The following is a 57,671-nucleotide window of genomic DNA, read 5'->3' as shown; positions in this document are numbered from 1 at the left end:
GATTTTCGATGTCTTCGCTGATTGTTCCATCTATCGTCCTCCTTTAGGAGATCGTATGTCTATGAAAGCAATTCCCATGACCCTGATTCTCACGTTCTTTCAGTTTACGCAGTTTTGCCGTTTTCTAATCATCTTCATCACAGCCTGTATTTTCTCTTGAGGTTACGCTATAATAAATGTTGCTCTTTCTTTAATATATCACTCATGCGGTGATGGATAGGAGAATAGACTACATATAACGATATCCAGTGCCTTTCGCAGGTGACATTTATGCAGTGAATGGTAAAATAGGATAAAAACATAAATTTTTAAGGTGATGAGAAATGGAGCATTTGCTGAATCCAAGAGTAAAGGATATTGAAATTTCAGGCATTCGAACATTTTCAAATCTCGTATCGTCATATGAAGATGTCGTTTCATTGACGATAGGCCAGCCCGATTTTTATACGCCGCATCATGTCAAAACAGCTGCCAAAGCAGCCATTGACGAGAATTACACCTCATACACTCACAATGCTGGTTTCCTAGAGCTAAGACAAGCGATCCAGCATTATATCAAGAAGAAAGTGAATCTTGATTATGATGCAGAGTCAGAAATCATTGTGACGACAGGTGCAAGTCAAGCAATCGATGCTGCGTTTCGAACCATTTTAACAGAAGGCGATGAGGTCATTTTACCTGGACCTGTATACCCCGGATATGAACCGATCATTCGAATGTGCGGTGCCATGCCCGTACATATTGACACAACGAATGCCGGCTTTAAATTGAATGCCAAGCTGATTGAGGATGCGCTAACGGAAAAGACAAAGTGTGTGGTTCTTCCTTACCCTTCAAACCCGACTGGTGTCACGCTTTCAGAAGAAGAATTGAAAGAAATTGCCCAGCTCCTTGAAGGAAAAGACATCTTTATTTTATCCGATGAAATCTACAGCGAGCTGACATTTGACCGGCCGCATCATTCAATTGCCTCTTTCTTAAAAGAACAGACCATTGTCATCAATGGACTGTCTAAATCTCATAGCATGACTGGATGGAGAATTGGATTTTTATTTGCTTCAGCTCCAATTGCTAAACATGTATTAAAAGTACATCAATATAACGTGTCTTGTGCCTCGGCTGTCTCACAAAAGGCGGCACTTGAAGCTGTGACAAATGGTGTGGATGATGCACTGATCATGAGAGAGCAATATAAGAAAAGACTCGATTATGTATATGATCGGCTCATTTCTATGGGGCTTCCGGTGATTAAACCTTCTGGCGCTTTCTATATTTTTCCATCCATTGAATCGTTTGGGATGAGTTCCTTTGATTTTTGCATGGAGCTGTTAGAAAGTACAAGACTTGCGGTCGTACCAGGCTCTGCTTTCTCTCCACTCGGCGAAGGGTATGTGCGCCTGTCTTACGCTTATTCACTTGAAACGCTGAAAGAAGGACTTGACCGGCTAGAACAATTTGTACTCGAAAAACGTTCTATTCATTCGCTAGATTGAAACAACGGCTCTCTTGCCGTTGTTTTTATTTTGCAGGAAACATGATGTGAAATACGGTGCCCTTTTCAGGCTGACTATCCACACGGATCGTCCCGTTATGATTTTCTAAAATATTAAATGTGACCATGAGGCCAAGTCCTGTTCCTTTTTCCTTTGTGGTTAAAAAGGGCTCTCCAATCCGCTTCATCACCGATTCAGGAATGCCGATCCCTTCATCACGAATCGTGACAAGTATTCCATCACCTTCTGCTTTGGCTGTGATGTCTACCTTTCCTCCGTCCGGCATGGATTCTACGGCATTTTTGATTAAATTGATAAACACTTGCTTGAGCTGATTTTGATCTCCGTTCATCAGGAGACCCTCCTCTATCTCACTTGTGTTCATTAAAATGCCATTTAAGTTCGCTTGTGTTTCTAACAAGGCTGTGACTTCGCTGATGATTTTTTTCAAATCCAGCGTCTGCATTGAGGAGGTTTGCTGCGGTTTCGCCAGCATTAGCAGCTCACTCAAGATAATTTCTATTCGGCTCAGCTCAGAGAAAACAATCTCGAAGTATTGATCGCGATCTTTTGTTTTCGGTTTAATGAGCTGTAAAAAGCCTTTGATGGCGGTCAATGGGTTTCTGATTTCATGTGCAATGCCAGCCGCCAATTGGCCTGCAATCGATAATTTTTCAGAGCGGAGCATGAGCTCTTCTGTCTGCTTACGTTCGGAGATATCTCTTAATATAATTTGAACCGCTGTTTCTCCAAAGAATGTAGTTGGGATACAGACCATTTCTGTATAAATCAGCTTATGTTTAAACGTATGACAGCTCATCGTGACAATCTCAGAATCTGATGCTCTTTCAATAATACGTGATAAGCTCTTTTTAACCTTTTGCTGATCACAGGAATGGATTTGATGAAAGATATCCTTTCCTATTAATTTATCGTAATGCTCGGCTTCAAATAATTTAATGCCTGATTCATTCATAAATACCCACTTGTGATCATGGATGACCGCAATCGTATCAATGGAGTTTTGAATGAGCAGCTGATACCTCTCCCGGCTTTTTTGAAGAACGGTTTGGAATTTTTTACGGGATGAGATGTCCACGAGCAGCAAAAGCTCTGCCCGCTGATTTTGATAAATCGTCGGTGATGACTTTACCTCAATATGAATACTGCTCCCATCTTGACGCTTCCATATCTGTTCAATCATTCCGACTGGAAGGCCTTGCTGCAGCCTTGTTATTCGGCTTCTGACAATATCATGGTACTCTTCAGCAATAAAATCAAACGCGGACTTGCCGATCATGTCATCTCTTGCACTTACCCCCATTAATTGCAGCATCGCATCATTCGCATACACAATTTTCCCTAAAGTCGTAATACATAACGGATTTGGCAGCATGGCAATCAATTGTTCAGCTTCACCGACATTTTGGAAAGCCGGCAGACTGCCTAACGACTGTTCTGCTACTTTTGATGTTGTTTGAAATGCTGCTTTTTGGGGCTCAGTATCCAGCACCCTCATTTTCAGGATCATTTCTCTACTTACTTCGTTGTCTAACCCATCACAAGCAACAAAATCAATGCTTGCTTCGATCCATACAGCTGTCAGATCACTTCTTAGCAGTCTAAAGTGGCAAACCTCTAGCATGTGCTGATTGTAAAAATAACTTTCGACGAGAAATTGATCTTCGGTATGAACAAAGTCTTTCAAAAAACACCCTAGTAAATCCTTTTGTTCATAGAGCAAAAGCTGCTTACAGTTGGAAGAAATGTAGAGAAAGCGGCCATTAGAAGAAAGAACGGCATGTAAATCGATGTTCGAATACAATTGATTCGAATCTTTCATTTGTTGTTCCATCGTCGTCCGACCCTCCTTTTCATTTTTTAGGGTTGTCCTTAGATTGATGTATAAAAAAGATTCGCTAGAAAACCCGTATTTTCCTTCTGTCATCGAGGGAAACGTCCATATTTTCAGCAAAAAGGGAGCACTTTCTGCTGCTGTGCTCCCTGCGGTTTATTGTTTTTCATATTTCTTTTGTAATTCAACGTACTTATCCACAATTTTACTCGGGATGTTTTTAATAACAGGATCCTTATCTGAGACATAAGGTGTCACGACACTAAACGCCACCTTTGGATTAGAAGAAGGATAATATCCTCCAAAGGTTAAGTTGTACGTTGAATTTCCCCACCAGCTGCGGTTGGCACCATAGTAGAACGTTTGCGCTGTACCTGTTTTTCCTGCGACATCATGCTGACCAAACCGGCCAGCGGCAGTTCCGCCTGTTGATGTGACCATTTTCAGTCCCGTTTTTACGCGGTCAATATCTGCTTTCGAGTTGTTAATCGTATTCAGCACTTTCGGCTCATATTTTTTTACGACTGGGCCTACTTCATCCTTCTTCGTTGGAAGATGAACACTTTTCACTACTCTTGGCTGAATACGGCTTCCTCCATTGGCGATCGTTGACATGTATTGTGCCACTTGAAGCGGTGTATACGTGTCATACTGACCAATTGCTTCATCAAGCAAGAGTCCGCCGACCGTCTTAGGATGCGTCTGCATCCCGCTTGATTCCTGCGGCAGATCGATCCCCGTTTTCACGCCAAGACCGAATTGCGCATAGTAGTTTCTCATTTTTTGTAAGTGCTCAGGCCTTGCAGGTAACGGACCATCCTTTTGATAGGTGATGCCCGCCATTCTCATCGCTACTTGGAACATGTAGACGTTGGAACTTTTTTGGAGTGCTTGAATGTCGTTAACCCATCCAAGATCTTTGTAAGACCGCTTCGGTTTTCCATTACTTCCTGCAAAGTAGAGCGGTGTATCCATATAGGCTTGGTTGTGTGACATTCCGTCTTGATAACCAGAGAGGACAGTGGCTCCTTTGACAACAGAGCCCATTTCGTACTGGGTCGTAAATGTTCCGATTGCATAATCTGTGACGTCTCTGCCGTCCATTTTCTTGCCTGACATCGCGAGAACATCCCCTGTGTGAGGGTCCATCATGACGACAAAGGCACGATCCATCATATAGTTTCTCGCGCTGGCGGATCTAAGCTCTGATTCAACGATTTTGTCGACTTCCTTTTGCAGCTCCATATCAAATGTCAGCGCAAGATCAAGTCCTCTTCGTCCTTCTGTCCGCTTGATTTCATCGAGCAGCTTCCCGCCAACCTGTGTATATTGAACGGTCGCTTTCTCTGGGTTTAGAAAATCCTCGTATTGATATTCTAAATAGCTCTTCCCTACCCGGTCATTTCGCGAGTAGCCTCTTGCCATATAGTAATCTTCACGCTCTTTAATGATTCCTTGCTCTGGTGTAGTCACACCGCCAAGTACATTATAAAGGGTCTTTTCATACGGATATTTTCTTGTCCAGTCGTTGATGACGTTCACACCAGGCAGTTCATCAAGATGCTCTGAGACAAGTGAAATTTCTTCATATGTTAGACTTACGGATGAAGTCTGTTTTGATTCTTTCGTTTCATCGAGTAGAGCAACTTTTTCGTCCCCTTTTTTCTCTTCGTTTGGGTTCATTGCCTTCACGATTTGGGGCTCAAAGGCATATCCGCCTGTAAATCTACGGTAGATCGCTGCAACAGCTTTTTCCTCTGCATCCTTTTCGATCGCTTTGACTTCTTTCTTTGGGACACGCTCTACTTGAAGCGGATAGACATCCTTTGCATCGATATCTTTTTTCTCCGCTTTTGAAATGAGTTTATCCGCTTCTTTCGGATGGCTCGCCAGCCAAAAATCTCGAATGTCACGCTCTCTCAAAAAATCAGTATCCATTTTTATATAAGTCGCAAGTTTTCTTGCTACCTTAATCTTATCCTCCGCTTTCACACCGCTTTCTGATGTATAAACGATGGCAGGTACACTTTCGTTATCAACGACGACTCTTCCTCTCGCGTCATACATTTTTCCTCTTGGAGACGGGTATGATGCTGTTTTGACCTCTGTTCGGTTGGCTTGCTTTTTATAATCTTCACCATTGACGATTTGCAGCACACCCAGCTTGATCACAAGTCCAGCAAATAAACTAAATACAGCGAAGAAAAAGAGATTAATTCTCCAGGCGTTCCGGCGCTTGATTTTTTTTTGCTCGGCAGCACCTTGATGCTGTTTCTCTCCCACTTATGTAGCTCCTCTCATCCTTTTCAATCTTTTACAATTACCACTCATTATTGTAACACTTTTGTAATAGTTGTTACAGCGAAACGGGTGAAAAAAAGCTGTCAATCCCTAATCTGCAAAAAAATATACTAACACTTTAAAATATTGGTATGTTTATGTCGTTTTCTTTAAATGGAAGAATTCCCTATCCATTGATATGAAGCGGCTCTTACGATGACTTTAACAAAAATGACAAACTGGCATTGTCAATGGAGGATGCTGGTACGTTTATAACAAAAAGTCCATGGTATGATTTTTTGTGAGAAAACAAAACAAAGATTTTAGGAGGAGTTACAATATGAAGAAGAAATCATTCTTTTTTTCAGCGCTGACAGCTGCTGCACTCATCACATTCACTGGAGGACATTCAGCTGATGCGAAGGAGCTTAACCTGAAACAAGTAATAAATGTACAGCATCAAGCCATTGATCTTCATACATTAGCAGCAAAATTACATATCTCTTCAGATGTAAACAAGCTAAGCAAGTCGAATCAAAAAGAGATCGAAGCTCTATTAAACAAACTGATCAAAAGCGGTCAACCTGTTACAGGAACAAAAGTAGTGAAAGAAGTAAACAAAGCAAAACAAGAACAAAAACAAGAATCAGTGAAAAAACCAGCTGCTTCTAAACCAAGCACTCCAGCAAAAGAAAACACAAGCAGCAACACAAAAGCTGACCAAAAAGACACAACGGCATCAAAAGCAGACAGCAGCTTAAATGCATTTGAAAAAGAAGTGGTTGAGCTTACAAATAAAGAGCGTGCAAAACAAGGCTTAAAGGCACTTTCTGTTGATTCTAAATTAAGCAAATCTGCTCGCGCAAAATCTCAAGATATGAAAGATAAAAACTATTTCTCTCATACAAGCCCAACTTATGGATCTCCATTTGATCAAATGAAGCAATTCGGTATCACTTACAAATCAGCAGGTGAAAACATTGCCCAAGGTCAAAGATCCCCTCAAGAAGTTGTGACAGCATGGATGAATAGTGAAGGCCACAGAGCAAACATTTTAAACAAAAGCTATACACATATCGGTGTTGGTTATGTGAAATCTGGCAACTACTGGACGCAGCAATTCATCGGAAAATAATATCAAAAAAACCTGTCCCTATTTGGGTCAGGTTTTTAGTTTGTTTTGAGGGTTTGTTTAAAGCGGCAAACTATTTGACCCATAATTTATAGATGCTCTGGGTCCCGCTGTTTTCTTCGCCCTGTTCGCTCAGCTTTTCATAAAGTGACTTCGCAAGTGAGAGCCCTGGCATTTCTTCTCCCATCAGCTCTGCTTCTTCAAGTGCAATGCCCATATCCTTGATAAAATGCTTCACATAAAACCCTGGCTCGAAATCGCCTTTCAGCATTCTTGGTGCAAGGTTTGACAAAGACCAGCTGCCAGCTGCACCTGTTGTGATGCTTTTGAGCACCTGCTCTGGATCAAGCCCTGATTTTTCGGCATAAGCCATTGCCTCTGCGACACCGACCATCCCCGCTGCAATGGCAATTTGGTTACACATTTTTGTATGCTGACCGCTTCCTGCCGGTCCTTGATATTGAATGTTTTCACCCATTTGCTCAAATAGCGGCAGACAGGCTTCATAGGCTGATCTTTCTCCGCCGATCATAATGGCCAGCGTTCCATTTTGGGCTCCTATGTCTCCGCCTGATACAGGTGCATCTAATGCAAATATACCTCTTTCCTTCGCTTTCAACTCAATTTCTTTTGCAAGCTGAGGCTTCGATGTCGTCATATCAATGAGATATGTACCTGGCGCGGCATGTGCCACAAGCCCATCTTCACCTAAATAGATCTCTTCTACATCAGAGGGATATCCCACCATTGTGATGACGGCATCTGCGCTTTCTGCAATCTCTTTTACTGCCGACTTCCATGATGCCCCTTTTCGAATCAATGCGTCTGCTTTTGCTTTCGTTCTTGTATAAACGATCACTTCATAGCCTGCATCCATTAAATGTCCTGCCATACTGTGACCCATTACACCGATTCCTATAAAACCAACTGTTTTGATTTGTGCCATCACTTGTTCCTCCTTAAAGAGACTTTGTCAATCCACCATCAATGATCAGTGTTTGACCTGTCATATATGTATTGGCTTCAGATAAAAGAAACGCTGCATATGCTGCAAATTCCTCTGGCTGTCCGTAACGGCCAAGCGGGATCGCTCGTTCAGCCTGTGCTTTGATTTCTTCAACCGTTCGATTCTCTCTTTGTGCGCGGTGCTTCTCCAGCTGTTTCACACGGTCTGTTTCAATTTTTCCCGGTGCTAACGTATTGATCAAAATACCATCCTTTGCAAACTCCAGAGCGGCTGTTTTTGTCCAGCCGGCTATGGCCGGTCTAAATGTATTCGACAGCATCAAGCCCGGGATCGGTTCTTTCACTGACATTGACGCAATATTTAAAACACGTGCGCCGCGTTTTTTCAAATAAGGCAATGCCTCTTTTAATAATCGAATATAGCTGAGTAAATGAAGCTGAAATGATTCGATCCAATCTTCATCTGTTAAGGTGTCGAGCGTTCCTGTTTTAGGCCCGCCTGTATTGTTCACAAGAATGTCTAGACACTTCTCATCACCAGCCGCCGCTTGAACAAGCGCCTTGATTTGCCCGGCGTCAGATACATCACATACTTGATAAGTCAGCTGTCCTTTGACAAGCGGAGACAGCTCCTTGACTGTTTCTTTCAGCTTCTGTTCATGTCTTCCCGAGAGCATCACATCTGCTCCCTCTTTTGCTAGAGCAAAGGCAATCGATTTTCCGATACCTTGACTGCTTGCAGCTACCAATGCTTTTTTTCCAGTTAGATTGACATCCATGTCAACACCTCCTCTAGTTTATTTTATCATACAAAAAGAACCTTGCTCACATCGCAAGGTTCCTTTCCGCTCATTACACCTTAAATCGGTCAACCGCCTGACGCAGTGCCTGGCTTGATTCGTTCAGCATTTCAGTTGAGGTTTTCGTTCTTTCTAACACTTGAACTTGTTCATCTGTAGACGCATGCACTTCCTCAGCTGAGGCAGCAGATTCTTCTGAAATGGCAGCAATACTTTGAATGGAGTCACTCATCTTCTGCTGTTCTTCTGTCATTTCATTAATCTGTGTATGAATGCTGTCGATTGAACCGACAAGTGCCTGCATTTCCATTGTGATGCTGCTGAGTGCCTCACCTGTTGCATTGATGGCGGCACCTTGTTCCTCATTCATTTTACTTGCTGTTGTCATCGCTTCAGCCGCCTTCTTCGATTCATCTTGAATGAGTTTGACGGTTTCACTAATGTGTTTTGTTGACTGCGCAGATTGTTCAGCAAGCTTTCTCACTTCTTCTGCTACTACAGCAAATCCTCGTCCGCTTTCTCCTGCTCTCGCTGCTTCAATGCTTGCATTCAGTGCAAGTAAATTCGTTTGATCCGAGATTTCAGAGATGGCGGTCACGACATTTTCAATATTTTTCGTTTTATGCTCAAGGTCTAGCAGCATTTGCTCAACCTTTTTCGATTCTTCACTCGCTTGTGTTGATTTTTGGACGAGCAAACCAAGTGCGTCAAGCCCTTTATAGCTTGCATCTTCAGATGATTTTGAGTTGGTTTGCATTTGTGAAGCGAGCTCACCCATATGGCGCACTTTCTCATACAAATACTCTGATTTTTCATTAATCGTTTCTGCATCTGACGCCTGCTTAGTCGCTCCTGTTGCCACCTCTTGAATGGCCGTTGCAATCTGTTCGCTAGACAGCAAAGTCTCATTTGAAATGTGGGTCACTTCATCCGCTGATTTCACAACTTGATCTGAAGCCCCTTTCACTTTTTCAATTAACTCCCTGACATCCTCGGTCATTTGATTAATGCTTTTCGTGAGGGAACCAATTTCATCTTGGGATTTCACTGCAAGCGTACTTGTTAAATCGCCTTCTGACACCTTACGCACATGCTCTATTAGACGCTTGATTGGCGTTGTAATGCTTCTTGCCAATAAGAAGCTGAGGATTATCGCAAGAATAATGGCAATGACGGATATAATGATACTTGTCTGATTCATTTGTTCTGTGATCCACAGCAGTTTACTTTTCTCAAAGCTGACACCAACCGTCCAATCAGCTTCTTTGATTTTAGATATGACCGTCAGTTCTTTACTGTCATCAACACCTGAGTTGTCAAGCGCTTTTTTCACAGAAGCGACCTTTGATATGTTTTTTCCTTGCTCTGTTGGATGCGCCAAAAGGGTGCCTGTGCCATCAACTAAGAAAGCGGTCCCCTTATAAGGAATCTCTTGTTCATTTATATACGTTTGAATGGAGGACAGCTTCAAATCAAGTCCAGCGACCCCAATGACCTTTCCATCTTTGACAATCGCCTTCGTGGCTGAGACAATCATTTTTTTCGTTGCTTCATCAATATATGGATCTGTCCAAACGACCTGATCAGGCTTTTCGGCTGCTTGTTTAAACCAGCCTTGTTTAGATGGATCATATCCTTCGCCAAGATCGAACTCCGGAAAGCCGAACATTTTCCCGTCACTTGTTCCTATATAGGCAAACGAAATGAGTTTATCCTGTTCCTGCATGTTTTTTAGTTCATCGTTTTCAAAAGCCAATGTTTGCTTGGTTTGTTTTCGCGCAAATTCTTCAGTCATTGTACTTGTTGCGAGTTTATTAATTGTATTGCCGTAATTATCAAGCTTTTCAGTAATAATGTCTCTCATACTTTCTGCCGTTGCTGCTGCGGTGGTTTTTGCATCTCGTTCAATAAGTGGTCTTAACACTAAGTTGGACCCCACTTGAACAGCCACGACGGTTAAAATTAAAATAACTGAGATGAAAACAGCTATTCTCACTTGAAGTTTCTTAAACATCTCATCACCCCTACATCTACTTTCACACCTTAATTTATATATCGGCAAAATGATACCGCATTCAATAGTTGTAAGAAAATTTAAATAGAAAAAAACAAGCCGTATAGGCTTGTTTTAAGTAAAATATTCAATTTTTGCAGAAGGAAAGTACTGATCTATATATGACTCTAAAGTCTCTCTTAGTTCTTGTTCCTCATCTTTTTGATAGATATATTTTCCTATACCATATCTTCCCCACTTGTATCTTCTTTTTTCTTCGTCCAACTCTAATTTTGATTTTGGGTAATTTTTTTGAATCACACGCTTTGCTGGTTTTGTAAAGCGATGCTGAATCATCTCAAAGGTGATATCGTCTCTCACATCTTCAGAAAGGGCTGCATCGAGCTTTTCGAATAGAACTTTATACCCTTCCTGCCAGCCTTCATGGATGTAGATTGGGGCAATAATAAAGCCTAGAGGATAGCCTGCCTTTGCGACCTTAACAGCCGCTTCAATCCGCTTATCTAGCGGTGATGTGCCAGGCTCGAAATATTTAATGACATAATCGGCATTGATGCTAAAACGGAATCGTGTCCGGCCATTATGCTTTGCATCTAACAGATGATCGACATGATGGAATTTCGTGACAAAGCGAAGTTTTCCTAGGTCCGTCTGCCCGAAGTATTCAATCGCTCGTTTGAGTGTATGTGTCAAATGGTCAATTCCTACGATGTCTGAAGTACATGATGCTTCAAATCTCGTGATATCCGGCGCCCGCTCGTTCATGTATTGATCTGCCTGATCTAATATTTCTTCTACATTGACGTACGTTCGAATGTACGGCTTACTTCCCATTGTTGTTTGCAAATAGCAATAATGACAATGCCCCATACATCCTGTTGCAAATGGGATCGCATACTCTGCAGATGGTTTAGACGAGTCAAACTTCAATGTCTTCCTCACACCAATGACAAGCGTTGACTTCGCATTACGATACTTTTGCAAGTCATTTTTTCCCGGAATATTTCTGACCTGGTTGTGTGAAGTCGTTTCTCTTATTTCGATTCCCATACCCTCAAACTTTTCCTTCAGCTCTCGTCCTAACGGGTAATCTAACGCCCGGGGTTCAATGTAAACAAGCTGGGGAACGAAAGGTTTGATCATATTAAGCACATCCTTACCTTTAAGGTTTTCATACCGTTACTTTAACCGCACAGGATGGCTTTTATCCTTTCTAAAATCTCCCTTATTCAAACAAGTCTTGATAAAGAGCTTCTGCTTCTTCATATGTTGGAAACACAGCATCATCAGGTGCTAGTGGATGATACGTTTCAAGTAAAAAGAGGGCAAGCTCTTCTTCGTTGTATGGATGTGAAACAATTTCTGCTTCTTTAATTTGTGCTACGTTTGCAGCATGTGGGTTTCGATAAATCACATATACTTGATCACCTGGTTTGTAGTCTGAGAAAGGCAATCTGGTCACCTCCATTTTTTAATTATAGGGTGCCCTTCTCACTGCCCAATATGACTCAATATGATAAAATTCGACAAAAAAACCAGACAGTTTCACCTGTCTGGTTTTCATTCACTTAGTTCTGTTGAAACGTCTTCTTGACGAAATCAACCACTTCTTCTGTTGTGCTAAGTGATAAAATATGCTCTTTAAATGATGCAGCTTCTTCTTTAGAAAGCTTGCTTAGCTGCGTTCTAGCTGGAAGAATGGATGTTGCACTCATTGAGAATTCATCTAATCCTAATCCAAGTAGAAGCGGGATTGCGATTTCATCTCCTGCCATCTCACCGCACATGCCAACCCATTTACCCTCTTTATGCGCTGCTTCGATTACAAGCGTAATAAGACGTAAAATCGCTGGGTTGTAAGGCTGGTAAAGATAAGACACTCGTTCGTTCATTCGATCAGCAGCCATTGTGTATTGAATCAAATCATTCGTTCCAATACTGAAGAAATCTACTTCTTTTGCAAATTGGTCTGCGATGACAGCCGTTGATGGAATTTCTACCATCATTCCGATTTCAATCGAATCAGAAACGTCTGTACCAGCGGCAACCAATGCTTCTTTTTCTTCAAGTAAAATGGCTTTTGCTTCTCTAAATTCTGATAACGTCGCGATCATAGGGAACATGATTTTCAAGTTTCCATATGTACTTGCACGAAGTAAGGCGCGTAGTTGTGTTCTGAAAATCTCCTGCTCTTCCAGGCAAAGGCGAATGGCTCTATAGCCAAGGAACGGGTTCATTTCTTTTGGAAGCTGCAAGTAAGGAAGTTCTTTATCGCCACCAATATCTAGTGTGCGGACAACCACTGCTTTCCCTTCCATCTTCTCTAAAACTGTTTTATACGCATCGAACTGCTCTTCTTCTGTAGGAAGCTGGTCTCTGCCCATGTATAAAAATTCAGTACGGTACAATCCAACTGCTTCGCCGCCATTTTCAAGTACACCTTTTACATCTTCAGGTGTTCCGATATTTGCAGCTAGCTCTACGTGAACGCCGTCTTTTGTAACCGTTGGCTGGTCAACAAGTTTCGCCCATTCCGCTTTTTGAGCTAAGTAGTCTTCATGCTTTTTTTGATACGCTTTCACTTCATCTTCAGAAGGCTGAATGATGACGTCTCCAGTAATACCATCCACAATGATCAGATCATCGTTTTTCACCGTTTTTGTTGCTTCTTTTGTCCCAACAACTGCTGGAATCTCCATAGATCTTGCCATGATCGCGGAGTGAGAAGTACGACCGCCGATATCTGTTGCAAAGCCTTTGACAAATTGTCTGTTCAGCTGAGCAGTATCAGAAGGTGTTAAATCTTCAGCAATGATGATGACTTCTTCAGAAATCATGCTTGGGTTTGGAATGTCAACGCCTAGCAAATGTCCAGTCACACGTTTCGTTACGTCGCGAATATCCGCTGCACGTTCCTTCATGTATTCATTGTCCATTGCTTCGAACATTGTGACAAACATCGTCGCTGTTTCTTTTAAAGCAAATTCAGCATTTACTTTATCAGATTTGATTTTATCCTTTACTGGGCTTAGCAGTTCAGGATCACTTAACACAAGAAGGTGGGCAGAAAAGATATCTGCTTTGTCTTGGCCAAGCTCTTTTAGCGCATGTTCTTTAATTGCTTCAAGTTCTTGTTTAGAAACATGAATTGCTTCTTCAAAACGCTTCACTTCTGTCTCTGGATCATTGATGTCTTTTTGGTGAACTGTTAAATCTGGTTCTTCCAGACGATACGCTTTTGCAATCGCAACGCCTGCTGAAGCACCGATTCCTTTCAGTTGTTGCATTACTCGCCTAGGCCTTCACTTTTCATTGTGTCTTTAAGCGCAGCAAGTGCATCATTTTCATCAGAACCAGAAGCAGAGATTGTGATTGTAGCACCTTTCGCAATTCCTAGAGACATTACACCCATAATAGATTTCAGGTTCACTGTTTTACCATTATATTCTAAGTTGATATCAGCATCATATTTACTAGCAGTTTGTACAAGAACTGTTGCAGGACGTGCGTGAATTCCAGAATCTGCAGTTACTTTGAATGTTTGTTGAGCCATTTTTATCAATCTCCTTTTTATACAATTAATACATCCACAATATTATATCATACTGCCGAGCTTGTCATCTAACAAGAACGGCAGTTATGAAAATTATTTTGAAATTTTCATGATGTTTTCTTGTCCAGCTTTGATTTCACCGGATGCTTGAAGGTCAATAAATTGTCCTTCACTTAAGTTGGTAAATACAATTGGAGTCATCAAAGATGGTACTTCAGACTTAATTTTATCAATATCAACCTCTAAAAGTTTTTGACCGATTTCTACTTGATCTCCCTCTTGTACAAATGCTTCAAATCCTTCTCCTTTGAGGCCGACCGTATCAATTCCGAAGTGGATCAAAATTTCAAGTCCACCATCAGATTGCAGACCAATAGCGTGTTTCGTTGGGAACACATTTAAGATCTTCCCTCTTACCGGTGAAACCACCGTTCCATCTGTTGGCAAGATAGCGAAACCGTCACCCATCATTTTCCCTGAGAATACTTGATCTGGTACATCTGTAATTGGATGAAGCTCCCCTGTAATTGGTGAAGCAAAAATTTCTTCCCCTTGCTCATTTTGAAGCGGCTTTGCAATAACTTCTTCGACCTGCTGGCTGACTTCTTCTTTTGCAGAAGGGTCTTTCGCTGGGCGAGGCGTGCGGCCTGCAATGATGTCCTGCATTTGTGTTTTTAAGTTATCAGAGCGCGGGCCGAAAATGGCCTGGATGTTGTTCCCTACTTCGAGAACACCAGAAGCGCCAAGCTTTTTCAAACGGTCTTTGTCCACTTTCTTCTGATCATTCACAGTGACACGTAACCGCGTGATACAAGCATCAAGGTGCTTAATGTTTTCTTGATCACCCATTGCTTCAAGAATTTCATAAGGCAAGTCATTACCTTTTTCAGACTTCGCCTCACTTGCTCCGTCTGCTGCTTCATCCTCGCGGCCTGGCGTTTTCAGATTAAATTTGCGAATGGCGAATCTAAATCCGAAGTAGTAAATGACAGCAAGTACGAGACCTACTGGAATGACGAGCCACCAAGCAGTTCTATTTGGCAGGATACCAAATAGGAAGAAGTCGATTAACCCTCCTGAGAAGGTCATCCCGATTTTCACGTTTAGAATATCCATTATCATAAAGGATAATCCAGCAAATACACAGTGAATCGCAAATAATACTGGTGCAACAAACAAGAATGAGAATTCAAGTGGTTCAGTGATCCCTGTTAGGAAAGAAGTAAGGGCCGCTGATCCCATAATTCCTGCTACTAGCTTTTTATTCTTTGGTTTTGCTTCATGGTAAATCGCAAGTGCTGCTGCTGGAAGACCGAACATCATGAACGGATATTTCCCTGTCATGAATGTACCAGCTGTCAGCTGAACACCATCTTTGATTTGCGCCATGAAAATACGCTGGTCACCACGGACAAGCTCTCCTGATAAGCTCTTGTAGCTAAAGAACTCATACCAGAATGGTGAGTAGAAAATATGGTGCAGACCAAACGGAATTAATGATCGTTCAATGACACCGAATACAAAGGCAGCCAGCGGCTCATTCGCTGCGAGCAGTCCTGTTGAAAATGAGTTCAGTGCACCTTGGATTGGCGGCCAAATGACTAGCATCAATAGCCCTAAAATAAGTGCTGAAATAGAAGTAACGATTGGAACAAAACGCTTACCAGCAAAGAAGCCAAGATATTGCGGAAGCTCAATTTTGTAAAATTTATTATACATATAAGCTGCTAATACCCCGACGATAATCCCGCCAAAAACGCCGGTAGACAAAGTCGGTATGCCGAGCATATTAATATATGCTGGATGGCTTTCCTTGAAGAACTGGGCCAGTTTGAGTGAATCGGATGGAATGGATCCGTTGGCCATTAATACAGCACTCATCGTGACGTTCATGACAAGGTAACCGATGATAGCGGCAATCCCTGCCACTCCGTCTCCATTGGCAAGACCGATGGCAACCCCTACAGCAAATAATAGCGGAAGATTCGAGAAAACGATGTTCCCCGCATTCTCCATGACACTTGCAACAAGCTGAATTGTATCATTGCTTAAAAATTGAGCTACATCAATCAGCTGCGGATTTTGCATCGCATTCCCAAGTGCCAGTAAAATACCAGCAGCAGGAAGGATCGCAACTGGAAGCATGAGTGCTCGTCCAATTTTTTGCAACACACCAAAAAGTGATTTAAACACTGGTTGAACCTCCTTTTGTTTTCGCTTACAACATACATTTGGGATGCTCCCTGACGTACATTTCATAATTAACCGTTTACATTTCACTTTCAAACGCAAAAAAAGGCATGGTGATATAAGGTTGCGCAAATAACAGGATCTTATCCTGTATTTACCTTAAGTCACTCATGCCTGATCGAATCAGTTACACGTTTCAAGGAAACTATGAAATTTTATTTGTCAATCTGTACAGATGAAGTGTCAGGTAGACAGCCTCAGCATCCTGTACAGGCTTTTTCAATGCATGCTGCAAAATTTTGATCATTTTCCAAGCAGTATTGTAGCATAAAGGATATTCATTTTTCAATAGATGAAGCAATTTTTCTGGCTCCTCTAATGATTCTCCCCGTTTAATACGCTCAATTGAAAACGTAATATGGCGTAATAAGCGTAAATAATGAATACTTTCTCTGTCTACTTTCATATGAAATGAATCTTCGATGACTTGGACCATTTGTGTAATGAGCTGCGAATGACGGTTCACTTCAGATAAAGGCCGATTCGTCAAAGCTGAATGAATATGAAGCGCTATAAAGCCTATTTCTCCTTCTGGCAGCTTCGTTTCGACATCTGGCCGCTCGTTAATCAGTTCAACGACTTCCTTTGCAACCTCGTATTCTTTAGGGTAAAGCGATTGCGTCTCAAGCATAAAAGGGTTCGTGATATCATAGCCTTGCTGCACCCGCTTAAAACTAAACGCAATATGGTCGGTCAGTGCAACATGTATATGCTCATTCAATCGTTGTCCCATTTTTTCTCGTATATGATAAATGACGTCATTGGCAAGCTCAATCATGTTCTCATCAATATGATGAAGCAGTTGTTTATATTCTGTTTGTTCCTTCGTGTTTTTTAACACAAACATTTTTTCAAACACGTCTTGATCGAGAAGATCCCCCGATTTTTTACCGAAGCCGATCCCTTTCCCAATCAGAACCACTTCGCCCAAAGAAGGGTGTCTTGCGATGATGACATTATTATTTAACGCTTTATCAACGGTGAAGGATTCCATGAACATCCCCACCTCCTTCTTATTCAATCCCTCTTATCGTACAAAACAGATGAAACGTGCGTCAACGATTGTTTTTCAAAACGGTTGTTGTTCGCTCAATCAGGCGAAATGGCAGCATTCTTTTTTCTGATTTCTCTCCCTTTAATGCCCGATCGAACAAGTCAAACGCTTCCTGCCCCATTTGTTTGAGGGGAATATGAATGCTGGAAATCCCCAAAGCCTCACTCAATTGGTTATTTTGAAAGCTGAGTATGGCTGGTGATTCTCCTACTTTTATGTCATGACGCTGCGCCTCTAATAAAAAGCCTGCAGAGACTTCGTCATTTGTGATGAATAAAGCTGTAGGACGATTTTTCATTTCCTGCCATTCTGCAAATAATTGCTTCCCATCAAGCAGGGATAACTTCCCTTCGATGATCCATTCCTCATCAATGGTCTGCCCGAGCGATTGCATCATGTCTTGATAAGCCTGAAGGCGCGACTTGCTATTCGCTCCTTCTGTTCTGGCGAGAACGATCGCAATTCGTTGATGGCCGCATGCCGCCAAATGACGCAGGCCTTCCTTAAATGCTTGATCATGCGCAATCGACACGGTTGAGCATTGATCGTGCAGCGCAGGATGACAAAATATAATCGGTCCTGATTCCTGCCACTTTAAAATGTGCCTTTCACTTAATGCATTTGAACAAAATATTAAACCGTCCACACGGCGTTCTTTTAAACTCATTAACGCTTCTTTTTCTTTTAATGGGTCATATCCTGTTTGAAATAAAGCAAAGTGCATACCGCGCGCCTGTGCTTTTTCTGCAATACCTGTGACGAGTGTGCTGAAATAAGAGTGTTCAATGTTTGGAAGGACAATGCCAAGCATATTCGAATAGCCCTTCGCTAAATGGACCGCCTGGATGTTTCTCGTATACTTGAGATCTTCCATCGCTTGTAGAACACGTTCTCTTTTTTCTTCTTTAACATAAGGATGCTCATTCAACACACGTGATACGGTTGTCACAGATACGCCCGCTCTTTTCGCAATCTCCCTTATGTTTGCCATTTTTTCTCCTACTTTCTCTTGATATGGTAAGCGTTTCATACTTTAAGATGTATGTGAGCTGAACAAATCACTGGATGGAAAGGGGAATTCAAGATGGGTTTCATCATATGGATTATATTATGTATGACTGTTTTGTTTTCTGCTCGTTTTGCATTACATCCTTTAGGAAAAGAACATAAAATCAAACCGTTTCAATCAATTGATGATTTTTTTGTTGATAAGGATCGAGAAGAGTGATAAAAAATCACGATGACACTTCCAAGACCTGGACGTTCATCGTGATTTTTTTATTACTTGATGATCGTCAGCTCTTTCGGATAATTGGTTAAGGTGACTGGACCATCTGCCGTAATGAGAACATCATCTTCAATTCTTACGCCGCCGACTCCTGGCACATAAATTCCTGGTTCAATCGTATACACCATACCTTCTTGCAGAAGGTCATCATTTGCCTGACTCATAGAAGGAAACTCATGAACAGAAACGCCTAATCCATGGCCGAGGCGATGAGGGAAATATTCACCATATCCCGCTTCTGTTATTAGCCCGCGAGCTTTTAAGTCAAGATCACCGATCCTCACGCCGGGCTTACTCATTTCAAGTGCTGCCATTTCTGCATTTAAGACGGTTTGATAGATGTCCTTTTGTTTTTCAGAAGCTTCCTGATAGATGAATGTTCTTGTGATGTCTGAGCAATATCCATCGACAATGACGCCAAGGTCAAATAACACAAAATCGCCTTTCTTTAAGGCTGCCTGCCCCGGATTTCCATGAGGCTCGCCTGATTTTTCACCAAAGAGAACCATGGTGGAAAAGGACATACCTTGAATGCCTTTTTTCTTTAGTTCATATTCTATGACAGCGAGCACTTCTGTTTCTGTGATTCCTTCTTTTAAGGCGTTAACCCCAATTTTTACACCTTCATCTGCCAATTGAGCCGCTTTTTTCAGTGTAGCAATTTCAGATTCATCTTTAATCAGTCTGAGCTGATTGAGCGCATCTTCAGCCCGAACGAACGTTTTAGCTCCGATAACAGCTTGGAGCTGTTCTGCTCTTTGAAGCGGAATCGATTCTTTTTCAATCGCAAGACGCGCCGTTTGAATATCTCGTTTTTCTATCGCTGATTGAATGAAATCAAATGGATTCTCATGATCTTCATATCCAATAATATCGCCGGACCATCCTGCATTTTTTGCCTGCTCGACTTCCATTTTAGGCAAAATAAAAAATGGTTCTGCCTCTTGGAACACAAACAGCCCCATCACTCTTTCATGCGGCTCTGTGAAGTATCCAGATAGATAAAACACATTTTCCTTTGTATGTATAAATGCACCTTGAATGTCTTCTTTCTTAAGCCAAGAAGACAAGCTCTTCATTCGGTTCATCATGATCCTCCTCACACGTTTTACTACTGGTCTATTGTATCAGTTTTTGCTGTATTTCGCACAAAAGCGCACTGGCATGAATCCAGTGCGCCCTGATGATTGATTTAAGATGCACGAAGCAGACGCAGACCATTTAAAATGACCAAAATCGTACTTCCTTCATGCCCGATGACACCAAAAGGCAAATCAAGCACTTGTAAGAAATTCGCACAAATCAACAGACAGATCACCGTTAATGAGAAAATAATGTTTTGCTTAATGATTCGATTCATTTTTCTTGAAAGACGGATCATCTTTGTTAGGTTATTTAAATTGTTCTTCATTAAGATGAGATCCGCTGTTTCTAAGGCAACATCTGTGCCTCCGCCCATCGCAACCCCAACATCTGCTGTGGCGAGCGCTGGTGCATCATTGATTCCGTCTCCTACCATGATGATTGAATTACCTTGTTTTTTTAATTGATTGAGCTCATGTACCTTTTCATCTGGAAGACATTCAGCCACGACAGCTTGGATACCGGCTTCCTGCGCAATAGCTTCAGCCGTTTTTTGCTGATCTCCTGTCAGCATGACGGTTTGGATGCCTAAATCATTTAGTTCTTGAATCATTTTTTTGGCTTCAGGTCTGATTTGATCCTTAAGGCCAAGACAGCCAACCACTTTTTCATCCTTTTGAACGTAGACCACTGTGTATCCTTGCGCGGAAAGGTCATCACCTGTCTCTTCAATCTCGCGGTCGATTGACGCCTTACCCGCAAAGTCTTTCTTCCCAATCCGCCACGTTTCTCCATTTAATTGTGCTTTCACACCAAATCCAGAGGTTTCTTCAATGGTGACATGGGCTGTTCTTTCTGTTTGGTGCTCTTTTGCCATATCAGAAATTGCTTTTGCTAATGGGTGGTTTGATTGACTCTCAATTTGATAGAGTGCCTGGTAAAAAGCAGATTCATCCTGTCCTTTAGCCATGATGACTTGTTCTACGGCTGGCTTCCCGCTTGTAATCGTCCCCGTTTTATCAAAAGCAATCATGCTGCTCGTGCCTAGTTTTTCTAAAAAGACACTTCCTTTAACAAGCATTCCATTTCTCGCGCCATTTGAGATCAATGACAATGCTGCTGGCATGATGGATGCAACTAGAGCACAAGGTGAAGCAACGACCATAAACACCATTGCCCGGTAGAAGGTTTCACTCATACTCCAGCCGAGGACAAAATGAGGCAGTACCATTAATACCGCAACGGTGATCAGCACACCTTTTACATAGGCCCCTTCAAATTTTTCGATAAATGCCTGGCTTGGCGAAACACTTTCTTGAGCGGATTCAACAAGTTTAATAATTTTATGGAATAACGTTTCTTCATTATGTTTCGTGACTTCCACTGTTAAGGAACCATTTAAATTCACTGTTCCTGCAAATACGTCTTCCCCCTGCCCTTTTTCCTGTGGAATAGATTCGCCTGTGAGGGCAGATTCATCCACACTTGTTCTCCCGCTTAAAATGACACCATCTGCTGCAATGCGTTCCCCAGCTTTGACCATAATCCGGTCACCTGGTGTTAATGATGAAGCGGCGATTTGAATGGTCGTACCGTCTTCTTCAATTAAAGTTGCTTCATCCGGTGCAATGCTCATTAATGCTGTTAAATCTTTCTTGCTTTTATTTGACGTATACGTTTCAAGCGCACCACTCAGTGAGAAAATAAAAATTAAGATAGCGCCTTCTGCCCAATAGCCGATTAGAGCTGAGCCTATTGCTGCGAAAATCATTAAAAGTTCCACATTCAAGGTCTTAGACGAAATCGTTTCTTCAATTCCTTCCTTCGCCTTTGCAAAACCTCCAATAACAAATGCTAGGATGAAAAGAGGAATGCTCCACATGCTCTCATCCTTTAGAACCCATCCAATTAAAATGAGAATCCCTGAGATACCGGCTGCAATTAATTCTCCGTGCTGTGCCCATTTATGTAAGGACCATTTCGATTCCTTTTGATTTGTCGTTTGGTAAAGTGCTGTATTCTCATTCATAATTGTTTTCTCCTCTCTAATTGATAATCGTTTTCACATTATCAATCGTTACCCGTTTCTTTTTCCATCTATATTTTCTGCTATTTCAAGCTTTTTATTGGTCTGTAACTCATTATAACAGGTTCTGACCAATTTTCAATTAATAATTATTATAATTTCTTTTTGATAATAATTATCATTATTGATATAGACCGTTCCGTCTTCTTCTGAGCACAGTGTATTCAGATGAAAAGCAAACGAACACAAAAAAGAACCAACAGAATTGGTTCTTTCACAGAAAGGATTTGTTCTACGAATTTGTCCACTCTTTGATTTGTTTTTTTGTCAGTGGACCTACATGATTTTTCACCACTTCTCCTTTTTCATTAATCAAAAAGGTCGTTGGAATGGTGATGATTTGATATTTCTTCATCATTTCTCCGTGTTCATCTAGTATGATCGGGAATGTAAACCTTCTATCTTTCACAAATTGGGCAACAGCATGTTTACTTTGTTCAGCACCTAGTAAATTCACGTTTAATATGTCAACATCACTCTGATTTTCTTTGACAATCTGTTCAAATTCGGGCAGCTCCATTTTGCAGGACGGACACCATGTTGTCCAAAAATGCAAAATGGTCTTTTTCCCTTTTTCGGGAACCATCTTCATGTCACCATTTAATGTCGGCGCCTCTATCCTTGGCGCCATCACGGGCTCTTTTGCTTCTGCTGCTGCGCTCATTAGAAATAGCAGCAGGGTCATCATCAGAAGACTGGCGGATAGATGTTTACGATTCATCATGATCTTCCTTCCCAGTTTTCTTCTAGCTTGCCCTCTCGATGGCGATGACATTCAAGCTTTTTTCAATGTAAGAAACATTGAAACGCCGAGCTCCTTACAAATCGTCGCATAATGCAGGGCAGTCAACAGCAGCATGCCTGTGTTCATCCCTAAAATGACCCCCATCATATTCAAGCTTTCAATTGAACCGAGGAAATACACCATAGAAAAAGAGACGACATGCACCCATATATTATGTAGGAACACATCTTTGATGAGCCCCATACCGATTAAACACGCTTGAAACGGCATCACAAACAGATGGCATAAAAAGTATGGCCAAAGCAGCTGTAAATAGACAGCAGCTTGCGGTGAATCAAAAAAAAGCTGTGTGAGCGGGTAAGCAAAATAATACATGACCATCACTGCCGGCACCCCGTATCCAAACGTTATGAGAATCGCCTGTCTGACACGTTTTTTCACAAGATCATACTGACCTAAAGCATAGGCTTCAGAGACACTCGGAATCATCACAATCATGATGGAATGAGCAATAAACGCCGGGAAAAAACCGATCGACATTGCGACACCAGCCAGCATGCCGTAATGATCAACAGCAAGTGTTCCAGAAATGCCTGCTGCAACGAGCGCTCCTTTGATTAAAAATGGTTCAACTGCATTGGCGATCGCATGAAAGATGCGCATGCCCGTTGTCGGAATGGAAACGGCTAATAGGCGCTTTCGCACATCACTTCCTCTTAATTCAACAGACCTGACTTTCACAGCATTTTTTGCCATGACGTATTGGGAGTATAAATAAATAAAGACAACAAGATCACTCGCAACAATGACACCAATGGCGATGAGTACTGCTGTTTCAATATCAAACGAATACCAATGAAAAAACAAAAACAAGCAAATAAGCTGGATCGTTTTCTTCAGCATATTGGCTAAAGCGATTCTGCCCATTTGCTGTTTTCCCATAAAATAGCCGCGGGCAATGGAGGTAAACGCAATAATCGGGATAAGTGACAGCACTAGACCCTTCATTAATGGATGATACGACTGAAACACTGGAATGAAAGGCAGTACAATGGCTGCGACAGCTGTAGTTGTACTTGTCACCACAAGCGTCATTTTAAAGGCATGACGGAGCATGCTTTTGTGGAGACGCTCATGTGATTCTGCAATGAATTTAGAAATGGAGACTGGCAGCTCTAAACTGGCGATCACAAGGACAAGCATGATGATTGGAAGGATACTCATATATAAGCCCATTCCATGTTCTCCAAGCTCTCTCGCTAAAATCATATTGACTAAAAACTCTATACACTCTGCAATAAAAGCTGCGACAGATAGCAGAATGACCCCTTTTACAAATCGATTCATGTAGCCTCCCCTTGTCTAAAGCAAATTCTTTTCACATTCTATGAGACAAGTCCAAAAAATATTTTAATAATTGAAGACAAAAAAAGAGCAATCTCATTGATCGCTCTTTTTCTCTATACGGCAAACACGTGACGTCCAATACGTTCTACAATTTTGCGGGAACGAATCCAGTGATCTGTTGCCGTTTTTGGATTATAAAAATAGATAGCCTTTGTTGTTCTGTCATGTTCTTTGACTACCTGCTTCACCGCTTTAATAGAATCTTGATCTGCCTTATCATGAATACTTCCATTTGATACTGGCTGGAAAGCATTTCGCTGATAAATCACACCTTTCACGCTGTCAGGAAAAGAACGATGCTCTACTCTGTTTAAAACAACGCTTGCCACCGCTTTTTTCCCTTCGTAAGATTCACCTTTCGCTTCAGCGTGAACCAACCGAGAAAGCAGTTCCATTTCTTCATTAGAATACTGTTTGCCGCTTGCCTTATTCGTTGTTTCAGATTTTACTTTTTTCTTTTGCTTCGGTTTTGAAGACTTTTCTTCTGTTGACGTACTTAGCATTTTCACTTTTGGCTGACGCTTCTCTTCAGAAAATGCTGGGATGACTTGATCGTGATCTTGATCTATATATGAAAGCTGATGTTTAACAGGTGTTTGTGAAAGTTCGTGACTTAATGTGCCTTGCTGCTCTTGTATATTGTCCATCTTCATTGCTGCAACGAGCATAAGGATGACAAAAAGAGCTGTATGAATTTTAATCATTCGCCTTTTTCCTCCTTTAATCAAAGTAGGCTGTAAGATACTTGTCCACTCTAACAAGACCTCATTCTATTTTCACGCACAAAGATTTACATGCCTGTCCAAATTCCGTCATTAAATGGCATGTCCTAGTTTTGCGCACATAAAATGGAATTGTTAGCGCTTAAAAAGGTCCCTTTTTCACCTATCATCATCCTTATGCTCCTGATTATGGGTTATTACATTTTCTTTTCATATGTATCAGAGTGGTTTGAAGTGTGACAAAAGAACGAAAATAAAAAAAGCTTTCTCTCATCAATGAGAAAAAGCTTTAGCTTCTTGCTTCTGTAAGATATTCAAAAATAACATCTCCACCATGTTTGGCGATCCCACGAAAATGTTTAAAATCATCTTGATTCACCAAAACAGAACGAAACGTTAAAAAGTCATCTTTTTGGATGGTCACCTGTTTTTCCGTCCCATTCCGTAAAGATTCGAGGATGGTGAGGATTTGTTCTTCAGTCAAAAAAACCGCTCCTTTTCAGCCATGATCAATTATTAAATATACCATTCGTTAGAAGAGCATACAACGAAAACAAAACAAAAACGTCTTTATCCTTTACATTGGTATGAAAATATTGCAAAATACTTTTTAATAGGGAATGAAATCTGTTTTTAAAGGAGAGGGATCGGTTGAAGATTGCAAAAATTGGAAATGTGATCGAATTTAGAAATGGTTTAACAGGTGTAGTTGAAAAAGTGAATGAAAACTCTGTCATTGTGGATGTCACCATTATGGACAACTATAGAGATTTAGAACTGGATTCACTAACAGTCGTTAATCATAAAAACTATAAAATCATCAAAGACTCCGTACATTAATTTGCAATCCTCAATTCAGACGATCGGTACATACGTATATATAAAGCAAATTTGGCTCGTTTGACAACTTTGCTCTATTTGAACAATCACATATGAAAAAGACTGATACCACTTAAAGTGGGGTCAGTCTTTTTGCGTATGAAAGGTTTGCATTTCCGCCTTCGTCTTGTACATCTCGACTTCCTCGGGTGTGATCACTCCTTTATCAATCAAGAGGGCAATCACTCCAAGCAATGTGGAGGCACTCCATTTATACCGTTCTTTGTTTTGATGTTCAAGCATTTGAAGCTCTTCCTTTAGCTCCATTAGCAGCTGCTCTGCCCGCTCTTCTTTGTTTGCCAACTCAAACGCCTCCGTTTATCATTCATTGCCTCTATTTTATCTTACATCAAATGAAATAAGCAAAAAAAGCATGATCCCTCTTTACAAACATACGTTCTGTCATGTATAATAAATTTACGAGCTGGTAGCCCCCAGCCGTCCTAGCAAGTTCTATTCCCATTCGTATGAGAAGAGTGACATGACTCTTCTCTTTTTTTTATGGCTGATTCGCAAAAAAAGACATGCATCCGGCATGTCTTTTCCTTTTTTCTCATTTTACATATCCATCATCAAACTTAGTTTACAGCATTTGTGGTTACTCAAGGACATAAGGAAAACGACTTTTTTATGCGACTCAAGTAAAACCCCATTAACTTTTTTTGGGGACTTATTTGTAATCCCTTCGCAGGGACATTATACCTGTGCTAGCCCGCCATCTACGAACAATTCAACACCCGTCAAGTAACTGCTTTCGTCTGATGCAAGGAAAGATACAGCGTTTGCTACTTCTTCAGGTGTCCCAACTGTTCCAGCTGGAACAGTTTTTCTGGCATTTTCCATCGCTCCTTCAAGTGCATCACCAAAAAGCTCATCGTATGCAGGTGTAAGAATAACTCCTGGACTTACCACATTTACACGAATTTCAGTACCTTTTAGGTCAAGAATCCAGTTGCGAACTAGTGCTCTTAATGCTGCTTTAGATGCTCCATATACACTAAATGCTGGGTTACCAATTGATCCAGCAGTAGAGCCCGTTACAATAATAGAACCTACTTTGTCCGGGAATAGTGATAGCGCTTTTTGAACAGTAAAAATGGTTCCTTTCACGTTAATGTCGAACGTTCTATCAACCTGCTCTTCAGTAATTTCACCTAATGGAAGGAAGTTGCCGATGCCTGCATTAGCAAAAAGGATGTCCAACTTACCTTTTTCCTGCTTTATCATGTCATATAGTTTGTCTAAGTCTTCAAGCTTAGAAATATCACCTTGAACACCGGTTACGTTCTTGCCAATTTGGTTAACAGCTTTATCAAGTTCGTTTTGTCTACGTCCCGTGATATAAACATATGCACCTTCGTTTACAAATTTTTGTGCTGTAGCAAGACCAATCCCACTTGTTCCACCCGTTACAAGCGCTACTTTACCTTCAAATTTCCCCATACTTAACACTCCTTTAGAATTCATATTATTTTATGTTTAGTACCTTTAAGTACTTGAAGAACAACTTACAAGATATAGTATCCTTCAGTAAGCACATTATCGGAAGTACCCACTTTTTTGTGATATAGTAACTAAAAAGTAATAAATGTGGATTGGAGAGCTTTAGACATGAAAAAATTTAGCTGTGGGTTTGAAGTGACAAAGGAAGTGATTGGCGGAAAATGGAAAGGCCTTGTATTATACTTTTTAATGAATGGACCAAAGAGAACGAGTGAATTAAAGCGCATTATCCCAAATATCACTCAGAAAATGCTGATTCAAACACTTAGAGAGCTTGAGGCCAGTGGACTTGTGACCAGAAAGATGTATAATCAAGTACCGCCGAAGGTTGAATATTCATCCACTGAACTTGGAGAATCTCTTAAACCTATCTTGCAGGAGCTCTGTCAATGGGGGAGCCATTATGCGGAGCAAGAGTATGCAGAAGGTGAATATGAAATTGTACAACCAGAGCTGCAGCAGCTGAAGTAAATCCTAAACAACTTCAATACCATCACCTAACAGATGAAGAACAGTCAGAAATAAATGAGATAGTCAATTTTGAAAGTGAAGTTCTATTCAAAAGTGTCATGGACTATATTCAGGAAAACTTTGATGAAATTCAAAAAAGAGCTGTTTCAAATGTTAGAGAAGGTTTAGAAACTTAGCCAAAAAATGAATGAAGATATGATCATAATATTTAATGCCTCTGATCTCTAGATAGGCATTTTTTCTTTCGGATAAAAAAGAAAAGACGTACAAATTGTACGCCTTCATCTGCTTCTGAACTATCAATTTTTCTCTGCATAGAAGTCACAGTTCAGGTTGCACCTCAGGTCACACTTTATCATACAATTCCCATGAGTATTTTCAGGTGTGACTTTTTCCATTTTTATTGTGACCCCAGTTCGTTTCACACTCCGTCTCACACAGCGAAATAATTACCGATTATCAATCGTCTCCGGATACATATCATGGTTCATCATACGGTATTCTGCCATTTCCTCATATTTCGTGCCGGGTTTTCCGTAGTTCGTATACGGGTCAATGGAAATACCGCCTCTTGGCGTAAATTTGCCCCAAACTTCAATATACCTTGGGTCCATCAATTCAATCAGGTCGTTCATAATAATGTTCATACAGTCCTCATGGAAGTCACCATGGTTACGGAAGCTGAACAAATATAATTTTAGCGATTTACTTTCGACCATGATTTCATTTGGGATATAGCTGATATAAACTGTCGCAAAATCAGGCTGTCCTGTTTGCGGACATAGTGATGTAAATTCTGGGCAGTTGAATTTCACAAAGTAATCTCTATTTGTATGTTTATTTGGAAACGTTTCAAGCACTTGTGGTGCATAATCAAACAAATAATTGGTTCCTTGGTTTCCTAGTAACGTGACACCTTCTAATTCTTCTGGTTTTCTTGTCGTCATGTCATCTCTTCCTTTCTATACGCCTCGTTTATTTCCCCACAATAACGTGTGCAGCTGCGGCAGCACTCTTACGCGGTTTAAGTCTGGATCTTGCGCGACTTGATCGACAAGCGCTTCATATTTCTTTAATAAATGCGTCAATAAGTACGCATCATCACCTGTCGTCGTGTCATCATTTCCTACCTGCAAATAAAACGCAAGCTCAGGGTATTTCGCATGAACATCCTTCGCATACGCTAGATCACGATCGTCAAAAATCACGACCTTCAGGCTAGCATGCTGCAACCTATTTCCGTTTTTCAGCTCATCTATGATACGTGTTAGTTTCGTAAAATCTGTTTTCATATTCGAGCTTGGCGGCTTAGGAGAAATGGTTAAATCATCAATTTTCAAAAACCATTCCTGATACATTGTCCCTTGTGTTTCAAGCGCTGTATCAATTCCCTCTTCATGCAGTAAATCAATGAGGGATTCCATTTGTTTTAAAAGCGCCGGGTTTCCCCCTGAAATGGTGACATGAGAAAAAGCCTGCCCGCCTATTCTTTTTAATTCTTTGACAATGTCTTCTGCCTCAAGCCACTGAATGTCATGCTTCGCTGAGCCATCCCATGTAAAAGAGGAATCACACCAGCTGCACGAGTAGTCACAGCCAGCCGTTCTAACAAACATGGTTTTTTGTCCAATGACCATTCCTTCTCCTTGAATGGTTGGACCAAAGATTTCTAATACGGGAATCGCTTTAGCCATTGATCTCAACTCGTTTCGGACGGTAAATGCAATAGCTTGTTGGTGTCTCTCTGACAAAAACCTGAACACATGTCGGCTTGTTCGATAAAGTTGATAAATACGCTGCGACTTTGTCATGTATGGTCTTTGCCACCACCTCAGTGGTTGGCATCGCGTATCGATCGTTTGATGAGAATTCCTCATGATCATTGAGCAGCGTGTGATCGTACTGCCCATGAATGAGCTTCTTCAATGTACTGAAATTGACAAGGAAACCCGATTCATCTAGCTCGTCTCCCGCAATCGTGATATTGATGGTGTACGTATGACCATGAACACGGCTGCATGCGCCCGCATCTTCTCGCGGAATGAAATGGGCAGCAGATACATGCATGTCTTTATTTAATTCAAATGAAAATGGATGATTGGTTTGTGGATAGATTTGAGAAAGCATTTAGTTTGCCTCCTTCATTTCCATATAAGTGTCATAACCGTTTTTCCGCAGCTTACACGCAGGACATTCCCCGCAGCCATCAGAGATGATGCCGTTATAGCAAGTGAGCGTTTCATTTTTCACAAAATCCAGCGCATTGAGCTCGTCTGCCAGCTTCCATGTTTCTGCTTTATTCAGCCACATCAGTGGTGTATGAATCACAAATGGTTTTTCCATTGCTAAATTCACCGTGACATTGCAAGATTTCACAAACTCGTCACGGCAATCTGGATAGCCGCTAAAGTCTGTCTCACAAACACCTGTGATAATATGTCTTGCTCCAATTTGATACGCCAGAATAGAAGCGAAGGATAAGAACACTAAGTTTCTTCCTGGTACAAATGTGGAAGGAAGCTCGCCTTCTTTTTCCTCAATGTCAATGTCACCTCTTGTTAAAGCATTAGGTGCCAGTTGATTTAAAAGTGACATATCTAATAGATGATTCTTCACACCTAATTTGTCAGCGATTCTTTTGGCGACATCAATTTCTTCTTGATGACGCTGATTATAATGAAAGGTCACTGTTTCTACCTCTTCAAATTGTTGAAGTGCCCATAATAAACAGGTCGTACTGTCCTGTCCCCCGCTAAAGACAACAACTGCTTTTTCATTTTTCATTTTCTGTTCTCCTCCTTTTGCAGATGTACAACCGTACAACACTGCATCTGAAAGGCTCCTAAAAACCCCTATTTTTCTCAAAAGAAAAGACACCTTTACATGTGTATGAGGTGTCCAGCCATAAAAAATAAAAAATGCCACATCCAAGGATACGGCAAGTCCTTAGTTTTTTATAGAGGGTTTTGCTAGAACCTCTCCCGTCTTCACGGATTTTTGTTCAATTTTCACAGAGGATAGTGTACCACATATTTTTCATGCAGGCTATCCCTTCTTTACTTATCAAGCGATGCAGGGACTTTTTTTAGAAAAAGAAAGAGGATAAAAAAGATGCTGACATAGCCAAAAACCGGATAAACCGTTGAAATCAGTGTACCGTAACCAATTTTACTAATCACATAGCAGCATATGAGAATAAGAGATATCGTAAAGATGCTGTTCATTCGGATATATGCCCTCACTTGTCTCTCTAGCCCGTATAAATTGCCTATGACGGATGTAAAAACTTCACCGAAGATGACAAATAGATAAATGAGATGAATGGAGTTTGCAACTTGATACACCACCTGAGCCATTGGAATATCAAACGCCTCCAGCATATCTAATGAAGAAAGAGATAAGAAACAAGCAAGCAAAATGAGTGTCAGCATGACGCCCCCAAGCACGGCTCCCTTTTTAATGACCGTCTCAGAGGTCATTTCATTTGCGACGGGTACTAACACTGCCTGTGACAGTGCTAAATTAAAGGCACCATATGACACTGCTGATAATATCCACTCGCCCTCACCCATTTGCAGCGCAAGAACATAACTTTCACTGCTGCTAAACACAAATGAATCAAGAAACACGATCATTGAAAAGAAAATCAGCATTGGAACGACAAGGACGTTGACTCCAAATAGCCCTTTTGAACCTTTAAAAAGTACAATGACGCTCAGAATGATCGTCAAAAAGATCCCATACTCCTTCGATATACCAAGCTGTTCTTCAAAAATAGCCCCTGCGCCTGAAATCATGACTGAGGTGACACCAAGTAAAATAAAAAACATGACAATATTAATATATCGACTCGCAGCTGCGCCAAATAAAAAACGGTTCATATCTTGATAAGATTCTGCTTCGATTCGTTTCGAAATCAGCATCATTTTTGCCCCAAGGCCAGTAAAAATAACACCGCTAATCAGGATTCCGAATAGTCCAATCCAGCCAAAACGAACAAAAAATTCTACGATTTCTTTCCCTGTCGCAAACCCAGCTCCAACCACTGTTCCTACATAAACAAAGGCAAGCTGAAAAGCGGATTCATTTGAACGTTTCATGTGACCCCTCCGCACCCATCACTTTCGATTGTTCCTTTTTTATCCTATGAGACAAGTTCCTTGAAAAGAAGGACAAACCATGATTAAATGCAAAAAAGGATTTTTATTCCCTTTTGAGCAAAACAGTTGAAAGTCAAAATAGGTCAGAGTATACTATAGTCAAAGATGGTCAAACAATAGACCATTTTCTTTAACATTCATTGGTCAAATAAAGTCAAACTTTATTTTAAGGAGGTCATGGCAAATGCGTTGTCAACATTGTCAAGTAAATGAAGCAACTATTCGCCTGAATATGCAAGTAAATTCGTCCCGGAGCCAAATGGTTTTATGTGAAGACTGCTATACCTCTTTGATGGAGCAGTCAAAAATGAAAATGGGACCTCAGCTTTTTGGAGGAAGTTCATTCTTCTCTCAGGCAGCAGGTCATGCCCCAAACATGGAGCAGCCAAAGCAAAAAGGCTTACTCGATGAGCTTGGCCGTAACTTAACAGATGGAGCAAATGCTGGTTTAATTGATCCAGTCATTGGCCGTGATGAAGAAGTCGCAAGAGTCATTGAGATTTTAAATAGAAGAAATAAAAATAACCCTGTTCTTATTGGTGAACCAGGTGTTGGGAAAACAGCGATCGCAGAAGGACTCGCGCTCAAAATTGCGAGCGGCGATGTGCCAAATAAATTAAAGAACAAACAAATCTATTTATTAGATGTTTCTTCACTTGTCGCAAACACAGGTGTACGCGGTCAATTTGAGGAAAGAATGAAGCAGTTAATCAAGGAACTGCAAAGCCGTAAAAATATCATCTTATTTGTAGATGAAATCCACCTTCTTGTGGGTGCAGGATCTGCAGAAGGATCAATGGATGCTGGAAACATTTTAAAACCAGCCCTTGCAAGAGGCGAACTGCAGCTAGTAGGTGCGACGACATTAAAAGAATATCGCCAAATTGAAAAAGATGCTGCACTCGAACGGCGCTTCCAGCCCGTCATCGTAGATGAGCCAACACAAGATGAAGCGATCGACATCTTAAAAGGCATCCAAGATAAGTACGAGGCCTATCATGGTGTCACCTATTCAGATGAAGCAATCAAAGCGTGCGTTCAACTATCTTCGCGGTATATTCAAGACCGTCATTTGCCGGATAAAGCCATTGATTTAATGGATGAAGCTGGTTCAAAAGCGAACCTCTCCATTGATGCAGCAAGTGAAGATGAGCTGACAAACCGATTAGCGCAAATTGCCGCAGAAAAACAAGCTGCGCTAAAAGAAGAACAATATGAAAAAGCAGCGAAGCTTCGCGATGAAGAAGAAGCCATTGAAGCAAGACTTCAAAACAAAACAACTGAAAAAGAGCATATCGTTACAGCAGAGGACATTCAGGCCATTGTGGAACAAAAAACAGGCATTCCTGTCGGTAAACTGCAAGCAGACGAACAAACCAAAATGAAAGAAATTGACGTCCGTCTAAAAGCACGAGTGATTGGACAGGAGCATGCGGTTGATAAAGTGGCGAAAGCCGTGAAAAGAAGCAGAGCTGGTTTAAAATCGAAACATAGACCAACAGGCTCCTTCCTTTTCGTTGGACCAACAGGTGTCGGGAAAACCGAATTGTCTAAAACGTTAGCTGAAGAATTATTCGGTTCAAGAGATGCGATCATTCGTTTAGATATGAGTGAGTACATGGAAAAACACTCTGTGTCCAAACTCATCGGTTCTCCTCCTGGTTACGTTGGACATGATGAAGCTGGCCAACTGACTGAAAAAGTGCGCAGAAAACCATACAGCATCATTTTGCTGGATGAAATCGAAAAAGCACACCCAGATGTACAGCACATCTTCCTGCAAATCATGGAAGATGGCCGCTTAACAGACAGCCAAGGCAGAACGGTCAGCTTTAAAGATACAGTCATCATCATGACAAGTAACGCAGGCAGTGCAGAAAAAACAGTCAAAGTGGGCTTCCAATCTGATCAGGAAGAAGCGATTGAGGAACAATCACTCATTGATTCACTGAGCAGCTACTTCAAACCAGAATTTTTGAACCGTTTTGACAGCATCATTCAGTTTGAATCATTAGACAGAGATGATTTAGTGAAGATTGTTGATCTTCTGCTCAATGAACTGTCAGAGCAATTAAAAGAGCAAAATTTAACAGTCCATGTCACAAATGAAGCGAAAGAAAAAATCGCAGAGCTTGGATATCACCCTGCATTTGGTGCTCGTCCACTTCGAAGAACCATCCAAGAGCACGTTGAAGACCAAATGACGGAGATCCTGCTTGAAGAGGAGCAGCTTTCTGGATTTACTGTGGATGTTGAACATGACGAAATCGTCGTAAAAAAAGGATAACTACATCTTCAGGATGATATGCACCTCCATCATGTTGAGGCGTCTAAGTTCCATCTGAACGCCGACGCTCCCCCACCTCTTTTCCTTTACGATAAAAGAAAAAGAGGTGAATCACATGATGAATTGGAGCTACGATCTTGTCAAAATCATGTATGAAGAAAAATTAAAAGAGCTGCTTCATTTAGATGAACCAGCTCAAAATGATTAAATGGAGACTCCCTTTATATGAAAGGGAGTTTCTTCTTTTTACATATTCAGAAAGCGCTTTCGTCAAAAATTCTTCACAGAAACTGTCTTAATTTTATATTCTGACTAAAACCCTTCTAGAACACACCGATATTAACTATAGAAAAAGATAGTTAAAGGATTTGGTGAGATAATGGACAAAACATCGTTAATTGGTATTATTTTAGCATTTATTGCACTAGGTGTCGGTATGGTTTTGAAAGGTGTGAGTCTAACTGCTCTTCTCAACCCGGCGGCTATATTAATCATCATTGTTGGAACGGTTGCAGCTGTTGTCATCGCATTCCCTTCTAGTGAAATTAAGAAAACACCAAAATTGTTCGGCAAAATTTTCAAAGACAGCCAGCTTCCAACGATTCAAGAAATGATCCCTCTATTTTCAAACTGGGCACAAATTGCGCGTCGTGAAGGTCTTTTGGCATTAGAAGCAAGTCTTGAGGAAGTCGATGATGATTTTCTAAAGAACGGGTTAAGCATGGCAGTTGACGGCCAAAGTGCTGAATTTATTCGAGACGTCTTAACAGAAGAAGTTGACGCCATGTCTGAAAGACACCAGTCAGGTGCATTAATCTTTACACAAGCTGGTACATACGCTCCGACGCTAGGGGTACTTGGCGCCGTTGTCGGACTTATTGCCGCACTTGCCAACATGGGAGATATTGAGGCACTTGGACATGCCATCAGTGCTGCCTTCGTCGCCACGCTGCTTGGGATTTTTACCGGGTATGTATTATGGCATCCATTTGCCAATAAGCTGAAGCGTAAATCAAAGGAAGAAGTAAAGCTTCGTCTGATTATGATCGAAGGTATTCTGTCTGTTCTTGAAGGTCAGTCTCCAAAAGTCATTGAACAAAAACTTCTTATGTACTTACCAGCAAAAGAACGTGCAAATCTTGTCATTGAAGAAGGAGAAAATCAAAATGGCTAGGAAACGTAAAAACCATGATCATGAAGACCATGTAGATGAATCTTGGCTTATCCCTTATGCCGATCTTCTGACGCTTCTTCTCGCCCTCTTCATTGTGCTTTTTGCATCTAGTTCAATTGATGCGGCAAAATATGAACAGATGGCTAAGTCTTTTAATGTAGTTTTTACTGGCGGTACCGGTGTTATGGATCAATCCAGCATGCAAAGCACGGAAGAAACAGAAAACAGCAACCAGGTCAAGAAAGCAGCCGAGGAAGAGAAAGATGAAGAAGCCAAAGCAAAGGCTAGGGACCAAGCGGTTCTCACAAAGGTCAAAAAGCAGGTCGATTCATTCATTGCAAATAAAAAACTTGGTGCCAAGCTCGAAACAAAGCTTACGGATGAAGGACTTCTCATTACGATTGAAGACAGCATCTTTTTTGATTCTGGGCGGGCAGTTATTCGCCCTCAAGATGTCCCGTTAGCAAAAGAAATCTCAAAACTGCTCGTCATTAATCCTGCTCGTGACATTGTCATTAGCGGACATACAGATAATGTACCGATCAGAAATTCAGAATTTGAATCAAACTGGTATTTAAGTGCCATTCGCGCTGTGAATTTTTTAAATATCCTTCTTGAAAACAGCAATCTAAACCAAGAGAACTTTAGTACAAAAGGATACGGCGAATTCAAACCGATTGCCTCAAACGATACAGCAGAAGGCAGAAGTAAAAACCGGCGTGTAGAAGTACTCATTTTACCGATTGAGAAAAAAGCGAAATAAAAAAAGAAGCCAGCGGCTTCTTTACAGATTGTTGACAAAGGGCTAAAATGATCTCTATTTTAGCCCTTTGTCTTCTTTTCAGCGTGATAGAATACCTTTGCAGTCTAGGAACGAGCACCGGCACGCAGGACTAACGCCGAATGCGAGGGATTGCCTGCGCGCTGAAAAGGAAGCCAGCGGCTTCCTTTTTATTTATTCTTGATGATCATATAAATGCTTTGCACGCAGCCCTACATGTTTGAGCATATCAATGCAGGCATCTTTCTCTTCTTCGCTCAGGACACTGATCATCTCATGAATTTCTTTCGCATGATCTGGGAAGATGTCATCAAGCAAAGCTCGTCCCTGCTTGGTAATATGCGCAAATGTCACCCTGCGGTCTTCTGCACAAGCCTTGCGACTGAGGAGTTCTTTCTTCTCCAATTTATCGACCACATACGTGATGCTGCCGCTTGCAAGTAAAATCTTATCACCGATTTGCTGAAGCGGCTGATCACCTTTATGATACAGCAATTCTAGCACAGCAAATTCAGTTGGATTCAGCCCGTGCTTCACAATATGTTTGTTCATGTGATGATTAATTGAGCGATAGGCACGTGATAATACAATAAATAGTTTCAATGATTTTTCAACATTATGATTTTCCATTTTTTATCATCCTTTATGAAATGCAACCCACTAATGTGACATTAATAAACAATAAGTAAAATGTCAACATTTTGATCCATCTTTAGCACGAAAATGAGACCAGAACGAATCACCTAATTTTTTAAAAATCACACAAGTCATCGTAATAAAGATAGGTTCAATGCTATAATAAGTCTATTAGGTAATACGTTGGAGCGATGAATGATGAGTATACTGAAAGGGTTGTGGAAGAAGATCAGGCTTTACCTTATTTTGGTCATGCTTCCAACCCTAATCATTAGTTATTTTATCTACGAAAAAGAAACTGAAAAAATCGATTTAAAGAACAAACAAACCGCTACACTTATGTTAAATATTCACAAAAACCAAATGAATTATTTAATAAGTGAAACAGAAGCGAGATTAACTTCCCTTGCCATGGGATTTGACCAGCCGCTTGAGACGAAAAAAGTACAAAACATCCTAGAGAAAATCTATAAACAAGAACCTCGTTTTTCAGGTCTGTATCTCCTAGACAAAAAAGGAAATGTAACAGCAAGCACCACCCCGTTAAAAGAAAAAATCAACCTATCATTCAGAGATTACTTTAAACGCATTCAAGTGACCAAGCAGACCGTGATCACAGACAACTATGTGAGCCGAATTACAAAACAGCGGATTCTCTCCATTTGTGTGCCTGTTCTCGATGAAAACGAAGAGGTCACCAATGTACTGATTGCCGCCATTCAAATTGATTATTTAAGAAATATTATGAATGTATTGAACCCTGATCTTCATTTTAAGATGCTGAATCAAAATGGACATGTCGTGTTTACAAGCGGTCCACAGCCAGTACCCGAGGGCGGCAGCACCGTATCTACATATTTAGATGAAAACAGCTGGAAGCTGGAGGTTTTTCCGCAGCGTGCTTCAACTAGTGAAGTGCTGTCTGTGATGCTCATCCCTTTATCCAGTGCGTTTATTTTATTAAATATTTTATTCACACTCGTCCAATATATCGTGTTAAGGCGGCAAACTCAGCAGGAGCGTCATGAAAATGAAGCGCAAAAGCTTGAATTGATCGGAACACTCGCAGCAAGTACAGCACACGAAATTCGCAACCCATTAACAGGGATTAGCGGATTTATCCAGCTATTGCAAAAGAAGTATCATTCAGAAGAAGATCAGCTCTATTTTTCTGTCATCGAGGAAGAAATTAAACGGATTAACCAAATCGTCAGTGAATTTCTTGTATTAGGAAAACCAACGGCAGAAAAATGGCAAAATAACTCTGTAAAAGAAATTGTAAGTGAGATCATGCCGATCGTTTTCTCTGAGGCAAACCTTTATAATGTGGAAGTGGATTTGCAAATCAATACGATTCAAGATGTGGGCGTGTATTGCACGAAGGATCATATTAAACAAGTCGTTTTAAATGTAGCAAAAAACTCTTTAGAAGCGATGCCAAACGGCGGTCATTTGAAGATTGTGATCGAAGCTGAAAAAGAACATGTCATCATTAAAGTAGAGGATACAGGTGAAGGCATACCAGAAGAGATGTTAAAGCACATCTTCCTCCCCTTTATTACGTCGAAGGAAAAAGGCACAGGTCTTGGGCTTGTCGTGTGTAAACGAATCATTTCGATGTATGGCGGAACAATTGATATTCATAGCGAAGTGAATAAAGGAACGACTGTCATGATCATGCTTCCTTCTGCTCACTCAGCATAACTGAAGATGTCAGCCGGTTTTGCTTATGCAAGACCGGTTTTTCATGTCAATAAGAGGGGCGGTTCACAGATAAAAGACTCATTTGAGACACAAGATCATGAAAGGAGGGGGCAGATTGTTTCTCATGAAAAAGAAGATGCTGATACTCATTCATCAGGTTGTCCAGTTCTTGACTATATTTAATTGTCGTCTCACCAGTGTAACCTTCCACTTGAGCAGCTTCTACCATTTGTTTTCTCTTCTCATCAATGGACATCAGCAATTGTTCTTTCCTTACATAAATATTCATGATCTCAGCTCCCGCAATGATTTCGACTGTCTATGCTCAAAATGATCCGACACCAAAATTATACTTTATTTGTAAATTAAATGAAATATGCTTATTTTATTTAATTTTTTACAGCCTAAAGACCTTTTACCCAATCAAATTTGGGGGTAAACTTCAAATTTGGACAGGACTGACACATTGATTAAACAGAATTTTATCCTATGCAGAAGATCAAAATCAACTATTTTCTTTCTCATTTTATGTCTAATTTCCTAAAAAAAAGCTGATCTTCCACCTCATGCGGAATGATCAGCTCTATCATTAAACCGTTTCTTGCTCGTAAATTGGCACCCAGCCCTCAGTTGTGACAAATATGCGAACTGCGACCACTTTGCGATCCTCTTGAAGTGTAAAGTAATGACGAATGTTTGGCGGAACAGAAATTAAATCACCTGGATTCAATCTCACATCAAAAAAGACGCCATCCTTGCCTTGAATAGCAAAGATTCCGTGCCCGCTCACAATAAAGCGTACTTCATCATCTGTATGGTGATGCTCACGTTTAAAGTTTTGAAGCAGCTCATCAAGATTTGGCGTGGCATCAGATAATGAAATGACATCCTGCGCTTTGTACCCTCTTTTTTCAGAAATACTTTGGATTTCCTTTTGGAAAACAGTCAAAATCTCTTCCTTTTCCTCATCAGTTAAATCATACTTTTCTGATAAACGGTTTGGCAGCTTTTCAATATCCCAATGCTCATAAATGACCCCTTGGTTTTCTAAATATGATGCTACCTCTTGCTCGCTTTCCAGTAATGTGTTCTCTTCGTTATGAATCAAAATCGTCGCCATGTGCTTTTCCTCCTTTTTATCTTACAAGCTGCTGTTGATAAAGCGCTAATTTTAAGTGATAGCTAAATAAAAATTCATATGCTTCTAATACTCGTTTTGCTTCAAAGGCTGTTTTTCCCCAGACCGTAATGCCATGATTGCGAATGAGTACAGCACCAGATGACGCCTCTAGTGTCAGATGTTTGGCAAATTGCTCTGCAAGCTGCGGAATATGAGCTGGATTTTCAATAATCGGAATCGACACTTCTGCATCCTCTTCCCAATAACCAAGCGCTTTGATGATTTCGTTGCCTTTAAAACGAATCTCTCCCTTATCCCCGTACAGCTCTGACATCACATTATTATCAATTGTATGGACATGGAGGCAGCAGCCTGCTTTCGTCTGTTCATACACGTATGTGTGAAGCAGTGTTTCAGCTGATGGTCTAAGCGGCTCGTTCGGATGATGGGGCTGGCCTGCCGCATTTACTAGCACAAAATCTTCGTTTGTTTCTTTTCGTTTATCTTTGCCGCTTGCCGTCACCAAAAACGTGATTGGATCATCCGACACCTTGATCGATAAATTACCACTTGTTCCGAAAAACCAGTCTCTTTTGGCCAGTTCACGTTTAACGTCTGCTAGCTCCTGCCAGCGTTTGCTCTTTGCGTCTGCCATTCCTTCACTTCCTTTATTTGAACAAATTGCGCGTGTAGATCAATAAATGTGTCATACTCCTTATGTACGAGCCCGAGCTCTTGACATTCATTGAGCAAGTAGTCTCGCGCAAACGTAAGATCCGCATGCTTCGCCGCCTCCACATCAGTCACTGAATCTCCGATCATGATGATGAAGTCATCCTCATGAGTCAGCTTTCGAATGATTGAGGGCTTGCAGCATCCGCAGCCATTTTGACATTGCGTATCGCAGGCATGCGGCCATTCAATCTGAATATGGTCTTCCCCAAATGATGCATGGTTGCAATAAATATCGTCTCGATCGACAATGCCTTCGAGGATAGGGTAGACAAAAAAGTCCATACCGCCGCTAAGTACATAGAAAGGAATGTCTGCTTTTTTTACTTCATCCACAAATTGCTTAAACCCTTCTCGAATCTCTGTATCCTCTAAAATAAATGATTGAATGGCTTCCTTCTGATCACTTGTCAGTAATTGAAACATCTGCCCGACACCTTCTTGAATGGTGATTTCCTTTGACAGGACACCATCCTTCAGCTTCGTCCATTCACTTGGTGCAAACTGTTTCATGATGCGGATGATATTATCATTTTTTGTAATTGTTCCATCAAAATCACAGCATACAATTGGTTTTTTCATTATTCTGCTACCCTTCCCCAAAGATCAAGTGCCGCTTTTAAGTCTTGGCAGGAAGCCGCCTTATCTCGGATGGACTCTTCGTGAATCACTGCATCAATGATCGATCGAAATGCTTGCCCTCCGCCGATGGCTCCGCGCGGATGTCCGTGAATGCCTCCACCTGCATTTATCACATGATCAATTCCAAAATCTTTTATCAATACTGGAACCATTCCTGGATGAATGCCTGCTGACGGGACAGGGAATGTTTTTTGAACCGTATCCTCTTTCACGCAAGCTTCATAGATTCCAAGGGCATCTTTTTTCGGAAGTGCAACCGACCCATAAGGTGAGGGAAAAAGGCTCAAATCAGCGCCAGCATATCGATTTAATTTGCCTAAAAGAAGAGAATGCGAGAATCCATATTCAGGAGAGGATGTCAAAGCACCACTCACAGCGGGATGCGCCATAATCGGCAGTGGAATGTCTGGGTCCTCAGCTAGGCTTTGCATGACATCAAGGCCGTAAGCAAATACATTGAATAAGAGCGCATCCGCCCCAAGTTCAGCGGCCTTTCTCGCTCGATCCTTCAGGTCAAAGGTTCTGCCCGTTAAATTGACAGCATACAGCGTGCGGTGTCCTGTCTCTTCATAGGTTTCTTTTAAAATCGCTTTTCCTTCTTTGATTCGCTCTTCAAAAGGAGCTAATGGACTTTCAAATAAAATTTCATCGTCTTTGATGAAGTCAACCCCGCCTAATGCCTGTAAACGGAGCTGCTCTTTTAAATCCTGCAAATCACGGCCGATAACGCCTTTAAAAATACTCATCAATAATGGACGATCAAACACGCCTACCTTTTTTCGTATGCCATCAATTCCAAATACAGGTCCTGGCAGGCTTTTTTTAAATTCTTCAGAAAATTGGATATCGACTAGCTTCACTTTTCCGTCTAGTGAAAGCTTTCCAAAAATCGTCGTGAAAACAGCTGGTAAATCAGCTGAAAAGTTTGCCTCAGGATAAGCAATGGTCACCTCTGATTGATAAAGACCATTTTCGGCTGGAGCAGCCTTTTCTGATACTTTTTCAACTCGGCCTTTATGCTTTTGAAGCTGCTCCTTTTTGAGCTGCGGCAAATCCGTCCATGATCCAACTGTTAAACCAAGCGCGATCTGCTCCGCTTTTCGATTTATTTGTTCATCCTCTCGATGTGTTAATACGTATGTTGCCAGTAATTCACTCACTAGGAATCCCCTTTCGATTGCGTCATGCATATGTTCAATAAAAAAACCTCTTCAAGTGCTTCTTGAGCGCCTTAAAGAGGTTGTTTCGTGTCATTCGTCCGAATCTTATCTCTCAGCGCTTGCTGCAAGAATTAGCACCGTGCTTCATGGAAGTCGGTTGCCGGGCTTCATTGGGCTAGTCCCTCTGCCTACTCTTGATAAGAATATTCAATTTTCTTAAATATTGCCTGAATTATCGCACCATTTTTTTATGTTGTCAATGGCTTTTTTTCAAACAGCTTCAAGGCAGCGATGCGCTGAGCGGCTTCTTGTAACCGCTCCTCACTTGTTAGAAGTCCTACTCGCACGTACCCTTCCCCGTGCGCACCAAAGCCATTACCTGGCGCAACAACAACATGTGCCTTCTCTAATAATAAGTCAGAAAAGGCTTCAGATGTATATCCTTCCGGCACCTTTAACCAAGCAAAAAATGATCCCTTTGGTGCACTGACTTCCCAGCCAATTTCTTTGCAGGCAGAAATCCACACATTCCGCCTTTTCTCATATCGATCATTTTGCACCTGTACGCACGTTTGATCGCTTAATAGAGCTTCCGCTGCTGCATCTTGAGTGGCTTTAAACAGAGAGACAAACAGATGATCCTGATAAAGCTCAATTGCTTCAATAACAGATGCATTTCCAGCTGCAAATCCTACTCTCCACCCTGCCATATTGTACGTTTTAGACAATGTGTAAATTTCTATTCCCGTCTCTTTCGCTCCCTCTATTTGCAGAAAGCTAAGCGGCTTTTCTCCATCAAAGCCAATGCCGCCATATGCAAAATCATGGACAACACATAGTTTGTGATCTTTCGCAAATGTAACGGTTTCTTCAAAAAATGAACGGTTTGCCGTAGACCCCGTCGGATTGTTGGGGTAATTTAAGTACATTAATTTTGCCTTTTTCTTATCATCCTCAGGCAGCAAATCGTAGTCAGGTAAAAAATCATTTTTCTCAAGAAGTGGCATAGTTACCATATGCGCTCCAGCAAGCACAGCGCCTGACCAATAATCAGGATAGCCAGGATCAGGGACAAGAAGCGTATCACCCGGATTCAGCAGGCATTGCGGCAGCTCAACAAGCCCTGCTTTCCCGCCAAATAAAATCGCAATTTCCGTCTTTGGATCAAGTGTGACGCCATATTCTCTTTCATAAAAAGCGGCAGCAGCCTTTTTTAATTTCGCTGTTCCACGGAATGAGGAGTATTGATGATTTTCAGGTTTTGCTACCGCTTGCTGCATGGCTTTTACAATGTGCGGAGGCGTTGGCTGATCAGGATTTCCCTGCCCCAAATTAATGATATCTGCCCCTTCCTGCACTTTTTTCTGCACCTTTTGGACAAGGGAAGCAAAAAATTGTTTCGGTAATTGTTTCAACACATCTGATTGCTGGAATTCCATTTCTTCACCTTCTATTCAAGTTACGTGACAATACAATCACTGTAATGGATTGTTTTATGAATTGTAAAGCAATTTTGAAAAAAGATTGACATGTAAAGCGCCGCTCTGATAATATCTTGAATTAAGAAATGCAAACAGACACGAAACAATTACATATTGATTTCTCTTATCGAGAGTTGGGCGAGGGATTTGGCCTTTTGACCCCAACAGCAACCGACCGTTAATACCACTGTGAAGTGGGGCGCAGCAAGTAACGCGCCAAGACAATTGTCTTATAGGGCACGGTGCTAATTCCATCAGACGTATGTGCTGAGAGATAAGAGAGGCTTTGAGCATACACACCATCAAGCCTCTTTCTCTCAGGAGAAAGAGGCTTTTTTATATGATTTGGAGGGGAAGCAATTGGTTACACTTACGGCATCATATGAAGAACTAACAGAAAGCTCGGCAGTTGCACTCGCAATTAGACTTGGCTTGATCCAAGAAAGCAGTCATTTGACATGTACTGAAATTGGTGACGGGAATTTAAATTACGTCTTTCATATTTATGATCACAAACAAGAAAAAGGATTGATCATCAAGCAGGCGCTGCCTTATGCAAAGGTGGTTGGGGAGAGCTGGCCGCTTACATTAGACCGGGCAAGAATTGAAAGTGCCGCCCTGATCAAGCAGTCAGAATATGCGCCGCACCTCGTACCAGCAGTCTATTATTCAGATACAGCTCTTGCAGTGACAGCCATGGAGGATCTCTCTCACTTAGAAATCGTCAGAAAAGGGCTAATTGCCGGAAAACAATATCCGCATTTATCTGATCATGTTGGAGAATTTTTAGGAAAAACACTTTTTTACACATCTGACTTTGCTACAAATCCTAAAATCAAAAAACAATTTGTGAAGCAATTTACGAACCCTGACCTGTGTGATATTACAGAAAAACTCGTCTTCACAGACCCTTTCTTTAATAGTGAAACAAATGACTTCGAAGAAGAATTAAGAGAATCAGCAGAAGCGCTTTGGGCAGATCTTGAGCTGCAAGCCAAAGCAGCGGAATTGAAGCGTATCTTCCTGACTTCAGCTGAAACATTGGTTCATGGAGATCTTCATACAGGCAGTATTTTCGCAAATGAGACTGAAACGAAAATCATTGATCCAGAATTCGCGTTTTACGGTCCCTTTGGATTCGATATCGGCCACTTTATCGCCAATTTGTTCCTGAATGCTTTATCTCGCGAGAATGAACACGAGCAGCAGCACCTTTTTGACCATGTCGTCAATGTATGGGCAACATTCAAAGAAGTGTTCACAAAAGCTTGGAAAGAGGACAGCATTGAAGCGTTTAGTGTATCGGACAGCTTTTTAGAAACAACCTTTGACCGGATTTTAAAAGAAGCGACAGGCTTTGCCGGCTGTGAGCTTGTCCGCCGAACAATTGGTCTTGCTCATGCCGCTGATCTTGATGCGATTCCATCACCAACTAGACGAATTCAGCAGAAAAAAGCAGCACTGACACTTGGAAAAACATTTATCAAACAATATCATACAGTGGAAACAGCGTCTGATCTCGTCGCATTATTCCAGCCATCTGTAAAGGAGTGACGGGTTTTGTCAAAAGAATTTGAAGTCCCCCGTTCTGTCGAATGGGAAGAAAACCGTATTCACATTTTAAATCAGCAAAAATTACCGGCCGAAACCGTATTTGAGCATTTATATACGAAAGAAGATGTGTATGATGCGATTGTGTCATTAAAAGTACGCGGAGCGCCTGCGATTGGCATTACAGCAGCTTTTGGGCTGGCGCTTAGTGCACAAGCCATTGAGACAGAAGAAATGGATGTGTTTAAACAAGAAGTCAATCGAATCAAAGAATATTTAAACAGTGCTCGTCCAACCGCTGTGAACCTCGCCTGGGCATTAGACCGGCTGCTGCAGCGCATTCAGCGTGCAGCATCAGTGAATGCAGCCAAAACAGACCTTGTCCATGAAGCCATTCAAATTCAAATAGAAGATGAAGAAACATGCAGACAAATCGGTCAAAATGCTCTTCAGCTCTTTAAATCAGGTGACCGTATCATGACCATTTGTAATGCAGGCTCCATCGCAACGAGCCGGTACGGAACAGCCCTTGCTCCTTTTTATTTAGCCAAAAAGAAAAATCTTGATCTTCACATTTATGCATGTGAAACACGCCCTGTTCTTCAAGGTGCTCGTCTGACTACATGGGAGCTTATGCAAGGCGGCGTGGATGTGACGCTCATTACAGATAACATGGCAGCCCATACGATGAAGGAAAAGCAAATTTCTGCTGTCATTGTTGGAGCTGACCGTATCGCCCGTAATGGAGATACAGCAAATAAGATTGGAACGTTAGGTCTTGCCGTTCTAGCCAAGCATTTTAACATTCCGTTTTTTGTAGCAGCACCGCTTTCAACCTTTGATGTATCCACCCGCGACGGGTCAGATATTCCAATTGAAGAGCGCGACCCGCTGGAAGTAAAGGAATTAAACGGCGTCCCCATCGCACCGCCTGATGTTCAGGTATTCAATCCCGCCTTTGATGTCACTCCTCATCATCTTATTTCAGGCATCATTACAGAAAAGGGAATTATCACATCGAACTATGCAGAAGAGATTGATGCTCTTTTCGCCGAAAGCATCTCCCAATGATCGCAAAAAAGCGCCGTGTTCTTGTCATTTAAGAGCACCGCGCTTTTTTGGTTCTTGATTCGTTTTTGTTAAGATTTCTTTTTTTTGTTCTTCTGTCAAAACGTTCATTTTGACACATAGTGACGTAACGGCATACATTTTACCTTTTTTGCCCCAAAACATGCCAGCGCCCTCCTTTTTCCCTTGACCAACTTTTTTAGCTTAATAAAAGGATATGTCGCTTAACAAACATTTGGAACAGGTCAATCGATTTATTTTTGAACAAATGGGACGCCTTCTAATTCAAGGAGGACCGCTTTCATGTCTGTCTTCGATCCTGCATAGCCCGTCAGAGACCGGTCTTTTCCAATCACCCTGTGACATGGGATAAAAATAGGTAATGCATTTCGTCTGTTAGCTTGTCCGATGGCTCTTACAGCCTTTGGATTGCCAATCGCTTCTGCAATGTCTGCATAGCTTTTTGATTCACCATATGGTATGGCCGACAATGCTCCCCACACCTGCTCTTGGAACGGAGAACCTGTTTGCTTGAGCGGGAGATCGAATACTTGCCGCTCACCTTTGAAATATTCATCTAGCTGTTTTTTCGCTTCTTGTAAGACAGGCGTATCTGCTTGCTTTAGATTCGCTGCCTGCTTTTTTGCTAAAAACGGTTCATCATCAAACATCACCTCGATGATGGCACCGTCCTTTTCTAGTATGTATAAATCCCCGATGGGTGCGTGATAGACGGTATAATACACGTTACTGCTCTCCTTCTTGTTTCTGCTGCCTAAGTGGTAGCGTGAGATGGAAGACGGTTCCCACGCCTTCCTCACTTTCTACCTCAATGGTTCCTTGATGCTCTTCAATAATTTTATAACTAACCATTAACCCAAGTCCAGTTCCTCTTTCTTTCGTTGTATAAAAAGGCTCACCTAGACGCTTTAGCTTATCTTCTGTCATTCCGCAGCCTTCATCACGCAGTGAAATAACAATATGCTCCTCGCCCTTCCGTTGAATGCTCACATAGACATTTCCTTTGCGCGGCATGACTTCAATTGCATTTTTTAAAATGTTAATAAAGACCTGCTTTAATTGGTTTTGTTCACAATAAATGAGCGGAATCTCATCCAGCACATTGAGATGCATTTGAACATTGCCAAGATTCGCCTGTGCGTGCAGAAGATCCATCGTGTCTTTCACAATTTGCACCACATTTTTTTCTTCATATACAATGGCTTGCGGTTTTGCTAGAATCAAAAATTCAGTGATGATGGATTCAATTCTTTTCAGCTCTGATGTGATGACATTGAAATAGAGCGAATACTCCCCTTCTATATTTCCTTTTAACAGCTGAATGAAGCCTTTTAATGCTGTCATCGGGTTTCTAATTTCATGAGCAATTCCAGCGGCAAGCTCTCCGACCACATGAAGGGTATCTGATTTTCTCACCCGCTCTTCTAATTCCTTCCGCTCTGTCACATCTCTAAAGATCGCCAAATTCATATTATGAATAATGTTGCGTTTAAAAGAGAATTCCAAGATACGCTGATCTGGATGGTTCAGTACAAACGGAACCTCATTATCCATTTCATCTAATGACATCGCCTCGGCAGGCTGAGCTAAATTTTCTATTTGATAAGGGGCAAGGATGTGGAAAAGATTCATTTCTGTTAAATGATCGTCCTTCAATTGAAGCAGCTCGCTGGCAGATGGATTGACTTCAATGATTCGGTATTGATTATCAAAAAGAACAATGCCGTCCATTGATCCATTAAATACTTTGCGGAATTTGAGCTCACTTTCGCGCAGCTCCTGCTCCATTCTTTTTCGATCACTTACATTACGTAAAATGGTTAAGTGCTGTCCTTCTAATACCGCATGCTTTGATGTAAACTCAAGCTCTTTATACTGTCCATTTGCCATTTTGAACAATAGCTCTTCCCTTATTTCATGATTCCGGATATAGCGTCTTCTTGTTGGTCTATATCTCTTATCAGATTTGACGAGAAAGTCGGTAAGTTTTTTGCCAATGAGCGAGTGCATAGGTAATTCAAAAATTCGGCAGGCTGATTCATTGGCTCTCACAATCTCTCCATCGTCCGCCCATATGATGATGGCATCCATTGCATTTTCGAAAATTTCTCTAAAGCGTTCTTCACTTTTTAACAGCTTCTCTTCCATCAGTCTTTTTTCTGTAATATCCCGCATGATGGACATATAAAAACCACTCATCACATTTGATGTGATGGTGAGTTCAAATAGTTTTTGCTGGCCAGATTGAAGGGTAACAGGAAGCTCCCCCTTTGCTTTCCCTGTTTCTTTAAGTGACGTTAAAAGGTGCTGCAAGGCGGGAAGATTTTCTTCTTCGACAAATTCATGTAAATAGCGATCGGTTAAATCAGTCTTTTGCAGCTCAAAGCTCTGACAAAAAGAATGATTCGCATCAATCATGCAGCCATCCTGATCAAAAATGACCATCCCGTCAATGGCTCGGTCAAACAAATCTTTGAACAGCTGCTCATTCATGGAGCGTTCTCGTTCTAATATTTTCTTTGATGAAATATCTCGCATAACCACTATATACTGCTGATTCATGGTGTCGTGCTCTGCGACAAATTCAATGTATTTTGTTTCGCCATTTTCCAGCTGAATGGAGATTTCTCTTTTTAACGTACCTTTTCGAAAAAATAGATCGAGTGAGCATTCAATTTTATCTTTCGGGATGCCGTATAGGAAATCTAGAACGGATTTATTGAGGAGGTCTTCTTTCGGTGTCTGGACAAGCCTGCATGTTGCTTCGTTGGCTTGGATGATGTTGAGGTGCTGATCAAATATAAAAATGGCATCTAGCGTCTTATTTAACAGCATTTTTTGCTGCATCAACTCAGTTCGCAAATATTCGTTCTCTTTTTCTAATTTTCTGATATCTCCCGCAGGAGTTAACCTATTGCCATCGAGCGTTTCAGTCATTCTCTTACACTCCTTTTCCAGCCTCATTCCTCTACAATATTTCTACAATATTTTCATTGTTCCTTCATTCGACTCATAAAAAAAGATAACTTTTTACACGAAGACTGTCTCATTTATTTCATTTGGATGACAGGATTGTATAACGATTCACTTTTCTTACGCTTCTTTTACAACCGTTCTACAATTTCACATCAAATAGCGAATTAAGCCAAAATGTATTTTAGAATGAGGCAAATAAGGGAACAGTGCACTTAGAACATTTATGTTCGAAATCGAGCAGGAAAGGTGATGTTATGGCATCTTCACGAGATAGTTATTTTGATAATGCGAAATTCCTTCTGATTTTTCTAGTTGTTTTTGGTCATTTGTTACGATCATTCATTCATGATAATGACTGGATGCTCTATTTATACAAGTTTATTTATACCTTTCACATGCCCGCCTTTATTTTAGTTTCTGGCTTTTTTGCAAAAGGGTTTAGAAAACCTGGCTTTATGAAAAAAGTCGCCGTTAAGCTGATCATCCCATATTTAATCTTTCAGGTGATCTATTCGGTTTACTATTATCTATTACAGGATCAAAGCATGGCCAATTTAAATCCAATTGATCCGCAATGGTCCTTATGGTTTTTAATTAGTTTATTCTTTTGGAACTTGCTGCTCATTCCTTTTTCAAAACTGCCGTTCCACTGGGCGATGATCGTCAGTTTATCGATTGCATTACTTGTCGGTTATGTGGACAGCATCAGTGATACACTCAGCTTATCACGTACGTTTGTCTTTTTGCCTATGTTTTTAGCTGGATTCTATTTAAAAAAGCAGCATTTTGAATTCATCCGTACAAGCAAAGGAAAGCTGGCAGCACTTTTTGTATTAATGGCTGTGTTCCTGTTTTGCTACTTCTATGAATTTGATTATTCCTTCTTATTTGGCTCAAAGTCGTATGCTTCTCTTGGAGATGAAGGAATGATTGCGGCGATGAAACGAATGGCATGGTATTTGCTTGCATTTGGCGCTACATTCAGCTTCTTTGCATTAGTTCCAACACGCCGTTTCTTCTTTACAAAATGGGGAACAAGAACGTTATATGTTTATTTATTACACGGCTTTGTGATCAAGCTGCTAAGAACCACTTGGTTTGATGACTGGGCGCTAAATGCAGCAAGTGTACTCATTTTATTGCTGCTGACCATTCTGTTAACCTTTACCCTGTCTAGCACTTTTGTCAAAACCGTTGCACAGCCAGTGATCGAGCTCAAAATGACCCATCTCATGCGAACGATCACTGGCAGGCAAGGGAGTTATATCAAATAAAAAACGATCCTTCATGGATCGTTTTTTCTATTTCTTATTCTGCTGACATGCAGCATCTTTCTTTGGCTTCACCAATGTATCAATCCATTTGCTGCTGTTAATATCTCCAAGCTCACTGCCAAATTCCTCTTCTAAAATATCTGGGTCCATTGGCTTTTTATGGTCCTTCATCTCTTTGCTCTTTACATGCTTCTTAGTCACGAGATGCTCCCCCTTGTTTCCCTTTATGAGAATTTCGGTTTGCCTGACGATCTCTTGATTGTTCGTCAAATTGAGTTTGTCCTTGATCATGTGCCATGCTTTCTGTCGGCGTCATATTATTTGTTAATGCTTCATTTTTCGCTGCTTTTCTTTTCATCTGCATTCAGTCCTTTTTTGACAGGTTTAGTTCTTCTCTTAATTGGTCAAGGAGTTCCTTCATTTGCTTGACCGTCACTGGCTTTTCCTCAGGTTTTAACTCATAGCCAATTTGTCCATTGGCTTCTAGCGTGGCTTTTTTGAGACTGCTGATGTCAGTGATGCCTTGCTGCTTTAAACGCATTTTGAATTCATCCCTTGTGAGCCTCGTTTTCTTCAGCTTGTGATCAAGCATTGCTCCATCCTGCAAAATGACCACAGATTTCCCTGAAACCAATTTTTCAAAGAAATCAGATCGGATAGACAATTTTTCCATGATGACGAGTGCAATGATAAATGTAGAGGCAGCATAAATCGTTTCAAGTAAATTATGCTCAATAAAGGGTTGGATAATAATCGATCCGATTGAAATCATAATCACTGTTTGTTGCACAGTTAATTGACTAATGGATTTAGGCCCTGCTATTCTCAGCAGCAAGGTACCAACTAGCAGCATGACAATTGCTTTCCATATTACATCCAGCACGTCTCATTCACCTCTTACCTATAGATTGCGAACATCTCATGTGATTTAGCCAGTTAGATAATGGAAATAAAAAAACAGCATTCCATTTGAATGCTGTTTAGCCAATGATCACGCGCTCTTTCGGATAATGATAATTTGCTTCGCTTTCTCTTCGGCCTATTAAATATAAAAAGCTTGGAATGCCGATCCGGCCAATAAACATGACCACCATGATGATACATTTACCGAACACAGTGAGATCTGAGGTGATCCCAAGCGACAGCCCCGTTGTTCCGAAAGCAGAGCAAACTTCAAATAAATTTTCAAGAAGTGTATTATGCTCTGTTAAGGATAACAGGAACGTAGCGCCAAAGACCAAAATAAAGGCCATCATGGTTACCATAAGGGATTTATTAATATCCGCTTGATGAAGCTCTCTCTTGAATATTTTAATGGACTTATTTCCCCTAGCAAAATGAAACAAGGCGAGTAAATTAAGGGCAAACGTAGTTGTCCGAATTCCGCCCCCCACAGAGCTTGGGGAAGCCCCGATAAACATGAGCATACATAAAAATAAAAGCGTCGGTTCCGTCAGCTGTGTAATATCTAACGTTGTCAGCCCCCCGCTTCTTGTTGCAGTCGATTGAAATAAAGAATAGAACAAGATTTCGTGCCAGCTTTTCCCTACGAAGCTAAACCCTGCTTCAAGTGCATAGATTCCAATCGCTCCGACAACGACAAGGCCGCCGAATGTGAGCGTTGTGATTTTTGTAAACAATGAGAACGATGCGTGCTTTCGATCCTGATTGAACAAATAATCCTTCACTTCCACAAGTACAGGAAAGCCAATCGCTCCAAAGATGATCAGCAGCATCGTAATAAACTGAACGAAATAATCATCTTTGTAAGGGATAAGAGAACTCCCTGTAATATCGAAGCCCCCATTGGTTGTCGCACTAATACTTGAGAAGAAGCCATGTAAGAAAGCGCTTTGCACATCGTAATACTTGAGATAATACATGCTTAAAATCAGGCCGCCGACAAACTCAATCAGCAAAATTAAATATAAGACCTGCTTCATTAGTTTCACAATTCCAGATAAATTGCTTTGGTTTTGATCTGCCATGATCAGCTTTCTTTCTTTAATTCCAATTCTTTTCCGCATGACAAGCCATACAAAGGTACCGAGCGTCATAATGCCGATGCCTCCGATTTGCAGAACAAACGCAAGGATCCACATCCCTGCCACACTAAATGTTTGTGAGGTGTCGACAACAGTCAGTCCTGTAACACTTACAGCACTTACCGCTGTAAACAAGGCATCAATGAACGTCCATTTGACTCCCTCTTGATGAGCCACTGGCAGGCTGAGAAGAATAAACGACACGGTCACAGCAAGAAAATAATAAAGGGCAATCAACTGAAACGCTGACAGCCGGTCAATTAGCTTTTTTATAGGATTCATTTTCATTCCTTCTTTTATCTATCTTTTCGAATACCTTTCTCATTTTAATGAAAAGAGACATGATTTTAAAGCTATTTTATGCTTTATTTTCTTTTTCATCAAAAAGAAAAAGACATCCTGTTAAAGAATGTCTATTCCTCTTTCTTATTTTGCTTCTAGCCTTCTGATTCTTTCGTTTAAATCAGGGTGTGTTGAGAAAAGAGAAGCTTTTCGTTTACCGCTGATTTTCAGCGTAGCAACTGCTGTTTGATCATCATCTTTGATTCTTGACGTGTACGCCTCAAGTGAACGAAGCGCATGAATCATTTTATCTTTACCTGCAAGGTCGGCTCCGCCGCGGTCTGCATGGAATTCACGGTGTCTAGAATATGCAAATACGACAAGGCTTCCTAGGATAGAGAAAATGATTTGGAAAACAATCACAGCGATAAAGTGAACAATCGGCACAAGCTCTTCGCGTGAAACAAAACGGCTAGCGATCCATGCCGCAATTCTTGAAAGGAACACAACGAACGTGTTGACGATTCCTTGAAGCAGCGTCATCGTCACCATGTCACCATTCGCAACGTGAGCGACTTCGTGGGCGATTACACCTTCAACTGCTGCATCATCCATTTCATGAAGCAATCCAGTTGATACCGCAACAAGTGATCTCCTCTTAGAAGGACCTGTTGCAAATGCATTTACTTCAGATGATTGATAAATACCAACCTCAGGCATTTTAGAAAGGCCTGCTGCTCTTGAAAGTCTGTGCACGCGGTCAACAAGCTGCTGCTCATCATATGTTAATGAATCCTTTTCTGGATTTAACACACGTACACCCATCATCATTTTTGCCATCCAGCGAGACATTGCAAGTGACATAAACGAGCCAACAAAACCAACTACTGCACTGAATACAAGAAGATAAAGGATATTAAGTCTTCCGTCTGCTCCTATATAAGAACCAACACCAGTTGCTGCACTAATAACCGACAGTACAATACCAATCGTAGTGATAACAAGAATGTTCGTTAATATAAACAGAAATATTCTCTTACCCATACATAACCTCCGCTGTCATATTAAGTTCAAATGAACTTATTAATAAAATTATAAAAATAAACGTCTCAAATTGCAAGGAAAAAGGGATCACTTTCTCTGTTTATCATAACGGCTAAAGCCCCATCACATCAATATTTACGACATTGGCTCCAGCAGAAAAGTGAACAAATTGTGACGCACAGGTCTGGTTTTGAGTTTATTTTGCATTTTCATCAAAAAGAGACTATGATGTTGAATTAGATCAATAATCACGTTTTGACGTACAAATGAGGTGGAACATGGTTACTTTTAAATTAACGAGAATTGACATGACAAGACTTCTGTATTCTCTAAAAGGAGAGGGAGATCTAACTCCGCTTCAGCTTTTGAAACTATCTGTAAAAAATCGCAAGGATCATAACTATGATGAATTAAAGATCCCGTCTTTTTTTGAGAAGCTTGAACGGCGGAAGCAAAAATCAGAGCATGGTCTTTCTACAAATGAAATTGTTGAGCTTGGCAACTTGTGTGAGCTGACTTCTCTTAAATCGACGGCGATTCAAAATTGGATCAAACGTGATATTAAAGATATGATTGGCCATCCAGAGCTTGGCAAGAAGTACTCTATTGATCAGGTCGTTATTTTATTAATTGTCAGGGATTTAAAATCAGTTTTTGACTTCGATACCATTCGTATGATCTTATCTGCCTTATTTAACACCATCACAGATCGAACAGATGATATTATTAGTCCAATCCGTTTTTATGAAGCTTATGCGCACGTCCTTGATTTTATTTATCACCATACTCAATTTCCATTAAAGGAAACAAATTTACGAGAAATAACCGAAGAGCAGACAGATAAGCTCCATGACGAGTTTACAGAATTGACGAAGAGCCAATGGAATTTGATTAAAGGCATTATCAGTTCTACCGTCTTCTCTGTCTTTACTTCTCATTTGCAAAGTACCGCACAAGAAATGATGTTAAATACGCTGCAGCTGAATAAGGGATAAATAAGAACCGAGGTGACTTCCATCACCTCGGTTTTTTTGTACAGCAATTGCCAGCATAATTGCACGCCGTTTTTTTCAAAATAAGAAGGCGCAACAAACATGAGGTGAAAGGAGGAATATGACATGGCAAATCGAAATCAACTTCTTGTTCCTGGAGTAGAACAAGCTTTAGATCAATTTAAATACGAGATCGCTCAAGAATTTGGCGTCAATCTCGGTTCAGATACAGTCTCACGTGCAAACGGTTCTGTTGGCGGTGAAATCACAAAAAGACTCGTTCAACAGGCTCAATCACAAATGGGCAATCAATCTAAATAAAGACATGGTGAAATACGCCGGAGCTAATCTGGCGTTTTTTATTGTTCATATGTGTGCTCATGCCGGTTCTCGCGATAAGGAAACGGTGCACCTTTCCCTTTTTGCTTTGCATGTTCTCTTTTTTGTTCAGCGGATGGATTGTTCTGATCCCTGCCGTTTTTTTTTGCATGTTTTTCTGCATCACCACGTGATGTGCCGTTCCAGTGTCTTCTTTCATCAGGATCAGTTGAGTGATTTTTTTTTTGCTCTTTATCGAAAGAAGGATCCTTTTCTTCCTTTATCTTTTTGTCTTTGCTTTCATCATCAGGTTTTTGAGGCTTTTGAACAGATCCTTGCTCTTCCCTCTCTGGTTCTTTCTGCTCTTTGTCCTCAGCTTCAGGAGCCTCTTGATCTGGCTTCATCTCTTCGCTATCGTCTGTCTTTACGTCTTCTTGTTTGTCTTTATCTGCTTGTTCTTCATCATGTTTCTTAGGATCTTCTTCCTTCACAGCATCGTTATCTGCTGCGTCTTCATCCTCTTTGATGTCTTCATGTTCTTTATCTTGCATTTCTTGATTTCTAATATATGTTCCTGTTGAAATGCCTGCCTTTTGAGCTTTTTCTCTTGTTTCCAGGTCACTTTCCACAGTTTCCAGCTTATAATTGCGTTTTTGATATTCACCAGAAATGGTGTTGATTTTGCTTTTTACGTTTGTTTTATATGTATTGTCCTGCTTGTTTTCATAAACGGTTGAAATATAAATACTTTTAGAATTGTTCACATATCCTTTTTTGTCACAGTCATCTATAATTTCCTGCACGACTTTGGTCATGTCGTTTTTTTCTAAATCCTTCATACTCGCCAGTACTTGCTTTGCATCTTTATTCAGCGGTGTGACACCGATCACTTGATAATTGTGATCAAGCTTCAGCTCAAAGCTTGGGTTAATGTCAATTGTCATATACGCATATGCTTTTTGACTTGAGAGAGATGGCATCATAGTAAAAATTACGACAATAATCGCTGCTATTGATAGGATTCCTGCATTTAACGGACGTAAACGAAGCAGGTCAAAAAAACCGGCTCTTTTTCTTTCGAGACGTGATTCATTCGGAAATGTCACTTCTTGGCCGATTTCATAGTTTTGCTCTTCATATTTTGTCCGCAGAAATTGTCCATCAGGGGTCAGCAGCGTGACATATTTTTTGTTTTTCTCTACTATAATGCCTCTTCTCATGAATTAAGCACCCCTTTAAGGTAATCTTTCAAATACACATAATCACCTGTCATAATGATCGCCATCGCAATGATATATTTTCTATTTCTCTCAATCGTTTTGCGGCTGACTTCCACTAACTTTTCCAGCTGTTTGACGGGCAATTGTTTTTTCTGAAATAAAATGGTTCTCAGCTCATCGTGTTCAACGAGTGTATGGGCTACTTTAATGGCATTTTGCCTGGCATCTGCATGCTTTGGTGAATGCTCAAGCAGCTCTTGAAACGTGAGACCGTATACTTTCAATCGTTCTTTAAAATGTTCAATCTCTTCTCTTCTATGTTCTTGTTCAATTAAACGCCTATATTCATTTGCCGAGAGCTCTGCTTCAATCATGCTTTGAGAGTATTCGCCATTCTCACTTTCTTGCAGGTCCATTTGAACCGTTGGCGCATTTCTTGCTTCTTTTCGAATATAGTCAATCACTTTTCTTTTAATAATTAATTCTGCGAAAGCAAGCAGTGAGTTTCCTTTTTCGGCAGAGTATTTTTCTATCGCTTCATTAAAGGCTATTAAGCCTATGCTGAATTCATCATCTTTTTCATCTATATATCGTTTACAAACGGATGAAACCGTCTTAGCGACAAATGGTTTGTATTGCTCTATTAATGCATTTTGCAGTTCGATATCACCTTGTTGAATACTGATAGCCGACTGCTCTAATGTTTGCTTTTTCTTTCCTTTTTTAAACAAAAGGCTAAGCAATGGTTTCACCTCAGTTCTCCCTATATTACTCATTTATGATAGCTAATTTATGAGGGAAGCGCAAAGGAAGAAATGAGGAATTCATTTCCTGTTACTCAATTATGACATGTATGTCACCATCTACTTTACAATGTTTCGTCTAAAAGCAAAGAAATAAGGGGGTATCTCCCCCTTATTTGTAATATACGTGTTATGAAAATGAAATGATATTTCTTTCAAAAAACCTACTCTCCCAGGCGTGCCTCTTGTTTCTCCTCGTTTTCCTGTCCGCCTTTTCTTGATGGGCTTGATAAAAACCAACCAAATGCTGCAATTGCGAGAAGCACTGTCCAGAAAATGACTTTCCATAATGCTGAATGGATAAAATGAGACGATACGACCCCAATAGCTGGATGTGACAGTGTATAAAGCGTGAGCTTCACACCCACCCATCCGACAATGACAAATGCTGCTGTTTCTAGGCTCGGTCTTGTTTTGAGCAGTTTCACAAAGACCGTTGCTGCAAATCGCATAATAACAAGACCAATGATACCGCCTAAAAGAATAACAATAAATTGACCGCCATCGAGTCCGCCGATTTGCGGAAGACTTGTTTTTGGCAGTGTCACAGCTAAAGCGACGGCCGCTAAAATGGAATCTACGGCAAAAGCAATGTCGGCAAGCTCTACTTTCACGACTG

General features: G+C 40.9%; 58 protein-coding genes and 3 riboswitches (2 of these 61 cut by a window edge). Of the genes, 14 read left to right on the top strand and 44 right to left on the bottom strand.

Going from position 1 to position 57,671, the window contains the following annotated elements; all coding sequences use genetic code 11:
• Positions 1–30 carry the start of a cation diffusion facilitator family transporter gene (locus BAE31_RS16295; RefSeq protein WP_025092345.1) on the bottom strand. 855 nt of this gene lie to the left of the window's left edge, so only the first 30 of its 885 coding nucleotides appear in the window; the start codon lies at positions 28–30; its stop codon lies off the left edge, out of view.
• A gap of 293 nt (positions 31–323) precedes the next feature.
• Between BAE31_RS16295 and BAE31_RS16290 the strand changes: the two genes are divergently transcribed.
• Complete coding sequence (locus BAE31_RS16290) at positions 324–1,493, top strand: aminotransferase A (protein ID WP_024424705.1); 1,170 nt, start codon at positions 324–326, stop codon at positions 1,491–1,493.
• A 25-nt stretch (positions 1,494–1,518) separates the two neighbouring features.
• Here BAE31_RS16290 and BAE31_RS16285 read toward each other — a convergent pair whose 3' ends face one another.
• Both BAE31_RS16285 and BAE31_RS16280 read right to left on the bottom strand, forming a co-directional pair.
• Positions 1,519–3,348, bottom strand: a complete 1,830-nt coding sequence (locus BAE31_RS16285) for a PAS domain-containing sensor histidine kinase (RefSeq protein WP_025092344.1) — start codon at positions 3,346–3,348, stop codon at positions 1,519–1,521.
• Between the two features lie 156 nt (positions 3,349–3,504).
• Positions 3,505–5,631 carry a peptidoglycan D,D-transpeptidase FtsI family protein gene (locus tag BAE31_RS16280; RefSeq protein ID WP_046310786.1) on the bottom strand — a complete coding sequence of 709 codons (2,127 nt, stop codon included), beginning with the start codon at positions 5,629–5,631 and terminating at the stop codon, positions 3,505–3,507.
• Between the two features lie 337 nt (positions 5,632–5,968).
• Here BAE31_RS16280 and BAE31_RS16275 point away from each other — a divergent pair, with 337 nt between their 5' ends.
• Positions 5,969–6,763: a CAP domain-containing protein gene (locus BAE31_RS16275; RefSeq protein ID WP_075622934.1), complete on the top strand. Its 795-nt coding sequence runs from the start codon at positions 5,969–5,971 to the stop codon at positions 6,761–6,763.
• A gap of 70 nt (positions 6,764–6,833) precedes the next feature.
• Here the strand turns inward: BAE31_RS16275 and BAE31_RS16270 are convergent, their stop codons facing one another.
• The 10 genes from BAE31_RS16270 to BAE31_RS16225 all read right to left on the bottom strand — a co-directional run bounded on the left by BAE31_RS16270 (position 6,834) and on the right by BAE31_RS16225 (position 18,388).
• Positions 6,834–7,706 (bottom strand): NAD(P)-dependent oxidoreductase, encoded by an 873-nt coding sequence (locus BAE31_RS16270; protein ID WP_076840954.1) that lies wholly within the window; start codon positions 7,704–7,706, stop codon positions 6,834–6,836.
• 13 nt (positions 7,707–7,719) lie between these two features.
• Positions 7,720–8,505: an SDR family oxidoreductase gene (locus tag BAE31_RS16265; protein ID WP_076840953.1), complete on the bottom strand. Its 786-nt coding sequence runs from the start codon at positions 8,503–8,505 to the stop codon at positions 7,720–7,722.
• A 73-nt stretch (positions 8,506–8,578) separates the two neighbouring features.
• The gene (locus BAE31_RS16260) at positions 8,579–10,540 is read right to left on the bottom strand and encodes a methyl-accepting chemotaxis protein (protein WP_041106062.1); all 1,962 of its coding nucleotides are present in this window, start codon (positions 10,538–10,540) and stop codon (positions 8,579–8,581) included.
• A gap of 114 nt (positions 10,541–10,654) precedes the next feature.
• Positions 10,655–11,683: a spore photoproduct lyase gene (gene splB, locus BAE31_RS16255; RefSeq protein WP_041106060.1), complete on the bottom strand. Its 1,029-nt coding sequence runs from the start codon at positions 11,681–11,683 to the stop codon at positions 10,655–10,657.
• Between the two features lie 82 nt (positions 11,684–11,765).
• Positions 11,766–12,008 (bottom strand): transcriptional regulator SplA domain-containing protein, encoded by a 243-nt coding sequence (locus BAE31_RS16250; protein ID WP_044331928.1) that lies wholly within the window; start codon positions 12,006–12,008, stop codon positions 11,766–11,768.
• Between the two features lie 100 nt (positions 12,009–12,108).
• Entirely contained in the window at positions 12,109–13,827 is a 1,719-nt protein-coding gene (gene ptsP, locus BAE31_RS16245) for a phosphoenolpyruvate--protein phosphotransferase (protein ID WP_041106058.1), read from the bottom strand.
• On the bottom strand, positions 13,827–14,093 hold the full coding sequence (locus tag BAE31_RS16240) for a phosphocarrier protein HPr (RefSeq protein WP_003211078.1): 267 nt from the start codon (positions 14,091–14,093) through the stop codon (positions 13,827–13,829). Before BAE31_RS16240 ends, ptsP begins: the two co-directional genes overlap by 1 nt.
• Positions 14,094–14,186: 93 nt before the next feature.
• Entirely contained in the window at positions 14,187–16,286 is a 2,100-nt protein-coding gene (gene ptsG, locus BAE31_RS16235) for a glucose-specific PTS transporter subunit IIBC (RefSeq protein ID WP_024424696.1), read from the bottom strand.
• A gap of 202 nt (positions 16,287–16,488) precedes the next feature.
• On the bottom strand, positions 16,489–17,343 hold the full coding sequence (gene glcT, locus BAE31_RS16230; RefSeq protein ID WP_024424695.1) for a glucose PTS transporter transcription antiterminator GlcT: 855 nt from the start codon (positions 17,341–17,343) through the stop codon (positions 16,489–16,491).
• A 55-nt stretch (positions 17,344–17,398) separates the two neighbouring features.
• On the bottom strand, positions 17,399–18,388 hold the full coding sequence (locus BAE31_RS16225; RefSeq protein WP_041106055.1) for a LacI family DNA-binding transcriptional regulator: 990 nt from the start codon (positions 18,386–18,388) through the stop codon (positions 17,399–17,401).
• A 93-nt stretch (positions 18,389–18,481) separates the two neighbouring features.
• Between BAE31_RS16225 and BAE31_RS19770 the strand changes: the two genes are divergently transcribed.
• Complete coding sequence (locus BAE31_RS19770) at positions 18,482–18,625, top strand: hypothetical protein (RefSeq protein ID WP_162842493.1); 144 nt, start codon at positions 18,482–18,484, stop codon at positions 18,623–18,625.
• Positions 18,626–18,678: 53 nt separating this feature from the next.
• Here the strand turns inward: BAE31_RS19770 and BAE31_RS16220 are convergent, their stop codons facing one another.
• The 6 genes from BAE31_RS16220 to BAE31_RS16195 all read right to left on the bottom strand — a co-directional run bounded on the left by BAE31_RS16220 (position 18,679) and on the right by BAE31_RS16195 (position 25,212).
• On the bottom strand, positions 18,679–19,773 hold the full coding sequence (locus tag BAE31_RS16220) for a M24 family metallopeptidase (RefSeq protein WP_076840952.1): 1,095 nt from the start codon (positions 19,771–19,773) through the stop codon (positions 18,679–18,681).
• Positions 19,774–19,877: 104 nt separating this feature from the next.
• On the bottom strand, positions 19,878–21,797 hold the full coding sequence (locus tag BAE31_RS16215) for a heavy metal translocating P-type ATPase (RefSeq protein WP_076840951.1): 1,920 nt from the start codon (positions 21,795–21,797) through the stop codon (positions 19,878–19,880).
• 289 nt (positions 21,798–22,086) lie between these two features.
• Entirely contained in the window at positions 22,087–22,575 is a 489-nt protein-coding gene (stoA, locus tag BAE31_RS16210; protein WP_076840950.1) for an endospore biogenesis thiol-disulfide oxidoreductase StoA, read from the bottom strand.
• Positions 22,576–22,629: 54 nt separating this feature from the next.
• Positions 22,630–23,946 carry a polysaccharide biosynthesis protein gene (locus BAE31_RS16205; RefSeq protein ID WP_076840949.1) on the bottom strand — a complete coding sequence of 439 codons (1,317 nt, stop codon included), beginning with the start codon at positions 23,944–23,946 and terminating at the stop codon, positions 22,630–22,632.
• A 113-nt stretch (positions 23,947–24,059) separates the two neighbouring features.
• Positions 24,060–24,710 (bottom strand): cell wall hydrolase, encoded by a 651-nt coding sequence (locus tag BAE31_RS16200; RefSeq protein ID WP_076840948.1) that lies wholly within the window; start codon positions 24,708–24,710, stop codon positions 24,060–24,062.
• Positions 24,711–25,017: 307 nt separating this feature from the next.
• Positions 25,018–25,212, bottom strand: a complete 195-nt coding sequence (locus BAE31_RS16195) for a hypothetical protein (RefSeq protein ID WP_024424688.1) — start codon at positions 25,210–25,212, stop codon at positions 25,018–25,020.
• A 167-nt stretch (positions 25,213–25,379) separates the two neighbouring features.
• On the opposite strand from BAE31_RS16195, the gene BAE31_RS16190 reads away from it, so the two are divergent.
• The gene (locus tag BAE31_RS16190; protein ID WP_003211747.1) at positions 25,380–25,568 is read left to right on the top strand and encodes a YkvS family protein; all 189 of its coding nucleotides are present in this window, start codon (positions 25,380–25,382) and stop codon (positions 25,566–25,568) included.
• A 123-nt stretch (positions 25,569–25,691) separates the two neighbouring features.
• On the opposite strand, the gene BAE31_RS16185 is transcribed toward BAE31_RS16190, so the two are convergent.
• Together BAE31_RS16185 and BAE31_RS16180 are read right to left on the bottom strand one after the other, a co-directional pair.
• Complete coding sequence (locus BAE31_RS16185) at positions 25,692–25,910, bottom strand: hypothetical protein (protein WP_024424687.1); 219 nt, start codon at positions 25,908–25,910, stop codon at positions 25,692–25,694.
• 393 nt (positions 25,911–26,303) lie between these two features.
• The gene (locus BAE31_RS16180; RefSeq protein WP_075622919.1) at positions 26,304–27,050 is read right to left on the bottom strand and encodes an SDR family NAD(P)-dependent oxidoreductase; all 747 of its coding nucleotides are present in this window, start codon (positions 27,048–27,050) and stop codon (positions 26,304–26,306) included.
• Between the two features lie 168 nt (positions 27,051–27,218).
• Between BAE31_RS16180 and BAE31_RS16175 the strand changes: the two genes are divergently transcribed.
• On the top strand, positions 27,219–27,581 hold the full coding sequence (locus BAE31_RS16175) for a winged helix-turn-helix transcriptional regulator (protein WP_041106038.1): 363 nt from the start codon (positions 27,219–27,221) through the stop codon (positions 27,579–27,581).
• Positions 27,582–28,030: 449 nt separating this feature from the next.
• Here the strand turns inward: BAE31_RS16175 and queF are convergent, their stop codons facing one another.
• The 5 genes from queF to BAE31_RS16145 form a co-directional block, all read right to left on the bottom strand.
• Positions 28,031–28,528, bottom strand: coding sequence for a preQ(1) synthase (gene queF / locus BAE31_RS16165; protein ID WP_024426839.1), 498 nt, complete (start codon positions 28,526–28,528; stop codon positions 28,031–28,033).
• 15 nt (positions 28,529–28,543) lie between these two features.
• Positions 28,544–29,275 carry a 7-carboxy-7-deazaguanine synthase QueE gene (gene queE / locus BAE31_RS16160; RefSeq protein ID WP_041106036.1) on the bottom strand — a complete coding sequence of 244 codons (732 nt, stop codon included), beginning with the start codon at positions 29,273–29,275 and terminating at the stop codon, positions 28,544–28,546.
• The gene (gene queD / locus BAE31_RS16155) at positions 29,268–29,708 is read right to left on the bottom strand and encodes a 6-carboxytetrahydropterin synthase QueD (RefSeq protein WP_041106034.1); all 441 of its coding nucleotides are present in this window, start codon (positions 29,706–29,708) and stop codon (positions 29,268–29,270) included. Before queD ends, queE begins: the two co-directional genes overlap by 8 nt.
• Complete coding sequence (gene queC / locus BAE31_RS16150) at positions 29,709–30,365, bottom strand: 7-cyano-7-deazaguanine synthase QueC (RefSeq protein ID WP_076840947.1); 657 nt, start codon at positions 30,363–30,365, stop codon at positions 29,709–29,711. It lies immediately after the preceding gene.
• Between the two features lie 156 nt (positions 30,366–30,521).
• Positions 30,522–30,566, bottom strand: a riboswitch (PreQ1 riboswitch).
• 71 nt (positions 30,567–30,637) lie between these two features.
• On the bottom strand, positions 30,638–31,681 hold the full coding sequence (locus BAE31_RS16145) for a YkvI family membrane protein (protein ID WP_076840946.1): 1,044 nt from the start codon (positions 31,679–31,681) through the stop codon (positions 30,638–30,640).
• Between the two features lie 244 nt (positions 31,682–31,925).
• Here BAE31_RS16145 and BAE31_RS16140 point away from each other — a divergent pair, with 244 nt between their 5' ends.
• The 3 genes from BAE31_RS16140 (at position 31,926) to motB (ending at position 35,965) form a co-directional block, all read left to right on the top strand.
• Positions 31,926–34,028 carry an ATP-dependent Clp protease ATP-binding subunit gene (locus BAE31_RS16140; RefSeq protein WP_076840945.1) on the top strand — a complete coding sequence of 701 codons (2,103 nt, stop codon included), beginning with the start codon at positions 31,926–31,928 and terminating at the stop codon, positions 34,026–34,028.
• Between the two features lie 379 nt (positions 34,029–34,407).
• Positions 34,408–35,202, top strand: coding sequence for a flagellar motor stator protein MotA (gene motA, locus BAE31_RS16135; RefSeq protein ID WP_024424680.1), 795 nt, complete (start codon positions 34,408–34,410; stop codon positions 35,200–35,202).
• Positions 35,195–35,965, top strand: a complete 771-nt coding sequence (gene motB, locus BAE31_RS16130) for a flagellar motor protein MotB (protein WP_024424679.1) — start codon at positions 35,195–35,197, stop codon at positions 35,963–35,965. The genes motA and motB overlap by 8 nt, the downstream gene beginning before the upstream one ends.
• A 192-nt stretch (positions 35,966–36,157) precedes the next feature.
• Here the strand turns inward: motB and mhqR are convergent, their stop codons facing one another.
• On the bottom strand, positions 36,158–36,613 hold the full coding sequence (gene mhqR, locus BAE31_RS16125) for a MarR family transcriptional regulator MhqR (protein ID WP_034281539.1): 456 nt from the start codon (positions 36,611–36,613) through the stop codon (positions 36,158–36,160).
• A 204-nt stretch (positions 36,614–36,817) separates the two neighbouring features.
• Here mhqR and BAE31_RS16120 point away from each other — a divergent pair, with 204 nt between their 5' ends.
• Entirely contained in the window at positions 36,818–38,323 is a 1,506-nt protein-coding gene (locus tag BAE31_RS16120) for an ATP-binding protein (protein ID WP_041106028.1), read from the top strand.
• 46 nt (positions 38,324–38,369) lie between these two features.
• Here BAE31_RS16120 and BAE31_RS16115 read toward each other — a convergent pair whose 3' ends face one another.
• The 6 genes from BAE31_RS16115 to BAE31_RS16090 all read right to left on the bottom strand — a co-directional run bounded on the left by BAE31_RS16115 (position 38,370) and on the right by BAE31_RS16090 (position 43,416).
• Positions 38,370–38,612: an aspartyl-phosphate phosphatase Spo0E family protein gene (locus tag BAE31_RS16115; protein ID WP_034322108.1), complete on the bottom strand. Its 243-nt coding sequence runs from the start codon at positions 38,610–38,612 to the stop codon at positions 38,370–38,372.
• A 300-nt stretch (positions 38,613–38,912) separates the two neighbouring features.
• Complete coding sequence (locus BAE31_RS16110; protein WP_076840944.1) at positions 38,913–39,443, bottom strand: 1,2-dihydroxy-3-keto-5-methylthiopentene dioxygenase; 531 nt, start codon at positions 39,441–39,443, stop codon at positions 38,913–38,915.
• A 16-nt stretch (positions 39,444–39,459) separates the two neighbouring features.
• Positions 39,460–40,098: a methylthioribulose 1-phosphate dehydratase gene (locus tag BAE31_RS16105; RefSeq protein ID WP_041106023.1), complete on the bottom strand. Its 639-nt coding sequence runs from the start codon at positions 40,096–40,098 to the stop codon at positions 39,460–39,462.
• Positions 40,062–40,757, bottom strand: a complete 696-nt coding sequence (locus BAE31_RS16100; protein ID WP_041106021.1) for a 2-hydroxy-3-keto-5-methylthiopentenyl-1-phosphate phosphatase — start codon at positions 40,755–40,757, stop codon at positions 40,062–40,064. Before BAE31_RS16100 ends, BAE31_RS16105 begins: the two co-directional genes overlap by 37 nt.
• Positions 40,757–41,977, bottom strand: a complete 1,221-nt coding sequence (mtnW, locus tag BAE31_RS16095; protein ID WP_076840943.1) for a 2,3-diketo-5-methylthiopentyl-1-phosphate enolase — start codon at positions 41,975–41,977, stop codon at positions 40,757–40,759. Before mtnW ends, BAE31_RS16100 begins: the two co-directional genes overlap by 1 nt.
• A 102-nt stretch (positions 41,978–42,079) precedes the next feature.
• Positions 42,080–42,181, bottom strand: a riboswitch (SAM riboswitch).
• 44 nt (positions 42,182–42,225) lie between these two features.
• The gene (locus BAE31_RS16090) at positions 42,226–43,416 is read right to left on the bottom strand and encodes a pyridoxal phosphate-dependent aminotransferase (protein ID WP_076840942.1); all 1,191 of its coding nucleotides are present in this window, start codon (positions 43,414–43,416) and stop codon (positions 42,226–42,228) included.
• Positions 43,417–43,580: 164 nt separating this feature from the next.
• Positions 43,581–43,738, top strand: a riboswitch (SAM riboswitch).
• 80 nt (positions 43,739–43,818) lie between these two features.
• Between BAE31_RS16090 and mtnK the strand changes: the two genes are divergently transcribed.
• The gene (gene mtnK / locus BAE31_RS16085) at positions 43,819–45,012 is read left to right on the top strand and encodes an S-methyl-5-thioribose kinase (protein WP_041106015.1); all 1,194 of its coding nucleotides are present in this window, start codon (positions 43,819–43,821) and stop codon (positions 45,010–45,012) included.
• Positions 45,013–45,018: 6 nt separating this feature from the next.
• Complete coding sequence (gene mtnA / locus BAE31_RS16080) at positions 45,019–46,080, top strand: S-methyl-5-thioribose-1-phosphate isomerase (protein ID WP_041106013.1); 1,062 nt, start codon at positions 45,019–45,021, stop codon at positions 46,078–46,080.
• A gap of 24 nt (positions 46,081–46,104) precedes the next feature.
• On the opposite strand, the gene BAE31_RS19765 is transcribed toward mtnA, so the two are convergent.
• The 3 genes from BAE31_RS19765 to BAE31_RS16070 form a co-directional block, all read right to left on the bottom strand.
• Entirely contained in the window at positions 46,105–46,242 is a 138-nt protein-coding gene (locus tag BAE31_RS19765) for a hypothetical protein (RefSeq protein WP_165585032.1), read from the bottom strand.
• 89 nt (positions 46,243–46,331) lie between these two features.
• Positions 46,332–46,823 carry a methylated-DNA--[protein]-cysteine S-methyltransferase gene (locus BAE31_RS16075; RefSeq protein WP_041106011.1) on the bottom strand — a complete coding sequence of 164 codons (492 nt, stop codon included), beginning with the start codon at positions 46,821–46,823 and terminating at the stop codon, positions 46,332–46,334.
• 1 nt (position 46,824) lies between these two features.
• Positions 46,825–49,035 (bottom strand): PAS domain-containing sensor histidine kinase, encoded by a 2,211-nt coding sequence (locus tag BAE31_RS16070; RefSeq protein ID WP_041106009.1) that lies wholly within the window; start codon positions 49,033–49,035, stop codon positions 46,825–46,827.
• Positions 49,036–49,328: 293 nt separating this feature from the next.
• Here BAE31_RS16070 and BAE31_RS16065 point away from each other — a divergent pair, with 293 nt between their 5' ends.
• Positions 49,329–50,348 carry an acyltransferase family protein gene (locus BAE31_RS16065; protein WP_024426826.1) on the top strand — a complete coding sequence of 340 codons (1,020 nt, stop codon included), beginning with the start codon at positions 49,329–49,331 and terminating at the stop codon, positions 50,346–50,348.
• Between the two features lie 27 nt (positions 50,349–50,375).
• Here BAE31_RS16065 and BAE31_RS19760 read toward each other — a convergent pair whose 3' ends face one another.
• From BAE31_RS19760 to htpX, 5 genes are all read right to left on the bottom strand, one after another.
• Positions 50,376–50,549 carry a hypothetical protein gene (locus BAE31_RS19760; protein ID WP_162860202.1) on the bottom strand — a complete coding sequence of 58 codons (174 nt, stop codon included), beginning with the start codon at positions 50,547–50,549 and terminating at the stop codon, positions 50,376–50,378.
• Positions 50,542–50,706, bottom strand: a complete 165-nt coding sequence (locus BAE31_RS19755; protein WP_087975542.1) for a hypothetical protein — start codon at positions 50,704–50,706, stop codon at positions 50,542–50,544. The genes BAE31_RS19760 and BAE31_RS19755 overlap by 8 nt, the downstream gene beginning before the upstream one ends.
• A 6-nt stretch (positions 50,707–50,712) precedes the next feature.
• Positions 50,713–51,231: a DUF421 domain-containing protein gene (locus BAE31_RS16060; protein WP_024426825.1), complete on the bottom strand. Its 519-nt coding sequence runs from the start codon at positions 51,229–51,231 to the stop codon at positions 50,713–50,715.
• A 97-nt stretch (positions 51,232–51,328) separates the two neighbouring features.
• Entirely contained in the window at positions 51,329–52,675 is a 1,347-nt protein-coding gene (locus tag BAE31_RS16055) for a TrkH family potassium uptake protein (protein WP_087975544.1), read from the bottom strand.
• A 144-nt stretch (positions 52,676–52,819) separates the two neighbouring features.
• On the bottom strand, positions 52,820–53,719 hold the full coding sequence (htpX, locus tag BAE31_RS16050) for a protease HtpX (protein WP_024424664.1): 900 nt from the start codon (positions 53,717–53,719) through the stop codon (positions 52,820–52,822).
• A 278-nt stretch (positions 53,720–53,997) separates the two neighbouring features.
• Here htpX and BAE31_RS16045 point away from each other — a divergent pair, with 278 nt between their 5' ends.
• Both BAE31_RS16045 and BAE31_RS16040 read left to right on the top strand, forming a co-directional pair.
• The gene (locus BAE31_RS16045; RefSeq protein ID WP_076840940.1) at positions 53,998–54,714 is read left to right on the top strand and encodes a DUF1836 domain-containing protein; all 717 of its coding nucleotides are present in this window, start codon (positions 53,998–54,000) and stop codon (positions 54,712–54,714) included.
• A 123-nt stretch (positions 54,715–54,837) separates the two neighbouring features.
• Complete coding sequence (locus BAE31_RS16040) at positions 54,838–55,032, top strand: alpha/beta-type small acid-soluble spore protein (RefSeq protein ID WP_076840939.1); 195 nt, start codon at positions 54,838–54,840, stop codon at positions 55,030–55,032.
• A 38-nt stretch (positions 55,033–55,070) separates the two neighbouring features.
• Here BAE31_RS16040 and BAE31_RS16035 read toward each other — a convergent pair whose 3' ends face one another.
• From BAE31_RS16035 to BAE31_RS16025, 3 genes are all read right to left on the bottom strand, one after another.
• On the bottom strand, positions 55,071–56,249 hold the full coding sequence (locus BAE31_RS16035) for an anti-sigma factor domain-containing protein (RefSeq protein ID WP_076840938.1): 1,179 nt from the start codon (positions 56,247–56,249) through the stop codon (positions 55,071–55,073).
• Positions 56,246–57,001, bottom strand: a complete 756-nt coding sequence (sigI, locus tag BAE31_RS16030) for an RNA polymerase sigma factor SigI (protein WP_003210952.1) — start codon at positions 56,999–57,001, stop codon at positions 56,246–56,248. The genes BAE31_RS16035 and sigI overlap by 4 nt, the downstream gene beginning before the upstream one ends.
• Before the next feature lie 215 nt (positions 57,002–57,216).
• Positions 57,217–57,671, bottom strand: partial view of a TerC family protein gene (locus BAE31_RS16025; protein WP_041116428.1) — the 3' portion only. It continues 337 nt past the right edge of the window; only the last 455 of its 792 coding nucleotides appear in the window; its start codon lies off the right edge, out of view — the gene reads right to left on this strand; the stop codon is at positions 57,217–57,219.

Source organism: Bacillus sp. I-2 (assembly GCF_001974945.1).
Taxonomy (GTDB): domain Bacteria; phylum Bacillota; class Bacilli; order Bacillales; family Bacillaceae; genus Bacillus; species Bacillus safensis.
The sequence above is the reverse complement of the archived record's forward strand: the minus strand, read 5'-3'. Positions and strand labels throughout refer to the sequence as shown.

Bases quoted from the DNA above. Each gene is read 5' to 3' on its own strand.
- BAE31_RS16100 (WP_041106021.1), bottom strand. From the start codon at position 40,757: ATGAAAAAACCAATTGTATGCTGTGATTTTGATGGAACAATTACAAAA.
- BAE31_RS16265 (WP_076840953.1), bottom strand. From the start codon at position 8,505: ATGGATGTCAATCTAACTGGAAAAAAAGCATTGGTAGCTGCAAGCAGT.
- BAE31_RS16065 (WP_024426826.1), top strand. From the start codon at position 49,329: ATGGCATCTTCACGAGATAGTTATTTTGATAATGCGAAATTCCTTCTG.
- BAE31_RS16090 (WP_076840942.1), bottom strand. From the start codon at position 43,416: ATGGAATTCCAGCAATCAGATGTGTTGAAACAATTACCGAAACAATTT.
- BAE31_RS16275 (WP_075622934.1), top strand. From the start codon at position 5,969: ATGAAGAAGAAATCATTCTTTTTTTCAGCGCTGACAGCTGCTGCACTC.
- BAE31_RS16035 (WP_076840938.1), bottom strand. From the start codon at position 56,249: ATGAGAAGAGGCATTATAGTAGAGAAAAACAAAAAATATGTCACGCTG.
- BAE31_RS16045 (WP_076840940.1), top strand. From the start codon at position 53,998: ATGGTTACTTTTAAATTAACGAGAATTGACATGACAAGACTTCTGTAT.
- BAE31_RS16070 (WP_041106009.1), bottom strand. From the start codon at position 49,035: ATGACTGAAACGCTCGATGGCAATAGGTTAACTCCTGCGGGAGATATC.
- BAE31_RS16055 (WP_087975544.1), bottom strand. From the start codon at position 52,675: ATGAATCCTATAAAAAAGCTAATTGACCGGCTGTCAGCGTTTCAGTTG.
- BAE31_RS16175 (WP_041106038.1), top strand. From the start codon at position 27,219: ATGAAAAAATTTAGCTGTGGGTTTGAAGTGACAAAGGAAGTGATTGGC.
- BAE31_RS16110 (WP_076840944.1), bottom strand. From the start codon at position 39,443: ATGGCGACGATTTTGATTCATAACGAAGAGAACACATTACTGGAAAGC.
- BAE31_RS16285 (WP_025092344.1), bottom strand. From the start codon at position 3,348: ATGGAACAACAAATGAAAGATTCGAATCAATTGTATTCGAACATCGAT.
- BAE31_RS16250 (WP_044331928.1), bottom strand. From the start codon at position 12,008: ATGGAGGTGACCAGATTGCCTTTCTCAGACTACAAACCAGGTGATCAA.
- htpX (WP_024424664.1), bottom strand. From the start codon at position 53,719: ATGGGTAAGAGAATATTTCTGTTTATATTAACGAACATTCTTGTTATC.
- BAE31_RS16205 (WP_076840949.1), bottom strand. From the start codon at position 23,946: ATGAATCGATTTGTAAAAGGGGTCATTCTGCTATCTGTCGCAGCTTTT.
- BAE31_RS19765 (WP_165585032.1), bottom strand. From the start codon at position 46,242: ATGTTTTGGGGCAAAAAAGGTAAAATGTATGCCGTTACGTCACTATGT.
- stoA (WP_076840950.1), bottom strand. From the start codon at position 22,575: ATGAATCGTAAACATCTATCCGCCAGTCTTCTGATGATGACCCTGCTG.
- BAE31_RS16215 (WP_076840951.1), bottom strand. From the start codon at position 21,797: ATGAATGAGAATACAGCACTTTACCAAACGACAAATCAAAAGGAATCG.
- BAE31_RS16040 (WP_076840939.1), top strand. From the start codon at position 54,838: ATGGCAAATCGAAATCAACTTCTTGTTCCTGGAGTAGAACAAGCTTTA.
- queC (WP_076840947.1), bottom strand. From the start codon at position 30,365: ATGAAAAATGAAAAAGCAGTTGTTGTCTTTAGCGGGGGACAGGACAGT.
- BAE31_RS19770 (WP_162842493.1), top strand. From the start codon at position 18,482: ATGGGTTTCATCATATGGATTATATTATGTATGACTGTTTTGTTTTCT.
- BAE31_RS16260 (WP_041106062.1), bottom strand. From the start codon at position 10,540: ATGTTTAAGAAACTTCAAGTGAGAATAGCTGTTTTCATCTCAGTTATT.
- BAE31_RS16140 (WP_076840945.1), top strand. From the start codon at position 31,926: ATGCGTTGTCAACATTGTCAAGTAAATGAAGCAACTATTCGCCTGAAT.
- BAE31_RS16290 (WP_024424705.1), top strand. From the start codon at position 324: ATGGAGCATTTGCTGAATCCAAGAGTAAAGGATATTGAAATTTCAGGC.
- mhqR (WP_034281539.1), bottom strand. From the start codon at position 36,613: ATGGAAAATCATAATGTTGAAAAATCATTGAAACTATTTATTGTATTA.
- BAE31_RS16220 (WP_076840952.1), bottom strand. From the start codon at position 19,773: ATGAACCGAATGAAGAGCTTGTCTTCTTGGCTTAAGAAAGAAGACATT.
- BAE31_RS16120 (WP_041106028.1), top strand. From the start codon at position 36,818: ATGAGTATACTGAAAGGGTTGTGGAAGAAGATCAGGCTTTACCTTATT.
- splB (WP_041106060.1), bottom strand. From the start codon at position 11,683: ATGATCAAACCTTTCGTTCCCCAGCTTGTTTACATTGAACCCCGGGCG.
- queE (WP_041106036.1), bottom strand. From the start codon at position 29,275: ATGGCTAAAGCGATTCCCGTATTAGAAATCTTTGGTCCAACCATTCAA.
- ptsP (WP_041106058.1), bottom strand. From the start codon at position 13,827: ATGCAACAACTGAAAGGAATCGGTGCTTCAGCAGGCGTTGCGATTGCA.
- queD (WP_041106034.1), bottom strand. From the start codon at position 29,708: ATGCTTTCTCAAATCTATCCACAAACCAATCATCCATTTTCATTTGAA.
- BAE31_RS19755 (WP_087975542.1), bottom strand. From the start codon at position 50,706: ATGAAAAGAAAAGCAGCGAAAAATGAAGCATTAACAAATAATATGACG.
- queF (WP_024426839.1), bottom strand. From the start codon at position 28,528: ATGACGACAAGAAAACCAGAAGAATTAGAAGGTGTCACGTTACTAGGA.
- motA (WP_024424680.1), top strand. From the start codon at position 34,408: ATGGACAAAACATCGTTAATTGGTATTATTTTAGCATTTATTGCACTA.
- BAE31_RS16270 (WP_076840954.1), bottom strand. From the start codon at position 7,706: ATGGCACAAATCAAAACAGTTGGTTTTATAGGAATCGGTGTAATGGGT.
- BAE31_RS16145 (WP_076840946.1), bottom strand. From the start codon at position 31,681: ATGAAACGTTCAAATGAATCCGCTTTTCAGCTTGCCTTTGTTTATGTA.
- BAE31_RS16105 (WP_041106023.1), bottom strand. From the start codon at position 40,098: ATGGCAGACGCAAAGAGCAAACGCTGGCAGGAGCTAGCAGACGTTAAA.
- BAE31_RS16180 (WP_075622919.1), bottom strand. From the start codon at position 27,050: ATGGGGAAATTTGAAGGTAAAGTAGCGCTTGTAACGGGTGGAACAAGT.
- BAE31_RS16200 (WP_076840948.1), bottom strand. From the start codon at position 24,710: ATGATTAAAATTCATACAGCTCTTTTTGTCATCCTTATGCTCGTTGCA.
- glcT (WP_024424695.1), bottom strand. From the start codon at position 17,343: ATGTTCATGGAATCCTTCACCGTTGATAAAGCGTTAAATAATAATGTC.
- BAE31_RS16240 (WP_003211078.1), bottom strand. From the start codon at position 14,093: ATGGCTCAACAAACATTCAAAGTAACTGCAGATTCTGGAATTCACGCA.
- BAE31_RS16115 (WP_034322108.1), bottom strand. From the start codon at position 38,612: ATGAATATTTATGTAAGGAAAGAACAATTGCTGATGTCCATTGATGAG.
- motB (WP_024424679.1), top strand. From the start codon at position 35,195: ATGGCTAGGAAACGTAAAAACCATGATCATGAAGACCATGTAGATGAA.
- BAE31_RS16225 (WP_041106055.1), bottom strand. From the start codon at position 18,388: ATGGCAAACATAAGGGAGATTGCGAAAAGAGCGGGCGTATCTGTGACA.